Below are 57671 nucleotides of genomic sequence, written 5' to 3'. Positions count from 1 at the left end.
TTGCAGGCGGAGTCCAGCGAAGTCACCGTAGAACACAAGAAGAAGTTGACACGCGCACTGGCAGACGCGGTGAGCCGCACCCTTGGGGATGAGATCGAGCTGGCGATCGTTATCCGCTCGCTGCGAAGCATTGTCGCCAGGCTCCCGTCCCACACCTTTTCGCTGGACGCAACATCGGTGAAAAGCCTGCGGAACGACACTACGTTGCAGGGTACCGAGGCGGAGAGATTCATCGAAAGCGCCACGAACTGCCTTGCAGAACTCAAGTCAGATGCGTCACGTCAGATCAGCACATTCACGGACGAACTGCGTGATGCAATTCCCGACTCGATTTCCGATCAGTTTGTGACTGACGTGCTTGCCCGCATCGAGGACCTGGAACAGCAGATCGAACACCGGGAGCTGACCAAGCAACGCCTGGATCGTATGGTCCAAGAACTGGAAGCGCTATGACGGACGCGCTGCTCACGCCGTCCCTCCGGGACGCCATCACCAGGCTGGGCCGGATGTTCGTATGGAACAGACGCCGTCTGAGCGGCGAGGTTATCGAAGAGCTGGATGCACGCCAGGCGCAGTTCTGGCAGGAGGCTGAAGCGCTTCGCCGCCTGGCAGTTGATGCCACAACGCGAGCCGATGCGATGGCCGAGGAGTTTCAACAGAGCAGTGGAGAGCTTGCCCGTCTTCGGCCAAAGCTCACCTCCAAGAAGCAGGCGCTTGAAAGCCTCTCAAGCCAACATGAGGAGCTCGTTCGTACGCATGGGGAAACCTGGTCCCGCTTCCGGCTGGTCACTGACATCCTGGCGGTCAGACCCCGATCAAACCGCGGGCTGGCGCGATTTCACGAACTCCTGACCAACGACTACATGCAGTTCGCCGAAAGCGAGTCGTCGCTGGGAGCTGAAGCGAAGGCACAAGCGATGCTGCATTCGATAGAGCGTGAGCTGGCATTCCGTACCAACTACCCCGATGTCTTCCAGAGAACCATCATCGGCGTGGCAGGCGGTTTCAGTAGCGGGAAATCGGCTTTCATCAACAGCTTCATTCGCGACGACGCCATCCGCCTCCCGGTGGGCATCCAGCCTGTAACTGCTATACCCAGCTACGTACTATCGATACCCAAGCCGGCCATCCGGGGCTATCCAGCCAACGGCGGTTTCATCACGCTCGATCAAGCCACCTATCGCGGATTCTCCCACGCGTTCATCAACTCGTTCGGATTCGACCTCAAGGCGATCCTGCCGTTCATGAGCGTAGGCGTACCGATGGACCATAAGCACGTCGAACACATCTGCTTTGTCGACACCCCGGGATATAACCCTCCGACGACTGCAGGCGAGTACACGAGGAGCGATAAGCAGACGGCGCTCGATTACTCGCGGCAGGCCGACGCCCTCATCTGGGTCGTCGGCCTCGACGCCAATGGGACCATGCCCGACTCGGACTTGGACTTCCTGCATTCCCTGGGAGTCGAACAAGTCCCGATTCAGATAGTGCTGAGCAAGGCCGAGCTCAGGTCGGATGATGACATCGAGTCTATTCTGGACGAGGTGGAAGGCGTGCTTCAGGACAACTCCATCTCTTATTCGGGCGTATCTGCCTACAGCTCGATCCGAAAAGAGGAGCGCGCATTCCGCGGTGCGAGCCTGACGGCATTCCTCGCAAGCCAGAACATGCGTCGCGACGCGGTTGAGCACCTTCGGGGGCATGTTGCACAGGTGTTTGACATGTACGACACGGCGATCCGCGCAGACATCGCTTCACGAGTAGCGAAAAGCAAGGCCGCGAACCGGCTCGAACTGAGATCGCTTGCGATCGGTGGAGAAGACGTTGCCAAGGAGATCAGCAAGGGCCTTCGCACGCTCAGGAAGGATCTGCAGACCGATGAACTGAAGGCCTGCCTGGATGAATCGTCCAGACTTCGGGCCGCATTCTTCGACGCAGTGGACATGGCCCTGGTCGACGGCGAAACTGACGCACTCAATTAGCCGCCAAAAAGCGTGAAGTGGCGCCGTGGACGTACCGGCGGGCCTGATGACCACTCCCTCAAAGTAGCTCTGCGGTCAGCGAAGCGATCCCCGCCGACGCCATGTCCGCTTCATCCGGGCACCGATGACCTCCAGCGGAGTGGCGTTTCTCGACCGGACCTGACTGCCGCATTTCGGGCAACGCAGAAAGGAGTCGATGCCCTCTGCCCGGCAATCGCCGACCTGGTCGGGTGTCGTCAACCTCCAACCGCACGCGGAAGCGCACAGGAAGGTCTGGGGAGGTATTGGAAACGCCATTCGAACTCCTTCGTAGAACCAACCAAGGTCGTGAATCCCTTCGATGTCATTCAGCGGAATGTGGCATTGGCTGAAGGCATCACGCGTACTGCAACAGCGCTTAAGTTGTCGTCCAACCGTGTGTTGGCCTTCGCGATTTCTACAAGCAACGCCACGATGTTTTCAGGTGCAGCATCTTTCGTTGCCAACATCTCCGCAATCCCGCTATCCGTCAATGCACCATGAACACCGTCGCTGACACACAGCCACAAGTCCCCGGCCCGAGGCGCAAGCGCGGTAAAGAAAACGTCAAACACATCCTCAATCCCGGATGCGACCAGCGCGCTATCCAGATCTTCGTACAGGCTGCCAGCCACGGCAGCCTGCTCCGCCGTGAGATCCCCCTCGCGCACCATGCGGTTGGCAATCGTGTGGTCAACCGTGAGCTGGCGCAGGTTCTGGTCCCGCCACAGGTAGACACGCGTGTCGCCCACGGACAGCACGCGCACCTCGTCCTGGGTGAACTGCACAGCCGCCAAAGTCGACGCCATCCCTTCGCAACGGGTGCCCGCAACCGCGGAGGTCATGCGACGCTGGATGACGCGCGCCGCGTTGCCGGTGATGCGGTCGCCCGCGACTTTGACGAGCTCCTCGAGCACCATGCAGCTCGCACGTGACGCACACGGTGCGTGCGCCAGACCGTCGGCCACGGCCACCAGCAGTGCTTCGCATGCGGGCAGCGACCGGGTCGTGGCCCCCAACAGCAGCTGCGCGCCCAGCAGCACGGCATCCTGGTTTTCATTGAACCGCCAGCCGGGATCGGTCGCGGCCGCCGCTTCAAAGTAGAGAACGGGCTGCATGGCGCCTTACGGAGTCGGCACGGGCTGGTGCTCGCGGGGAAAGTCCGGAGCCGCGCTGACCATGTCGAACGCGTGCTCCAGTCGCACCATGGCCCAGGTGTCGCGCGCGCAGTAGGCCAGCAACTGCGTACGCAGCCGCTCGCGATCGTCCTCGTGTGTGCCCGGGGCGCAGGCCTCCAGGTAGGCGCTCTGTGCGGCGCCGCCATCTGCAACGCCCAGGTCCGCGTAGTCGAGGTCCGGGGCGATCGTCGGCAGCACCGCCTTGATCGACCAGGATCCGCGCATGTCGCGGTGATAGTAGTGCCGGCGATAGATCGGCAAGAGATCGACCATCCGGTCCACGATGCCCCGCAGGTCCGCCGCGTGCGCGGGGAACATGCCAGCCAGTTCACGCAGGCGGGCGCCCTCGAAGCCCTTGTTCCAGACGAGCACCGCCTGCGCACCTGCGGTGACTTTCACGATCGCGTCGACGAGATCGCGCAGGGGTGATCGCCCGGACACGTCGAGGAAGGCATCGTGCCGGAAGCTGCCGTCGGATGACTCCGTGTGGCACGAGAACTGGAACGGCAATTGCTGGAACGGGCGTGTCCCCAGCCAACGCGGCACCACGAAGCTGATCGTCTCGAAGTCCAGATAGGCGCGCGGATACGCGATATCGGCCAGAAGGCCCTGCAGTTCGCCGGAGACAAACGCCTCCCCGCTTCGCGTGGCCGCAGCCACACGGCGATGCACCGGGTTGCCCAGCGCATCGTCCGGGACGTCACACAGATCGACATAACCCGCCTCGACCAGCCGGCCTGCCAGGTCGCGCGAGCGAGGGAGCAGGTCAACCGGAAACGCGGGGCCGGGCGGCTCTGCCGCGCGGCAGTGCGCCAGGAACGGACATTCGTAGGGCTCGGAGCAATGGCCGCCGGTCTGCAACAGCGGCAGCGGGCCGGCCGCAACTTGCTTGAGCGCTTCAACGATGTCCGGGATCCGCGGCACCAGGGCCTCGACCTCGCTGGTCACATCGACCAGCTTCAGCAGGCCGCGATAGTCGCCTTCCGTCTCGTACACGAACGCCCTGTCCACGTGCCCATGAACAATGCGCGAGACATTGCGCCCCGTGCCTCGGGCGACCCAGGTCTGGATGGCGCAGTCCCACAGGTGCTCCGGCTTCACCGACGTCGTGGACTTGACCTCGATCAGGGTGTCGCCGTCATCGTGACGCTGGAAGGCGTCGACGCGGACGCGCACGCCCTCGTGCGAGAACGCCGGCTCGAACAGCATCGGCGCCTGCTCGCGTGGCAGCGCCAACAGCGCGACCGTCTCGGCCAGGGCCTCGTTCACGTGCCGATGGTCGGCGGCGATCAACACCCCGCCGCCAAGCAGGTCGCGCGCAAGGTCACCGAAGCGGGTGCCCTCGTCCAGTCGCGCCTGTGCCGCTGGCGTCCACTGCGAGGCCTCGGGTTCATGCAGCTCGAGCCACAGCCGCTTGTGGCATTGGCGACCGGACTGGATGCGCGATTTAGAGAGGTGGCGGCCGATCAAGCCCGCACCTTCAGTTCCCAGTGCGTGTACGGCGAAGTTGCGGTGGCCGGCGCCGCGCCGCCTGCGCCCTTGTCGCGCATGCGTTTGACCGCATACGTCCCCTGGGGAAAGCCGGAAAGCCTCAGGTAGTGCATACCCATACCGATGCCGCCGCGATGGATTTCAAGGGCATTGCGCATGGCCAAGCGGTCGGGCTTGCCAGTGTCTCCCTCGAAACGCTCCATCATCTCGGTGAAGCAACAGGAGAATCTCGGCCGCTTCGGCGATGCCAGGATGAGTCGGAATTCCACTGAGCGCTCTTCGGCAGCCTTCACTCCAGACGCGTCGAGAATGCGGTCCAGGCGGATCAACTTGCGCGCCAACTGCACCTCATTGAACTCGGCGATGCCCTTGGCCTCGATGAACAGCATGGCCAGCTTCTCGCCATCGTCGTAGACCACCAACAGGTCCACGTCCTCCTGCGAGCCGGTAACCGGCCGAAAGTCCGTGTACAGCGGATCGACACCCTCCACCCCCTCGTGCGGTGCCATCGGCACCGGGGCGGGATGCTCGCCCTGTGGCATCCAGGCGGTCGAAGTCTTTGCAGTCCACAAGGCGGCGAACAGCCAGTCCAGGTGGTAGTCCATGCCGGCAAAGACGCACCGTGCCGACGCCGACAGCCCCATGTCCAGCGCGTGCTCCCGCAGGAGCGAGTTGCAGTGCGCTGACAGGAAGGTCGAAGCACTCGCGTAGTCGGCGTCCTCCCCCAGGTACGCAAAGCGCATCAAATGATCCCGCTCCTTCGCATTGAGCAACTTCAGGTTGCGGATCAACGCGTCGGCCATCGTCCTGCTCATTCAACTCTCCCCTTCCCCATTTCGCCAGAGTCTCCGATATCCGTCTCAAAACCCGAGACGGCTGAAAAAGCCACCACGACTACCTTCCTCGGTACGGCTCGCACCCAACCCCATCGCTGTCACGATCCAGATGCGTCCCATAACCAGGATCACCACGCCGCACCGGCGCAGCCCCGGCTGCCCGGGCCGCGTCGCAGTTCACAAAGGGTCGTGTTCCAGCCGCAGCGCCAGCGGGCGCCGAGTTGGCGGGCGCAAAACGTTGCGCCGCAGGCGGTGCAGGCGCGGCCGTACGCGCCGGGCCGCGATGGCAGTGGTACTCGCCAGTGCTGCGATTGGTGTGGCAGCCCTCGCTGTTGAGGCCACCGCTATGCGCGGCAACGGGGCCTGCGGCCAGCAGCAGCGTGCAAAGCATCATCTGTTTCAACACAGGCATTCCCTCCCCCAAGGTTCGCCACCTGCCAATCCACCCACGACGTTCAACGCCGCACCCTCAAGCTGACACCTACCCTCCCACCCTCACGCCATCAACAACCCACTGATCTCCCCCACCTTCTCCCGCAGCAACTCCTCATCCCCTCGCGTCTCGATGTTCAACCGGATCAACGGCTCCGTATTCGAGCTGCGCAGATTGAAACGCCAATCCCCGAAATCCGCCGACAACCCATCCGTGTAATCCAGCTCCGGCTGCAACGCACTGAAATGCGCCAGCACCGCCGCGATCGAGGCCGCTGCATCCGCCACGGTGAAGTTGATCTCGCCGCTGCACGGGAACTTCGCCATCCGGTCTTCCACCAGCTCCGCCAGCGACAGGCCGCTCGTCGACACCAGCGCCGCGATCAGCAGCCAAGGGATCATCCCGGAGTCGGCGTACGCGAACTCGCGGAAATAATGGTGCGCGCTCATCTCGCCGCCGTAGAGCGCGTCTTCGGCGCGCATCTTCTCCTTGATGAAGGCGTGGCCGCTCTTGCACAGCACCGGCGTGCCGCCGGCCTCGCGCACCATCTCCACCGTGTTCCACAGCAGCCGCGGGTCGTGCACCACCTTGCCGCCCGGGCTGCGCGCCAGCAGCGCCTTGGCCAGCAGCCCGACCAGGTAATAGCCCTCGATGAAGCGGCCGGTGTGGTCGAAGAAGAAGCAGCGGTCGAAGTCGCCGTCCCAGGCGATGCCGAAGTCGGCGCCATGCGCCTTCACCGCGTCGGCGGTGGCGGCACGCGCGTCGGGCAGCAGCGGGTTCGGGATGCCGTTGGGAAAGGTGCCATCCGGCTCGTGCTGCACGCGCACGAACTCGAACGGCAGGTGCGGCGCCAGCAGGTCGATGACCGTGCCGGCGCCGCCGTTGCCCGGATTGCTGACGATCTTCAGCGGCTTCAGCGCAACGCCCGCCACGTAGGTCAGCAGGTGCGCGATGTACGCCGACTTGTCGGTCATCGCGCGACTGCCGCCGGTGCCCTGCCCCGGGGTGAAGTCATCGGACAGCGCACGGTCGCGGATGGTGAACAGGCCGGTGTCGGCGCTGATCGGCCGCGCGTTCTCGCGCACCAGCTTCAGGCCGTTGTAGTCCATGGGATTGTGGCTGGCGGTCACCATCACGCCACCGGCCGCACCCAGGTGATCGGTCTGGAAATAGACCTCCTCGGTGCCGCAGAGGCCGATGTCGATGACCTCGCGGCCAGCTTCGCGCAGACCCTGCGCCAGGGACGCCTGCAGCGACGGGCTGCTCAGGCGGATGTCGTGCCCCACAACGACCGCACCAGGGCCAAGCAGTTCCGAAGTGGCCGCGCCGATGCGCATGGCCAGGGCTTCATCGAGTTCGTCGGGCACGCGGCCGCGGATGTCGTAGGCCTTGAATGCTTTCGATGACACGGGCGTGCTCCAGCGGTGCGGGGACACGGATCATACCGGTGGATGCTGTCGCATCAGCGACCGCTTCGACGGCCCCAGGCTGCCATCAGCGAGCAGCCGATCCACGCGAGCAGAACCCCGGCCAACCCGCCAAGAACATTCAACGCCGCATCTTCAAGCTTCGGCTGCCGCCCATCCGTCAGCCATTGCGACAGCTCCGCGGCCACGCCGAAGGCCGCGACCAGCAGCACGCCCCACCCGTTGCGCACGTCCTTGCGCGCCAGCCAGACCAGCAGGCCCAGCCAGGCGAATGCGAAGAGGTGGATCCACTCCGGCGGGTCCAGCGGCGTGTCGCGTGTCAGGCCGTACAAGCGATGCACTCGGTCCATGCCGAGCCAGTCTCCCAGCATCGCGGTGGGGAGGAACAACATCGCCGACACCGCCAGCGCGGACGCGACCAGCAACGCCGCCACCACCGGATGGCTGCCGCGGGCGAGCAGCATCGCCACGCCCAGCGCCAGGACCGCCAGCAGCACATCGGCGCCGGTCATGGCGTGGGCAGCAATTCGCGATACACGGCCAGGGTGCGGTCGATGACGATCTTCTCGTCGAACTCCGCCAGCGCCTTGGCACGCGCGGCCTTTCCGAAGCGTGCGGCCAGCTCGGGATCATCGTGCAGCCGCGCGATGGCCGCAGCCAGCGCCGCGGCATCGCGCACCGGCACCAGCAGGCCGTCGACACCGTCGCTCACCACTTCCCGGCAGCCGGGCACGTCGGTGGTGACCAGCGGCAGCGCGCAGGCGGCGGCCTCGATCAATCCCTTCGGCAGGCCTTCGCGATAGCTGGGCAGCACCACCACATCGACCGACGCGAACAGCGCCGCCATGTCATCGACGTGACCCAGCCACTGCACCACGCCCTCGTCCGCCCACGCGCGCACGGTGGCTTCCGGCACCGCGGCGGGATTTCCCGGGTCGGGGTCGCCGGCCAGCAGGAATTCGATCGCCCTGCCTTCGCCCTGTAGTCGCCGCGCGGCCTCCACGAATTCCGCCAGACCCTTGTCCCACAGCAGGCGCGCGGCCAGCAGCACGCGCAGCGGACGCGTTGAATCGCGCTGGCCTTGGCGTGCCACAAAGCGCGAGCAGTCCACACCGGAACCAGGAATGAGGCGGACATGCTCGCGATCCACGAGCCGCGCGGCTTCAAACAGCGCTACGTCATCCGGGTTCTGCAGCACCAGCCGCGCATTGCCGCCATCCAGCGCGGTACGCAGCAACGCACGCACCAGCGGGCGCAGCACGCGGGCCTTGGTGTCGTTGCTGGTGAACACGTAGCCCATGCCGGCCACGGCGTTGACCCGCGCCGGCACGCCGGCCAGGCGCGCGGCCAGCGACCCGTACACCGCGCACTTGATGGTGAAGCCGTGCACCACCGCCGGGCGCTCCCGGCGGAACAGCGATACCAGCCACGCCAGCAACTTCGCCTCGCGCAGCGGGTTGAGGCTGCGGCGGTCCATCGGCACAGGTTCCCAGCGCAGGCCGAGGGCGCGCAGCTTCTCGCCGTACGGGCCGGGGGGCGAGATCAGCAGCAGCTCGTAGCCGTGCGCCTGCAACGCCAGCGCCAGCGAGCGGCGGAAGTTGTAGAGGTACCAGTCGGTGTTCGCGAACAGCACGATCTTGTGTGACGCACGCGGCATCGCGTGCGCCATGTCAGACACGCTCCATCGTCACGACACCACTCCGCGCTTGGCCAGCGACAGCAGGTACTGGCCATAGCCGTTCTTGGCCAGCGGCGCGGCGAGGCGCTCGAGGTCGGCATCGTCGATCCAGCCGTTGGACCAGGAGATCTCCTCGGGGCAGCACACGCGCAGGCCCTGGCGCGCCTCGACGGTCTCGATGAAGTTCGAGGCCTCGATCAGCGACTGGTGGGTGCCGGTGTCGAGCCAGGCATAGCCGCGCCCCAGCTGCTCCATGTGCAGGGCGCCCTCGTCGAGGTAGCAGCGGTTGAGGTCGGTGATCTCCAGCTCGCCACGCGCAGACGGCGTGAGCGACGCCGCGAAATCGCTCGCGCGGCCGTCGTAGAAGTACAGCCCGGTGACTGCGTAGTTGGAACGCGGCTTGGCCGGCTTCTCCTCCAGTCCCACGACCTTGCCGTCGGCGTCGAAATCGGCCACGCCGTAGCGCTCCGGATCGCTCACCCAGTAACCGAACACCGTGGCGCCGTGCTGGCGCGCGTCGGCGCGCTTCAGGACCTCGGTGAAGCCGTGGCCATGGAAGATGTTGTCGCCCAGCACCAGGCAGCTCGGCTTGCCGCCGACGAAGTCGCGGCCGATCAGGTAGGCCTGCGCCAGCCCGTCCGGGCTCGGCTGCACCGCGTAGTGGATGTCCATGCCCCACTGCGAGCCGTCACCGAGCAACTGCTGGAACAGCGCCTGCTCGTGCGGGGTGTTGATGATCAGCACCTCGCGGATCCCGGCGAGCATCAGCGCGCTCAGCGGGTAGTAGATCATCGGCTTGTCGTACACCGGCAGCAGCTGCTTGCTGATCGCCTGGGTGATCGGATACAGCCGGGTGCCGGAACCGCCGGCCAGGATGATGCCGCGGCGCGACGTCATGCCGCGGCCCCGATGCGCTCGAGGCGGTAGCTGCCGTCGAGCACGCGCTGCACCCAAGGCTGGTTGTCGAGGTACCAGTCGACCGTTTCGGCGATGCCGCGCTCGAAGCTGTAGGCAGGCGTCCAGCCCAGTTCGTCCCGCAGCTTGGAAGCATCGATCGCATAGCGGCGGTCGTGCCCGGGGCGGTCGGCGACATAGGCGATCTGCGATTCACGCGGCTCGCCGTCCGCGCGCGGGCGGCGCTGGTCGAGCAGCGCGCAGATGGTCTTCACCACCTCGATGTTCTGCTTCTCGGCATTGCCGCCGACGTTGTACGTCTCCCCCACGCGGCCCTTGGCCAGCACCGTGCGGATCGCCTCGCAGTGGTCGGTCACGAACAGCCAGTCGCGCACCTGCTTGCCATCGCCGTACACCGGCAGCGGTTCGCCGGCCAGCGCCTTGGCGATCACCAGCGGGATCAGCTTCTCGGGGAAGTGGTACGGCCCGTAGTTGTTGCTGCAGTTGGTGGTCAGCACTGGCAGCCCGTAGGTGTGGTGGAAGGCGCGCACCAGGTGGTCGGACGCGGCCTTGGACGCCGAGTACGGCGAGTTGGGCGCGTACGGCGTGGTTTCGGTGAAGAGCCCCGTGTCGCCCAGCGTGCCGTAGACCTCGTCGGTGGAGACGTGCAGGAAGCGGAACGCGTCCTTCGCCGGGCCGTCGAGCGCCTTCCAGTAATCACGCACCGCTTCCAGCAGCGCCAGCGTGCCGACGACATTCGTCTGCACGAAGGCGGCCGGGCCGTCGATCGAGCGGTCGACGTGGCTTTCCGCGGCGAAATTGACCACCGCGTCGGGCCGGTGCTCGGCGAGCAGGCGCGCGACCAGCGCGCCGTCGCCGATGTCACCCTGGACGAAGGTGTGTGCGGGGTTGTCGTCGAGCGACGCCAGCGTGTCGAGGTTGCCGGCATAGGTGAGGACGTCGAGGTTGACGACGCGCACGCCGGCCGCGACGGCCTCGAGCACGAAATTTCCGCCAATGAAACCGGCGCCGCCGGTGACAAGCCAGGTAGTCATATGTTCTCCATGATTCGTGTTCTCCATGAGTCGGACCAGCATCCGGCTCGTCTATGTCAGCGGCATGAACTGGTACGGCACCCAGTACGGCGCATGCGTAGCAAAATTCAGCCAGACGAACTGCACAACCCCGTAATAGCCAAGAATTCCAACAACGATCGCGGTGCGGGCGCGGGTGGTCGTGGCCAAGCGTGGCAGCCTTGCGAATACGTACAGTTGCAATGGAATCAAGTACAGCGCCACGCGGTCCACCGCGGTCGAGGCGATCCCCACAAGCGGCACGCAGAGCAATGCGAATATCGCGACCCAAACCCAAAGTTTGCGCTCGCCGAGTTCGGGGGCAAGCTGTTTCCGGAATACGATCATCAAGGCTGCCGGCAGCGCGTTCATGACCACACGGATCGCGCCGCCCTGCGATTGCATGTCGGCTTCGACGTAGTTTGCCCAAAGCGTCTCGGCGCTATCGGCCAGCAACAGGTAGTACATCAAGCCGGTGGACACCAACATCATCGCGGCCGTCAACCAGCGGTTACGGCTGGATGCAAGAGCGGCGATGGGCAATAGCAGCACAGCAGACTTATGGAACAGCGCGCCCAGGGCAACGAGGACTACGAAAGTCCTGACTCGATGCTCGCCCAGCGCAACCAAACCGATCAACGCGAAACCGAGCGCGACCGATTGCCGCGTGTATCCCATGCCCACCACGATCAACATGTACGGTACCGCGACCAGCAGCGCGAGCCAGGGATTGGGCTGTCGCCGACAGAAAACCACCGTACCGACCATCAACACCGCTCCGTAGATCAGGTTCACGGTATAGATGCTGCCGCCGAGTCCGGCGACAAAGCGATTCAACACATAGTGGCCCGGGTCGCCCATGGCGGCCGCTTCCGCAAAGCTGAGGTCCGCAGCGTGCTGGAAGTGCGGCAGGTAGTTAAACCAGTCTCCGCCAACTTCATGGCGCAGCCCGATCATCAGTGCGAACAGCAGGCCGACGATCCACCACATCACGCGCGCCTGCCTGGCGGGCAAGCTGCGCGGCACCAGCACGCCGAAGGCCGGAATCAGGAACATCAGCCAGAACGGCCACATCAGGCGTTGCCGCCTTCTTGTTCCAGCCACGCCTGGAACATCAGCACGGCCCACAACCGGTAACCGAACGACCCCTCGCCCCGCTGGTGCCGCAGCCAAGTCGCACGGATCGGCGCCGGATCAAAGTAGCCTTCGCGCTTGAGCCGGTCTTCGGCCAGCAAGGTTTCGCCCCACTCACGCAAGGGTCCACGCAACCACTGGTCCAAAGGAATGCCGAAGCCCATCTTCGGCCGCTCCATCAACGCGCGCGGCACATGTCGGTCTACCAGCTGACGCAGCAGCCACTTTCCCTTGCCATTGCGCAGCTTCATGTGCATCGGCAGCGACCATGCGAACTCCATCACGTCGCGGTCGAGGAACGGCGCGCGCGTTTCCAGTGACACCGCCATCGAGGCTCGGTCGACCTTCACCAGGATGTCGTCGGGCAAGTAAGTCAGGCCGTCGAGCGCCATCATCCGCGCCACCGGGTCTCCAAGTTTCGGCCAGCGCAAGCGGTCGTCGAGCAGGTTGGGCGGCATGTGGCCGCCCACCGCCGTGCCGGCCGGATCGGGCCATTCCGACACCAGCGAGACATACAGGTCGTCGAGGCTGCGCACGCCTGTCAGGCGCGCGCCCAGCTTGTGTGCCTTGTCGCCCGGCAACGCAATGCCGGCGCGGCCCGCAACTGGGCCGAACATCCTGTTCACCGTGGTCGCAGGCAGCGCGGTCAGAGCTGCGCCAAACGCGCGGCGCAGCACTGGCGGCATCCAGCGGATCCGATCCCACGTCTTCGGTCCAAGGAAATAGCGGTTGTAGCCGCCAAACATTTCATCACCCGCATCGCCGGATAGCGCCACGGTCACGTGCTGTCGCGCCAGCTTCATCACTAGGTGGGTGGGCAGCTGCGATGAGTCGGCAAAAGGCTCGTCGTACATCGCGGGCATCCGTGGGACCAGTGCCAGCGCGTCATCGCCGCTCAGGCGCAGCTCGGTGTGATCGGTGCCGAGATGCGCAGCCACTGCGCGTGCGTGGGTCGCTTCGTCGTACTGCTTCTCGTCAAAGCCAATGGTGAAGGTGCGCACCGGCCGCGAGCTGCTGGCCTGCATCAGTGCAGCGATCACGGTGGAATCAATACCGCCGGACAGCAACGCCCCCAGCGGCACGTCCGCCACCATCTGTCCGCGCACTGCGTTGCCAAGATGCCGTTCCAGCGCGTCGAGCGCGTCTGCTTCGGAACCTTCAAACGGATGGGCCATGCCGCGCTCTGCGACCGCCGCCAGCGACCAGTAAGCCACTGGTTCCACGTCGCGCTCGCCCGAACCCAGCCGCAGCCAGGTCCCCGGCGGCAACTTGTGGATGCCCTGGTAGATCGAGTACGGCGCGGGGATGTAGTTGTGGCGCAGCAACATGGCCACGGCTCCGCGATCGATCGCGGCATTGAACACGGGATGCGCACGCAGAGCCTTCAGCTCGGATCCAAACAGGAAGGTGTCGCCCTGCCAGCCGTAGTACAGCGGCTTCTCGCCAATGCGGTCGCGCGCCAGCCACAGCGTGCGGTCCTGCCGATCCCAGAGGGCGAGCGCGAACATGCCGACGCTGCGCTTGATGGTGTCATCGACGCCCCAAGCCTCGATCGCGGCCAGCAGGGTTTCGGTGTCGGAATGGCCGCGCCACGCCGGCGCGGCCCCTTCGGCTTCGAGGCGCTTGCGCAGTTCGAGGTGGTTGTAGACCTCGCCATTGTAGGCGAGCACCCAGCGGCCACTCGCCGAGGCCATCGGCTGGTGCCCGGCAGGCGACAGGTCGAGGATCGACAGGCGACGGTGCGCGATGGCGATGCCTGTTTCGGTGTCAGCCCACGCGCCGCCGTCATCCGGCCCGCGGTGGCGGATGTGATCGGCCATCGTTGTAGCGATCGCCGCGATGTCGCCTCCCGCAGAACTTCGTGCCCAGAACCCCGTGAATCCACACATTTACTGACCGCCCCCTGCCGTCAATGACTGAAACATGTCGACCAAGCGCGGGGCTTGCGCCTGCACCGAATAGACCCCTTCCACGCACCGCCTTCCGTTCGCACCCATGGCCTGTCTGAGCGCGGGGTCCGCGACCAGTCGCCGCAGCACCTGTTCCCATTCCGCGGTCGTGCCGGCCAGCTCGCCGTTTTCCCCTGCCTGCACGATGTCGAGGTTGACGCCGACCGGCGATGCCACCACCGGCAGCCCGCAGGCCATGTACTGGATGAGCTTGTAGCCACACTTGCCGCGCTCCCACGGGCCATCGGCCAGCGGCATGATGCCGATGTCGATGTCGTGCAGCTCGGCCACCTCGGTGTCCTCGCGCCAAGCACGCGCTTCGAACGGCGTACCCACCACCTGGTCAGGCCGCGCGCCGATGGCAACACAGCGGACCAGCCCCTCCTCCTGCAGCGGCAGGAGCGCAGCGGAAACCGCCTGCAGATAGCCTGCCGTCGATGGTGAGCCGATCCAGCCGACCACCACGGGCCCTGTTGTGGGCCGCGGCGAAGACGGCAGATAGCGCTCGAGGTCGATCACAGTCGGCACCTGTTCCACCCGGGCACAGCCGGCGGCGCGGGCGCGGTCGCCCAGATAGGCGTTGCCAGCGGTCACCAACTGAGCGCGGCGCATGATCGCGTCAATCTTGCTACGCAGCAGTGCGCGGACAGGCGGAAGGCGATGCATATCGTAGCGGTGAAAGACCGCATCGTCGTAGTCGACCGCGAGCCGGGTCTTGCGACCAAGCAGGGGAAGCTCGACACAGTGCGGAAGCCACGGCCAAGCCTCCTTTTCGAGCCAGACCACGTCGAAGTTCGCCAGCGTACGCGTGCGCCTGACCCGGCTCGCGTACGCGCGAGCGACCGACCCTACCGCCACCGAACCGCCGTACAAGGCCTCCACGTAGGAATCGCCGAGCAACGGCGACACCTCCACCTCGATACCTGCATCGCGGAGTGCAGGCACGTACTGCATCATCCGAAGGCGGCTGCTAGCCCCCAACGGACCATAGCGGGGAAACATGAGAAGACGCATGCTCAAGCGCGGTCCAGACTGGAATACACGGCCCGGTACTGGGCAACGCCTTCGTCAAGAGAGAAATTTCGGTGGGCCGCTGCGACGCAACGCGCCTGGATGTCGGGTTCCGCAGTCAGCGCCATCAGACTTTCCAGTCCCTGGTGCAACGAAGCACTGTCGAAGGTGTCGAGTGCAACACCCACTCGCTCGCTTTCCAGGATGCCGGCCATATCGCCGACGCCCGCATTTCCCAGACATGGAATTCCACAACCGAGGAACTCGGCCAGCTTGGTCGGGGCGGAGGCCTGCTTGGAGAACACCGGCTTGATGAAGAAAACCCCCGCGTGCATGCGGGCCATCTGTGCCGGCACTTCGGAGTGATCCGCCGTGCGCAGTTCAATCGCATGCATCGACACGCCTCCCGCGACCAGTCGCTCGCGAATGTAGTCGTGCTCGTTGCGGTTGACGATCAGCCAGCGCGCGTCAGGCCGCAACTCCAGCAGCTTGGCGAAGCAAGCCACGGCGGCATCGAACAGGTACCAGGTTCCAGCAGAGCCGACATAGCCCAGAACGAAGCCTTCGCGCGGCGTTGCAGCGGGCACAAAGCGCGACAGGTCGGCGCAAGTGGGGATCACGCTGAACGGGGGCAGCCTGCCATGCAGGTAGTCAAAGCCCTCCATCTCGCGCACACCGGCATAAGTCAACGAAACCACGTGGTCGGCGCGCTGCAGGAAGCGCCGCTCAAACCACTTGGCGACGCGATACATGCGGCCTTCGCGCAGCCACAGGCCGCCGTCGACGCGCTCGTCCGCCCAGAATCCGCGCATGTCGAACACGAAGCGGGCGCCAGTCAGCCGCTTTAGCGCCAACGCCATGACGGCGGCGACGTAGCTGCGGGCATGAACGATGCGCAAGCGATGGCGCAACAGCAGCCACAGACCACTGAGAATGCCGATGCCGATATCCCAGCTGGTGGCCACCGCGGAGGGGCGCTTGTGGTAGCGGCGGGGATGCCAGTGGATGCCGGCCACATCCATGCGCGCCTGCACGCGACCACGGGCGTCAGCATCGGCCCAATCTTCGGGCTTCTCAAAGCTGAGCAGGTGGATCGGTCGCCCGCTGGCCAGTCGCTCCAGGTAGGCCAGCACCTGCGACTGACCCAAAGGCTCCAGCATGCCGTCGTAGGCAATATAGAGAACGCCGTTGGCCATTACCTTTTGGCCTCCGACAGCCCGGGTACGTGGCGCCAGTCGGGCAACAGCAGGTCAAGATAGGCATCGGCTGCCTGGTCCACGCTGAAGTCGGCAGCCCTGGCTTTCAGAGCGGCCCTGTCGTGTGTACGCGTGAGCGCTTCCTGCATCGCCCAAGCCAGGGCATCCGGATCGGCAACGGGTACCAAGGCCCCGTAACGGCCGTTGTCGAGAATCTCGCGAGGCCCGGAGGGACAATCCGTGCTCACCACTGGGACGCCCTGCTCCAGGGCTTCAACGATCACCGTGGGAAGGCCCTCTCCTACCGAAGACAGCACATGCAGGTCCGCCTTCCGGTAATAGGCTTCGGTACTGGTGACGAATCCGGGCAGGCAGACGTCAGCGCTGATACCCAGATCGACGATGAGTCGTTCCAGCGCGCCGCGCTCTTCACCCTCCCCGAGGATCAGCAGTTTTGCATCCACGCTTCTGCGCAAGATGGCGAATGCTCGCAGCAGCGTGGCGTAATCCTTGATGGCCTTCAGCGTGCCAACAGCCAGGACCTTGCGGTGCGGTCCGGTCGCCCAGTCGAGCAATTCGGGTGTTTCTTCGGTAACGGCGGCCTTCGCCCCACCGACAATCGGATTATAGATCGCCACGACGCGATCACGCGCCAATCCGGCGATGCCCGCCAAGTCGTCAGCCGCACCCTGCGATACGGTCACCACGCCATCTGCGCGGGGAAACGATAGCCGCATGGTGGTCTTGAGGTTGAGACTGTGGAGCCTGTCGCGACTGCGCTCCGCAGCCGACCAGGTCGTATGTTCAGCCACTACGAGACGTGTCTTGCTGTTTGAGGCTGCGCGTGCAGCGATGGCGAGGACGGTCAGCGGCCACATACAGGCAAGCAGGGACTGCGGGCGTGTCTCTTGCAAGTAACGGTTCAGCGGCCAGAGAACGCCGCGCATGCGCTTCACGCCCAGGTCGATCACCCGGATCCTCGGGTCCAGCAGCGGCCTCAAACCCCCGGCGACGCGCATCAGCAGCAGGTCTACCGAGTAGCCCCGGGCCACGAACTCATTGGCCAGATTAATGTTGACGCGTTCCGCACCGCCAGCACGAAGGTCGGGCAATAGCAAAGCCACATGAGGCTGGCGGTTGCTCATCGCTGCGTGGATTACTTCGGTGCCACTCATGAGCCCCCCCGCACGGTGCGCCTCAGCAGACCGACCGCGGCGCTTTCCGTCGCCAGGCAATAAAGCCAAGCAACGAGCCGCTTCAGGACCCGGCGAGGCTTGGCCGTCTGCGCCTTGTGAATGACAGCAAGCTGGTCGATGAACCCACCCATCTCATACCTGATGGCTGCCGCACGGCACATCTCGGATTCTTTGGTGCGAACCGACAGGTCTGCGTGGGCGAAATCCGCAATCAAAGTGGGCATCTCTACGGCAGGCAGATTGGACTGCAGCTCGCCCACGTTTCCATACGGCAGCTCATGCAGGAAGCCGTAGCAACGTTCGCGTTGGCTGTCCGTTGCACAGATCGTGGGGACGCCCAGCATTGCAGCTTCAAGCGCCGCGGTCCCCATGCCTACAAAGATGTCGTACGACGCGACAGTCCTCTGGAAATCACAGTAAGGAAGCTCGCCCTTCAGTCGCACCAGATCTCGGACATTGCATTCTGCGATCTCTTTCTCCATTTTTCCTTGGAGAGGGCCATCTCCATAGATGTCCCACGACACATGCACCCCACGTTCGCGCAAGGTTGCGACTATCCAGGGGGCGCCAAGATTGTAAGCCTTGAAGTCCACCAGCCTTCCCACCGACACGATGCGCAGTTGCGAACCTGCGTTGGCGGCCCAGGCATTTTCGGCGGCATCAATGGGCAACGTAGCGATCGGGGATCGGCCTAGATCAACATTCCAGCGCTTGGCATGCGAGCTCCTGCATTCTTCATTCATGAAGAACAGATGGGGATAGCCGACCGCCCGTGCGACCCAATGATTTAGGACGATCCGATCCTGCCTCTCGCCGGTCATGAAGTAGGCACGCGGATGGAACACGCCGGACAGATGGGTGATCCGTCCGCGCGATGCGCACTGGAGTTCGACCTGGAGCGCCCGAGGGGCTGAAATGGGATCGAAGCTGATGATAATCACGTCCATCGCTTCGCTAAGAATCGACCCACCTTCAGCGCGCAACTTCCGGCGCAGATCGCCGGTGTCGTTGTAGGTGACCACATGCGCCGAGCTCGGCAGGGCGTGCAATAGGCCACCGTCTCCGCAGCACACCATCACCCCAAACCCATTCTTGGCCAAATAATTGGCCATGCGCACTATGAGGGTTTCAATGCCGCCAGTGCGCAAGCTTCCATAGACCAGGATAAAGAGGGTCTTTGCCTTGGCCGCAATATCGTTTCCAGGATTCGTTTGCTTCACTTGCCGCTCCGCGGGAAGTGCCCGACGATTCGGTGGATCAATCCCCAAATGCCGGTAGATTCAGAAGTGGTTGCCTTGTGGCTGAATCGAAACAACGCAATTGCCGCGAACACGCCAGAGAGCAATATTCCGAAGATGGCGCCGGTCACGGGATACTCTGCGGCCACTGTCGAGATAAACATGGCCGACGCCAGCAACCCCAGCAACAGCTTCCAGACAATCGCTTCCCATCGAAAACCCGATCTCTTGTGTGCGAGCCAGAAGACGATCGGCAGGTTCACCATGTACATCAACAGGAAGGCGATGCCCGTCGCCGGCAAGCCAAAGGTTGGTACTCCGATCCACACGGTCAGGACGAACACACCCATCGACAGTGTGTCACTGAACAGGAAAGTTCGCCCCTCTCCCGCGGCAAGAATGATGTATCCCAATGGGAAGCAGGCCACTTTGAGAATATCGCCCATTATCTGCCAACGCAAAACGCCCGCCGCTTCCGCGAATTCGTTTGAATAGAGCAGTTGGACAACCCACGGCGCCAACGCCAGCACTCCCAGCAACACGGGGCCGGCCAGCATCAGGGCTGCTTCGGATTGCTCATTGACGAGGCGATTGACGGCTGCAGGGTCGTGGATCACTGCCGTCAGCCTGGGGTAAAAGTCGGTACCCATCGCGCGCAGGACAAAACCGGCATAGGTCATCGAGATGACCCAAGCCGCCTCGAAATAACCGAGTGCGTCTACGCCTAACTCATGCTGGACCATAGTGCGGACAAGCAATTGCCCTGCGAGCACAACCAACCCCGCAAGCATGACGGGCATGCCCAATCGAGCCAGGAAACTCCATTCCCGGCGCAAGTCACTCCATACGAGCGGCGCGCGACCAATCCCAGGCAAGCGTGAGGTGTACCAATAACCGACCAAAAAGGTCGAGATGGGCGTGAGCAGCAAGTAAGCAAGGAGCCCCTGTTCCCGCCAGTGCAACAGGACAGGCACGCCAACAATTGTTGCCAGCAGGGCCGACAGCACGCTTGTCCGCGCCAGGTCGCCGATGCGGCGCATGCCATTGAGTAAAGCAGACTGAGAGCCTGCGGCTACCGAGAAGCCAACGCCCAGCGCGAGCCATCCGACAGCTCCCGTTAGCGATGCGTCATCCAGGACCTGCGTCGCCAGCTCATCCCTCATCAGCCAGAACAGGGAAGAGCCCAGCACAGCCAATGCCAATGTTCCCCAGAACAATGCGCGGCGTGAAGTTGCAAGCGTTACTGCATCGGTAGTCGCGTTTGCCGCCGCGATTTGCCGTGTTCCCACGACACCGGATCCCATGGCAGCGACCGTTGCCGCCGTGGCCATCAGGTTGCTTAGAAACCCGATGAGACCTATGCCGGCTGGACCGAGCACCACCGCAGCTACTTTCGTGCGCAACAGGCCAATCAGGATATTGATCACCGACGCCCCACCGATGATCGACGACGAGCGCAGGATCTGACGGTAAGAACTGCCCTCGGTCACGCTGGTTCTACTGCCCCGCGAATGGCAGCGATCACTGCCTCCGCCTGCTCAGTCGTCTGGTGCGGACCGATCGGCAAGCTCAGCACTTCATCCGCCATGCGCGTCGCGAGCGGGAATGCTTCATCTGCAAAGTTCGTCGCGGCATATGCGTCCTGCTTGTGCGGCGGAATCGGGTAATGGATCAAGCTGCCGACGCCGGTGTCGGCCAAGCGTTGTTGCAAAGCATCGCGCTGCGGGTGGCGCACGACGAACAAGTGCCATGCAGGTTCGGCCCACTTCGGCACCTGCGGCAGGATCAGGCGACTGTCCTTCAGGCCATCCAGGTACTGCCGTGCCAACGCGGAGCGGCGTGCGTTCCATGCATCTAGGTGTTTGAGCTTCACGCGCAGTACCGCAGCGTGAATCGGATCGAGGCGACTGTTGTAGCCCTGCACCTCGTTAACGTATTTCACCCGTGAGCCGTAGTTGCGCAAGACGCGGATGCGGTCGGCAATGTCTGGATCAGCAGTGGTGATCGCGCCGCCGTCACCCAGCGCACCGAGATTCTTGCCGGGATAAAAGCTCCATGCCACCACGTCGCCATGGGCACCGATGCGTCTTCCCTTGTAGCGCGCGCCATGAGCCTGCGCGCCGTCTTCCAGAACACGCAAGCCGTGCTTGCGGGCAATGGCCAGAACAGAGTCCATGTCGGCGGGCTGGCCGTACAGGTGTACCGGCAGGATCACCTTGGTTCGCGGAGTGATGGCAGCTTCGATCAGGGCCGGATCCAGGTTATAGGTCGCTTCCAGCGGTTCGACCGGCACCGGTGTCGCCCCGCACTGGCTGACAGCTAACCATGTGGCGATGTAGGTATTGGACGGCACGATGACTTCATCGCCGGGACCCACGTCCATGGCCAGCAGTGCCAGATGTAGAGCATCCAAGCCGTTAGCCAGGCCGACGCAATGCGCAGCCTCGCAATAAGCGGCGTATTCGGCCTCGAATGCGTCCAGCTCTGGGCCCATGATGTACCAGCCCGATGAAACGACGCGCTCAATAGCCTCAGCGATTTCTTCGCGCAACTCGACGTGCGGCGCCTTCAGGTCCAGGAACGGGATCATTTCGCCGCTCCTGCCAAGGCCATGAATTCGTCGTAATCCCGGATGTAATCGTTCGAATCGTAGTAGTGCGATGCAAACACAAGCAACAGCGCGTCGGACGAGTACTTGTACTGGATCCCCCAGACCATAGGCGGGAGGTGCAGCCCCAGGTCAGGACGGTCGAGCGTGAATTCCCGACGCTTATGACCGTCATCAGCAACGACACTGACGCTTCCGCGGACGCAGACCAGGAACTGATGGCATTCCAGGTGGGCATGCTCGCCACGTGTTTCGACGCTCGGCACGTCAAACACCATGAAGTAGCGCTTGGCGGCGAAGGGTATCGACCGTTCGAACTCACCTACTGTCAGGCTGCCACGGATATCTATCACTCGTGGCAGCTGATGAAGTTTTACGTTCCAATCGTCGGCATCAGTGACGCTGTTGGCTTGCTCTGAGGTCCTGGCACCCCGCTCGGCGCCGCGAGCATCCACGTATCCGATGATCCTCGCTGGATTGCCCACTACGATTGCATTGGGCGGCACGGATCGCGTGACCACCGCCCCGGAGCCCACCATCGCCGACCTGCCGATCTTGAGCCCCGGGAGAATGGTGGCTCCGCCACCTATCGAAGCGCCTGCCTCGATCTGGGTAGTCAGGTACTCGGCGGGATGCTGTTTGCTGCGAGGCAGCTTGTCGTTGGTGAAGGTCACGTTCGGACCAACAAAAACATCATCGCCAACCCGAAGGCCGTCCCATAGTTGCACGCCGTTCTTGATCGTCACGCGATCGCCAATGACGACGTCGTTCTCGATAAAGCAATGCGAGCAGATGTTGCAGTCGGCACCGATGGCTGCGCCAGGCAGTGCAACAACGTATTGCCATAACTTTGTGCCAAACCCGATCCGCGTCGTCAGCACATCCGCGAGTGGATGCACGTAAGCGTTGTTCGCACTGCTCACGCCTGCGCTCCGTGATAAGCCCGATCCCACTCGACGAAACCCGCCACACCTACTCCTATCGACACCTTCGGTCGATACCTCACCATCCTCATCAATTCCGAAGAATGCGCATCGCTCGAACCAATAAAGAACGCCGTTCTTGTCGCCAACAGTTTCATTCAGCAGCCTTTATCCAGTTATTCGATGCCGAAGGTGCTACATCACCATGTTCGAACGCGGAGCCAAGGACGCTTGTAAGCTGGGGAATAAACAACATGGCCCCCCTTCACTTAGGTGATTGGAATCTCTATATACCGATATGCCGTCCCGGTAAATGACACAATCCGGCCGACAGAACCAGGCAGCCACATCGACAAATTTGACGTGTGGTGAAATTTCGCTTTCAACAGTGCGATAGAAATTTCCATTGGCTGCCTGGACCTGCCGAAGAGACAGCTCTTTCATTGAGTCGCGACCCATCATGTGATTCTGCGCTAAGGCAATGGCCATGTTCTTTGCATAAGTCGGCACGGGCCCGAGCACCAGCACTTGCTTGCCGAGCGACTTCATTGTCATCAACGTGTTGCTCAGCGCTAGTGGCGCGACCTCCTCGTTCCTGCCTTCGCCATTGAGCGAAAGTCGAGGTACGCTTTCAGAGAAGTACTCTGACCAGAATCCTGCCATCACGACGGTTCTGACCTCCGTCTGCGCCTTAAGTGCAGCAAGAACCTCCAGGTTCTGACCAATGCACGCTGGATTAACTGCGTTCGCCACCTCCAGGAGAGGCGGACATGTTGAATTCGCCGCCACCAGCGCAGCGCGACCTGAGCGGCGCAGAGCCTCATCAAACGCAGGCAACCAAGCGAGCATGTGGCTATCTCCCCAAAGCAGGAGATCAGGCTGTTTTGACGTTTTTCCTATAACGCACAGGTCAACCGGATGGCCTCCAATCCTTGAGCCACACGCTTTGAAGGGGATGGGCGCTGTCCGCACACGATCTATCGCCACCACTGAAGGGGAGAACCTGCTTTCGGCTCCCCGATTGACCACACCTGTCAGCGAGACCGCAGCAATCACTACCGTCGCCGCGGCTCCAACTCCTATCACAAGCCGCCGGCTGGAGCCCCTTCCCATTCGACGGAACGGCTGTTCGATAAAATGATACGAAGCACTGGCCACCAGCAACGACGCGACCAGCAGAGCGGGGATCCAGGGCGTCAAAGGCTCCAGACTCGTCCCGAAACGGGTGAACACGATCAGGGGCCAATGCCAGAGATACAGCGAATAGGAAATGAGCCCAAGATAGACTACGGGGCGTAATTGCAGCAGGCGGCCCACCCAGGTGGATCCACACGCTCCCACGTAAATAAGGATGGCAGCACCAAGTACCGGCGGCACTGCCGCCATGGCTGGAAACGCGGTGTCGGCGTCGTAAGCGAACACCGGAACCAGGATTGCCATCAGTCCAGCAAAGGTCAAAGCCTCCATTAACCAACGCGCCCGCAGTTGCGGCACTGCAACGACTGCAAGTATCGCGCCGGCCATGAGTTCCCATGCGCGGAACGGCAGCAGAAAGAACACGGCGACAGATTTGTCCGAGAGTAGGAACTGCGCCGCCAGCAACGAAGCGACTGACGCCAGCAGCAATACGGGCAGCACCCGTCCTTTCAGATACTTGAAGCACAGGAGTAAGAGCAACGGAAAGATTAGGTAGAACTGCTCCTCCACTCCCAATGACCACATATGCAGGAGCGGATTGAGCTTGGCATCAGCTGCGAAGTACCCTTCCATCAGGTCGCGCCAGAACACGATGTTGGCTGAGAACAGCACCGTGCCCAATGCTCCGCGGAATGTGGCAAGGTAATCCGATGGCAACAAGATGAAGTAGCCCGCAATCAATACCGCGACAAGCACTGCGAACAAAGCCGGAAAGATGCGCCTGATCCTGCGTTCGTAGAAGCGGGCGAACGTAAACGTGCCGTCTACCATCTCACGACTGATGATCTTGGTGATCAGGTATCCGGAGATGACGAAGAACACATCGACGCCGACGTACCCGCCAGGCACGAAGCGCGATGACAGGTGATGCAACACAACCGCCATGACGGCGACCGCGCGCAGCCCGTCGATATCGGGCCGGTACTTCATCTCGGCGTTGGTCACAAACGCCCGTCGACCGCTTCCCGCGGCAGCACATACTTCACGTCATACAGCACCGCCCCGGGCTTGCCATGCGCGCGGATCCCCGCCGCACCCAGCCTCCGGAACTCCTCGTGCCCGACCGCCACCACGATGGCGTCGTACTCACCCTCGCCCGGCGCGCACAGCGACAGCCCGTACTCATGCTTCGCCTCGCCCGCATCCACCCACGGGTCGCACACATCCACGCGCGCGTTGTACCCCTGCAGCGCGCCAATGATGTCCACCACCCGCGTATTCCGCAGATCCGGGCAGTTCTCCTTGAACGCCAGTCCCAGGATCAGGATGCGCGCGCGCACCGGGTTGATGCCGTTGCGCACCATCAGCCGGATCACTTCGCCCGCCACGTACGCGCCCATGCCGTCGTTGGTGCGGCGGCCGGCCAGGATCACGTCCGGGTGGTGCCCCACTTCCTGCGCCTTGTGCGTCAGGTAGTACGGATCCACGCTGATGCAGTGCCCACCCACCAGGCCCGGGCGGAACGGCAGGAAGTTCCACTTGGTGCCGGCGGCTTCCAGCACTTCCAGCGTGTCGATGCCCAGCTTGTTGAACAGGATGGCCAGGTCGTTGACGAGCGCGATGTTGAGGTCGCGCTGGGTGTTCTCGATGACCTTGGCGGCTTCGGCCACCTTGATGCTGCTGGCCTTGTGGGTGCCGGCGGTGATGATGCTGGCGTACAGCGCGTCCACGAAGTCCGCGGCGGCCGGCGTGGAGCCGGAGGTCACCTTCATGATGGTGGTGACGCGGTGCTGCTTGTCGCCGGGATTGATGCGCTCCGGCGAGTAGCCGCAGAAAAAGTCGACGTTGAACTTCAGGCCGCTCACCTGCTCCAGGATCGGCACGCACACTTCTTCGGTGCAGCCGGGATACACGGTGGACTCGTACACCACGGTGTCGCCGGGCTGCAGCACCTTGCCCAGCGACTCGCTCGCCCTGCGCAGCGGGGTGAGATCCGGGCGGCGGGCGCTGTCGATGGGCGTCGGCACGGTGACCACGTACACGTTGCAGTCGCGGATGCCTTCAAGGTCGCTGGTGAAGCCGAGCTGCGTGGCGCTGGCCAGGAGCTCCGGCTCCACCTCGAGCGTGCTGTCCTTGCCGGCACGCAGTTCGGCCACGCGCGCGGCGTTGATGTCGAAGCCCACGGTGGCGTACTGCTTGCCGAACTCGACGGCGAGCGGCAGGCCCACGTAGCCCAGGCCCACCACGGCGATGCGCGTGGCGCCAGGCGCTGGAAACTGGTTCATGCGGTAACCCCTGACAAGTTGATGGCGATTATCCCGTCTTGACGGGCAATCGATGCGGGTCGCGGCCATGGCTTGCGCGCATGGCCTGTGCCGCGGCAATCCCGGCCAGCGCGGCGGCCACCGCCAGCATGGCCGGCGTGCGCAGCGGGTAGTCGACGATGGAGTGCGCCAGGATGGCGGCCAGCGCCACCAGCGCGGTCACGCCCAGGCCGCGCGCGTCCGCCGGCAGCCGCCACAGGCCGCGCACGGTCAGCCCCAGCGCCGCGGCGCCCAGCACCATGGCGATGAGCGCCGGCACGCCGGCCTCCAGCCACCACTGCGCGTACTCGTTGTGGGCGTGGTTGATGTAGTTGCCCATGAGCATCTCGCGCGGGGCTTCCTGCTCGAACACCGGCACGTAGCTGCCCAGGCCTGTGCCCGCGGGCGCGAAGCGCGCGGCGATGTCCCCGGTGACGGCGCGCAGCGGGGCGCGCAGCTCGTCCACGGTGTCCACCTGCATCCAGCGCAGTGCCGCGAGCAGGCCGACGCCAGCCAGCGTCAGGCTTGCGGCCAACATGACGCGGCCGCGGCGGCTGCCACGCCACGCCGGCCAGTGCGCCGCCACCACCACGCCGCAGGCGAGGATGAAAAGCACCACGCCGGCGCGCGACCCGGTGAGCGGCAGGGCCACGGCCGCCAGCAGCATCACCAGCGCCGAGACCGCCATGGTCGCCGCACGGTGTGGACGCCCGGTGGGCCAGCGGCCCACGGCCGTGGCCAGCCGCGCACAGGCCAGCGTGGCGGCGACCACCAGCAGCGTGGCCTGGTGGTTGGGGTTGGCAAAGAAGCCGTTCATGGCCGGCTGCCACTGCGGGTATGGGTTGAGCGCGCTTTCCTGCGGCGCGCCGAGCTGGGCGATGCCGAGCAGCAGGCTGGCCACGGCCATCAGCACCACGACCACCGCCAACCTGCGCTGTGCCTGCGTGGGCAGCGCGAGCGTGAGTGCGAACACGGCGACTGCGGGCAGCAGGGCGAAGCCGGCATCGCGCGTGGCGGCGGGCGCCAGTGACCAGTGTGTGGGGGCATCCGCGCCGAAGCGCTGCAGGTCCTGTCCCAGTGCCGCCCTGCCCTCGCCGCCCGCCATGGCGCCGGGCAGCCACAGCTGCAGCAGCGGGATGGCCACGACCGCGGCGATGAAGGCGAGCCACGCCCACGGCACGAGGCCTACGCGGTGTACCGCGCTGTCAGCGCGGTTTTGCAGCAACAGGTATCCACCCCAGGCGATCAGCGGCAGCGCCAGCAGGCGCGCGGCGAATACACCGCCGCCGGATTCCTGCGAACTGCCGCCGGCGACCAGCGACAACACCAGCAGCGCGACGACGGCAGCCAATGCCGCCGTGTCACGCCCGCGTAAACCTGCGGTGGCTGATGCGCCGTCCATGCGTTGATCGATTCCCCAATAAAAACGGGACGGGGCAAGCCCGTCCCGTCGGATGTCTGCCAGCCCCCTCAGGGGCTTTGTTCAGCGGCTGACCGGCGGCGGTGCGACGTAGTCGACGTCATCCATGCTGGCCAGGCCGGCCGCGCCCAGCACGGCTACGCCGGAGATGATGGCGGCGCCGCCCAGGTCCACGCCGGCAGTGGCAGCGGCGTTGGAGCCGCCCGCGCCACCGGCCGCAACGCAGGTCGCCGGCACGCCGTACACGCCAGCGCTGCGCATCGGCTGGGTGCAGCCGTTGGGATACACGAGGGTGGCGCTGCTGCCTTCGGCAAGCATGATGCGCGCGCCGCTGCGCACCTGGGTACCGGACGCCGCCGTGGCGAACTCACCGCCCGTGCTCACCATGGCGCTGCCGCTGTCGATGCGGAGCGTGGCACCGGCACCCTGCGCCAGGACAGGCGCGGAGAAAGCGGTGGCGAGTGCGATGGTGAGCAGCAACGAGGTCTTCATGGAATCCTTCCAGATATTGCGAGGGGAGCGGCATGACGCGCCGCAACACAGGGTAGTGCAATCAAGCCTGGGCGCGCAACCGCGAATGCCGCTGAATTCCCTGCATTTTCAACAGGATGGTTCAGCGCAATGACGGCTGCGTGACAGCTCAGCGGCTGATGGGCGGCTTGTTGTTGTTGTCGTCGTCGCTGCCACCGCCGCCGGCGACGGCGGCGATCACCGCCACGCCGCCGACGATGCCGAGCACCGTGCCGGTGCTGACACTGCGCGAGGTGCTGGCGAGGTCGCAATCGGCAGTGACGGTATAGACGCCGGCGGTGGCCAGCGACTTGGCGCAGCCGTTGCCGTACTTGAGCGACGCGCTGCCGCCTTCCGGCACCAGCACGCGATGGCCCGGCGCGATGGCCTGGCCGCTGGTGGCCTGGGCGAACTCACCGCCGGTGCTGACCAGCACGGAGCCGTTGTCGACGTTCAGCGCGATCGCGGGTGCTGCGTCCTGCGCATGGGCGCTGGCGGCAAGCCCGCTGGCTAAAACGAGGCTGGCGATATGAAGGGTGATGCGTGACATGTGTAGTCCGTCCGTGGGTTGGTGCTTGCAACAGCGCAACATCATGCAGGAATCGTGCCAGCCGGTCCAGCCGCGCGGCGCCTTGCCGTTGGCGGCCCGAGCCTGCGGGATGGCGTCAGTCCGCGCGCCTGATGGTGACGTCGGTCACATGCAGTTCGCCGCGCAGCACCTGGGCCACGCCGCGCGGGGCCGGGTTGACCAGGCGCAGCCACTGGCCTTCGCAGCTGTCGTTGGCCGGCACTTCGAGCGCCAGTTCAAACGCGGTCCAGTCGTGCGCTTCGCGCACGCGCGCACCCTGCGCGATGCGGGTGCGGCCGTCGCCGCAGGTAAGGGTCCATTCGAGGCCCTGGTCCGAGTGCAGGCCGCGGGTGCGCGCGCGAAGGGTCAGCAGGTGACGCCCCGGGGCCAGCAGCAGCGGATGTTCCAGCCCGACACTGGCCACCGGCCGGCCGAGGAATGCGAAGCGCGCGGCGTGCGCGCCGCCGGGCAACGCCATGCGGTCGAAGACCACGCCGTTGGTGCGGCGCAGGCGCCAGTCGAAGCCGCTGGACGTGGGCATGCGTGCGAAGTCGCCGTTCCACGGCACCGGCAGGCGTTCCGGCACCACGTCAAGGCCACTCACCCAGCGCGCATAGGCACTGCCCCAGCGCCCGTCCTTGAGCATGCCGTCGATCCAGCGCGCCACCTCGTCCGGCGCCAGGCGGCCTTGTGCGCGCAGGGCGCCGTGCAGGTTGTCGGCGGCATCCGGCAGGCCGGAACTGGCCGCCGCGCGAAGGATGGCCGGGCGCCAGCGCGGGTGAAGCGCGAGATGCGCGGCGAGCGCTTCGGCAAAGGCGGGATCCTGCGACAGCTGCGCCAGCATGGGCAGCAACTCGCTGTGGCTGCTGCTGGCGACGCTGAGCATGGCGTCCAGGTGATCGATGGCGGTGGCGTATTCGCCCACCTCGAGCGCGCGGGTGGCGAGCCAGCCGCGCATGTGCAGGTCGCGTGGCGCGCGGCGCACGGCGGTCTGGTAGCGCTGGCGCACGTCGTCCGCACTGCCCTCGCCCGCCAGCGCGGCGGCAAGGATGCCGAAGGCGCGGCCCTGCGCGGGTTCGCGCGCGAGCACGCCGCGGGCGATGGCGGCGGCGGACTGGTTGTCACCGGCGCGCAGTTGCGCCCGGGCTTCGGCGAGGTCGGCCGTGATCGCCGCCGTGTCGCCGCGGCTCGCGACCAGGCGCACGCCGGTGAACGCGAGCGCCGCGAGCAATGCGGCGAACAGCAGCCAGCGCGCGACGCTCATCGCGCGGGCTCCAGGTGCAGACGCGCCACGCGCCAGACATCATCGTGGCGCGCGAGCTCGACGCGCAGCAGGCCGGTTTCGACGGTGCCGCGGCGATCGCTGACGCGGTAGGCGCCGAGCATGGTGGCGACGTGGGTATCGAGGGTCCAGCCAGGCGCGTCGACGGCCATCCGCAGCCGTGCGTCGCCGGCATGGCGCGCGCGCAGCTGCGCGCGGATGCCGGCACCCTCGAGGCCGGTGTTCATGTCGAGCCACGCGGGATGCGCATCACCCTGCCCGGCCAGGTAGATGCGGATACCGCGCACCGCGTCTTCGGCTTCGGAGAACAGGCGCAGCGGATCTTCCTGCGACGCCGCTTGAGTCACATCCATCGCCGCGAGCGCGCGTGCTTCCGTGGGTGTCGGCTTCTCGCGGCTGGCGTCGATCGAGGCGGCCTGGCGTTCGCGTGTGGCCGGATGCCTGCTTGAAGCCTCGGGCGTCGGCGCGTACGTGGTGGCGGCCATCGCCGTGGCTGCTGCGGGCGCAGCCGGCGCGGACGATGACATGTGCGCGGGCACCGCCATGGATGTCGCCGCGGATGCGGTCGCCGCACTGGTCGCGGGCGCCGCCGCGGGCCGCTGCTCCGCCGCGATCACTTCGACCTCATCGAGCCGGTGCGGGAGCGACGTGATCATCTGCGTTGCGATGTCCGGCGCGGCGCGACGTGGCGCGGCCGGTGCGGTGCCGAACGGGTCTTCGAAGTTGTCTTCGCGGTGCACCGCAAACCAGGCCAGCACGACACACAGCAGCGTCAACAGCAGCACGGTGAGCGGGCCGGCGATCTGGTTGCGCGGGCGCGCGACCATCGCAGCGTCCCGCCGTGGACGCACCGCCGCAGCTGTTGCGCCGGGGCCATCCGGTGCACCGAGGCTGGCGTCGTAGTCGCTGCGCGCGGACTGCAGGCGGAGCTGGTTCCAGGCCTGGTTGACGCGGGTGGCGAACGCCGATTCCCAGTGCGCGCCTTCGCTGCGGTCGGGATGCAGCCAGCGCAGCAGGTGGCGGTGGTGGTCGCGGATCTCGGCGTGCGCCGCATCGCGCTGCACGCCGAGCACGCGATAGGCGTCGGCATCCTCGGCCAGCAGCACCTGCTGCACGTAGAAGCGCGTGGCTTCGAGCAGCTCGCCCTGCGCATGCCCGGTGCGGTCGGCGGCGGCGCGTGCGCGCTCGGGCGAGCCGGAGGCGATGGCCAGCAGTTCGCCCATGCCGTCCGGGAGCGGCCGCGCGCGCAGCGTGCCGCGAAGCGCGGGGGCACGCAGCAGGCCGAGCGCCACATCCAGCGCGTCGTCGCTCCCCGTGGTCATCCCCGCGCCCCGTTACTTGCCAGCGAGCTTCGGCGTGGTGCCGTAGGAGTAGTACGAGGCGTAGTCGTAGCCGTAACCGGCGACCTTGGCGTCGTAATGCGTGAGCAGGCCGCCGATGACGCGTGCTCGCGCCGCGGCCAGGCGCTTGAGCGCGGCCTGCGCGGTCTTGATGCGCGTCTCGCCGGCCTGCACCACCAGCAGCGTGCCGGAGACGACGTTCGACAGAATCGGTGCGTCGGCGATGCCGAGCACCGGCGGGCCGTCGATGATCACCTGGTCGTAGGTTTCCGCGGCGACGGTCAGCATCGACAGCAGGCGGCTGCCGGACAGCAGCTCTGCCGGATTCGGCGGCAGCGGGCCGGCGAGGATCACCTTCAGGCGCTCGTCGTCGGTATCCATCACCACTTCGCTGGCGCTGGCGGCGCCGGCGAGCAGGCTGGACAGCCCGGTTTCCGAACGCACGCCGAGTACCTTGTGCAGCGACGGGTTGCGCAGGTCGGCTTCGATCAGCAGCACGCGCTTGCCGAGCTGGGTGAAGTTGCGCGCCAGCGTGTGCGCGGTGGTGGACTTGCCTTCCGACGCGCTGGGGCTGGTGACCAGCAGCACCTTGGGCACGCCGCGGTCGGTGGAGAACTGCAGCGCGGTGCGCACCGAGCGGTAGGCTTCGGAGAACGCCGAGCGCGGGTCGCCCATGGCGGCGGCCACGCTCTGCTTGCGCAGGTTGGGGATGATGCCGAGCACGGCGAGGCGCAGGTGTTGCTCGACGTCTTCCGGGCTCTTCAGCGTGTCGTCGAGGAACTCGAGCACGAACGCCAGCAGCACGCCCAGCATCAGGCCGAGCAGAAGCCCGATGGCGAGATTCTTCGACAGGCTGGGCTTGAAGCGGCCGGTCGGCACGATGGCGCGGTCGACGATGGAGATGTTGTTGGCGCCCACGCCCGCGCCGCCGGCGACGCCGATCTCCTTGTAGCGCTGCAGCAGGCCGTCATAGAGCTGGCGGTTGGTGTCCACCTCGCGGCGCAGGATGTTGTAGTCGATGGAGCGGCTGTCGACGTCCAGGGTCTTGGTGCGCAGGCTGTTGAGCTGCGCGACCAGCATGGTCTCGCGCGCCTGGGCGGCGTCGTACTCGGCCTTGATGGAGCCACGCACGGACGCGCGCTCCTGCCCGATCTGACGGTCGACTTCGTCGATCTGGCCCTTCAGCGCCTGCATGCTCGGGTATTCGGGCTTGTAGGTCTGCAGCTGCTGCTGGTACTGCGCGTTGAGCGTGGCGCGCTGCTGCTGCAGGGTGTTGAGGATCGAGTTGCCGATGGCCGCGGCCGGCAGCGCGCCGCCGCCGCTGACCTGGCTCCATGCCGCCTGGGCGCGGATGCGGTCGTCCTGGGCACTGGCCAAGGCCGCGTTGAGCGCGCCGAGGTTCTGGCTTTCCAGCGACTGGCTGCCCTCGCCGCTGGCGACGATGTTCTCCTTGGTGGCGAACGCCACCAGCGCGCGCTCGGATTCTTCCAACCGGCCCTTGGCGAGCGCGAGCTGCTCTTCCAGGTACTTGCTGGCGTATGACGACGCGTCGAACTTGCGCTCGATCGCCGACGCGATGAAGCCGTCGGCCACCGCGTTGACCACGCGCGCGGAGAACGCGGGCAGCGTGGAGTCGTAGTGCACGCGCACCAGGCGCGAGTTGCGCACCGGTTCGACCGTCAGGCCGCCACGGACGATGCCGACCGCCTGGCCGAGGTTGGCCATGGCATCGGGCTCGCCGCTTTCGTCGATGGGCTCGGGCAGCGTGTCGGCATCGGCGGCGGCATCGGCCTTCGATTCCGGGCGCAGCGCACCGGTGGCACGCTTCCACCAGGTGGTGGAACCGAGGTGGTCGACGGTTGCGGCATCGATCTGCAACTCGTTGGCGACGCGCTCGGCCAGGCTGCGGCTCTTGAGCAGTTCGTACTGGGTCTGCAGGAAGTCCGGCGCGGAGCCTTCGGCGTTGCCCACGCCCTCGATGTTCATGACCTGCACCGACTCGCGGTCGATCTGCAGCGTGGCCGAGGCGCGGTACACCGGCGGCATCATCAGCGTGGCGATCAGCGCCAGCGCGACCACCGCGCCCAGCACGCCGAGCACCAGCCAGCGGCGCTTGACCAGGATGCGCCAGTAGGCGAGCAGGTCGATCTCGTCGTCGTCGCCGCGCTTGTCGTCGAAGAGGTCCAGCGCCAGCGTGCGCCCGTCAGTGGTGGCGGGCAGCTGCGCGCCTTCGCGGCGCACCGGAAGGTTGCTCCTGGAATCGTCCGCCGGATGGCCCGGCAGCTTGTCGTCTTGCATGCGTGTTGTTGTCCGTAACCGTTGTGGCGCTCAGAGCGCGAAGAACAGGCCCAGCGCAGGCACCGTGCGCAGGAATTCGCGGAACGCCGACTTGCTGCCGGAACGTTCGATCACGATGATGTCGTCGCCGTACACCTGCGCATCCGGCATGTCGCCGCGGCGCACCGCGGCCAGATCAAACGCGGCGGCCATGCGCTTGCCCTCGACCTGGCGGAACAGCACCACGCCTTCGAGGTCCGCGAACTCGTCCAGCCCCTCGGCCATCGCCACTGCCTGCAGGAGCGTGGTCTTGCCGGTCAGCGGATAGATGCCCGGCTTCTTGACCGCGCCTTCCAGGGTGACGCGCTGGCTGGTGTACTCCTTGACGAAGATGCTGACCTGGGGGTTCTGCAGGTAGCCTTGGGCGTACTTGGCGGCGAGCTCGGACTCGAGCTCCGGCACGGTCTTGCCGCCGGCCATCACGCTGCCGACCAGCGGCACGTTGATCAGCCCGTTGGAATTGACGCGCGCCTGGTGCTTCAGTTCATCCACGCCGAACACGCTGATGTCCAGCAGGTCCTGGGCGCCAACCCGGTAATCGGTGGCGCCTTCGTAGGCGCCGGACGCGGTGGTGGTATCCGGCGGCGGCAGCACCACGCCCATGTTGGCGCGGTGTGCGCTGCGGTTGGGCGAGGCGCAGGCGCCCAGCACCAAGGCCAGCAACACCGCGAACAGGACGATCCAGGACTTACGCATATATATAGCCTCGTGACAGAAGCGCCGTCGCCGTCATGCGGAACGGAGCAGGCGCGACCAGAACGGCTTGCGCGCCCTGGCAGGTGGTGCGGGAAGGGGCGGCAGTGTATCTGCTGCGGAATTCAGGATCATGGCGGCTGGGCGGGTGACAACCATGTGCCCGGCTTCTTCGGCGCCCACCAGTCGGGCCGCGGCTTCGCGGCCTTCGGCCAGCAGCGGCGGGCGGCGGGAGGGATGGTGGGCATCCGTGGCGAGGATGTGGCAGTGGCCTTCGCCCACGAACCGCTCGCCCCAGTACTGCGCGCGACGACCGAAGCGGCCGGTCAGCGCGCCGGCGGTGACCTGCATGAACACCCCGCGCCCGGCGAGGCGCACGAAGGTGTCGTAGTGCTGCTCCACCCAGGTGAGCCGCTCGGGATGTGTGACCACGGGCACATAACCCGCGGCCATGAGTTCGAACATGGTGTCTTCCAGCCGCGGCGGCGCCACGTGGTGCGGCGGCTCGAACAGCAGGTAGCGCGAGCCGGCGAGCGTTGGAATGCGGCCGTCGCGGATGCCCGCGGCGAGGCCCTGGTCGAGGTGCACGTCGGCGCCTTCCACCAGCTTCAGGGCGATGCCCTCGCGGTCCAGCTCGGCCTGCAGCGCCACGATCGCGGCGCGGATGTCCGGGCCCTTGTTCTCGTACATGCCGGGGTAGATATGCGGCGTACACGCCGTCACCGTGATGCCATCGGCCACCGCGATGCGCGCCATCTCCAGCGACATGGCAAGGTCAACCGCCCCGTCATCGATCGCGGGGAGCAGGTGGCAATGGAGGTCGAACATGCCGCGGATCCGTGTGGCAGCGCGCAGGGGGCGCAGCCGGGCACTTTACCACCCCAACCTTTACCCCTCCTCACACTGGGGCGCCGCCCGTGTGGCATGAAGCCCCGAGTGCCCTGTGGTGGCCGCCCCGAGTGCCCTGTGGTGGCCGTGAGGCCTTCGCGGCTCATGTCCCCCGGATCCGCCTGGCGGCGGATGCCTCCTCCTTGACTTCCCCGCGAAGGCCTCACGGCCACTTCGGGGCTGGGTGGCGGCTGTGGGTACCGGAGAGCGAAGGCGAAGAGCAAAGGCCAAGCCGGAGCGCAATGCCCAGGATCGCGGGGTGTGCCTTTGAGCCACCGCGCAATGCGGCGCACCGGGTGCCAAGGGCCTTGAGGGCGAAGTCAAGGAGGAGGCATCCGCCGCCAGGCGGATCCGGGGGACATGAGTCCTCAAGGCCCTTGGCACCCGGCACCCGGCACCCGGCACCCGGCACCCGCATTGAACAAAAAAAAGAGCCAGGTCCATTCGCCCGTCGGCAAATGCACCTGACCCTTTTCGTTCTTTGGAGGCCTCAGTCGGAATCGAACCGGCGTACGCGGATTTGCAGTCCGCTGCATGACCACTCTGCCATGAGGCCCACGTAAAACTGTTCAACGCGGCGCATTGCTGCGCCTGACACAACAAGACCCCGTTGCCGGGGTCTTGTCTCAAAACTGGAGCGGGAAACGAGACTCGAACTCGCGACCTCAACCTTGGCAAGGTTGCGCTCTACCAACTGAGCTATTCCCGCGTTGAGCCAGGCATTTTACGTGTCGCGGATACGTTGTCAACAGGTGCGCCCTCACTTGCGCGAAGTATCGGCCAGGCCGCGCGCAGGTACTCGAATCCGGACCACAGCGTGAGCAGCGCGGCCACCGCCAGCAGCCAGTCGCCGATGTGGAAAATCGGCTCGCCGAGCCACGCCGACGGCCGCGGCGGATTCTTGTCGGGCGTCACCGCGTACAGCAGCGCGAGCAGCGCCACCATCTGCACCACAGTCTTGATCTTGCCGATGGTGGCCACCTTGACCGTGGCGCTCTGCCCCAGCTCCGCCATCCACTCGCGCAGCGCCGACACCGCGATCTCGCGGCCCACGATCACCGCCGCCCAGAACGCCATCCACGGCGTGGGATGGCCCTGCACGATCAGGAACAGCGCGGTGGCGACCATCAGCTTGTCGGCTACGGGGTCGAGGAAGGCGCCGAACGCCGAGTACTGGTTGTAGCGGCGCGCGATCCAGCCATCCAGCCAGTCGGTGATGGCGGCGAAACCGAAGATCGCGGCGGTCAGGAAATTGCTCCACTGCCAGGGCAGGTAGAACATCAGCACCATCACCGGAATGAGGATGATGCGCAGCAGGGTGAGCCAGGTAGGAATGGTGAGCTTCATTGGTCTCGCGTGGCCTTGGCGCCCGACGCGGGGGCGTCCAGGCCGTGCAGTGTGGCGTAAATCCGTTCCGCGAGCGCCTGGTTGACGCCTTCGACGCGCGCGATTTCTTCGATGCCGGCCGCGCGCAGGCCACCCAGCCCGCCGAAATGCTTGAGCAGGCTGGCGCGCCGGCGCGGGCCGATGCCGGGGATGTCTTCGAGCCGACTGGTGCTGCGCGCCTTCTGCCGTCGGCCGCGATGGCCGGTGATGGCGAAGCGGTGCGCCTCGTCGCGCACCTGCTGCACCAGCTGCAGGCCGGGGGATGCGGCGCCCGGCTGCAGCTCGCGGCCGTCCGGGAGCAGCAGCGTTTCATGCCCGGCCTTGCGCGCTTCGCCCTTGGCCACGCCGACCACGGTGACGCCCTGGATGCCGAGTTCGCCGAGCACCGCGTTCGCCTGCGCCACCTGCCCCGCGCCGCCGTCGATCAGCAGCACGTCGGGCAGCACCGGGCCGTCGCCCTCGCCCGCCGCGCTGTCGGCCGCGCGGCGGAAACGCCGCGACAGCGCCTGGTGCATGGCGGCGTAGTCGTCGCCCGGCTCGATGCCGGCGATGTTGTAACGCCGGTACTGGCCGCGCACCGGACCCTCGCCATCGAACACCACGCACGAAGCCACCGTGGCCTCGCCCATGGTGTGGCTGATGTCGAAGCATTCGATGCGCCTGGCCGGCGCCGCCAGGCCCAGCAGTTCACGCAGCGATTCCGCGCGTGCGGCCTGCGCCGCCTGGCTGCCGAGCATGGTGGCCAGCTGTTGCTCGGCGTTGCGCCGCGCCATGTCCAGGTACCCGGCGCGCTCGCCGCGCACGCTGGGCTTGATGACCACCTTGCGCCCGGCCTGCAGCGAAAACGCGTCCTGCAGCAGGTCGATGTCCTCGATGACGCGGTCGAGCACGATCTCCTGCGGCGGCACCTGGCCGGTGTAGTACTGCGACACGAACGCCGCCAGCACTTCGGCCGGCTCCTCGACGCCGTTGGTTTTCGGGAAGAACGCGCGGGTGCCGAAGTTGCGGCCGTCGCGGAACGCGAGCAGCAGCACGCAGGCGTGCGTGCCTTCCATGGCGATGGCCAGCACGTCGAGATCCGCGGCGCGGCCGTCGACATACTGCCGCGCCTGCATGCTGCGCAGGCTGGCCAGCGTGTCGCGCAGGCGCGCGGCGCGCTCGAACGCGAGCGCGGCACTGGCGGCCTCCATGCCGGCGGCGAGCTCGTCGACCAGCTGGTCGCTGCGGCCTTCGAGGAACAGGCGCACGCGGCGCACGGCGTCGTCGTATTCCGCCCGCTCCACGAAGCCCACGCACGGCGCGCTGCAGCGGCCGATCTGGTACTGCAGGCAGGGCCGCGTGCGGTTGCGGAACACGCTGTCCTCGCAGCTGCGCAGCTTGAACAGCTTGTGCAGCAGGTTGAGCGTCTCGCGCACCGCCATCACGCTGGGGTACGGGCCGTAGTAATTGCCGGGCACGGCCTGCGGGCCGCGGTGCATGGTGATGCGCGGCGAATCCTCGCGCGTGAGCAGGATGTAGGGATAGCTCTTGTCGTCGCGCAGCAGCACGTTGTAGCGCGGCTTGAGCGACTTGATCAGCTGGTTTTCGAGCAGCAGCGCCTCGGCCTCGGTGCGCGTGACCGTGACCTCCATGCGCGCGACCTGCGCCAGCATGGCCATGGTGCGCGGGCTCTTGGGGCTGGCGCTGAAGTAGCTGGCGACGCGCTTGCGAAGCGCGCCGGCCTTGCCGACATACAGCACGCTGTCATCGGCGGCGTGCATCCGGTACACGCCCGGTGCGGTGCTCAAGCCACGGACGAAGGCCTTGCCGTCGAACACGTTGCCGCTGCCGGCCGCGGTCATTCGCCGATGGGGACGTGGCGCAGCGCGCCATCCCGGGTGTCGAGGCGCAGCACGGCGTGCGCATCGGTATCGGCAATCCAGACCACGCCGTCGGCGACGGCCAGGCCGCAGGGCGCGTGCAGGCGCTGCGGCAGCGGCCAGGTGCTGAGTTCGCCGCCGCCAAGGCGCAGCGAGCGCAGGCAATCGTTGCCGCTGTCGGCGATCCACAGCACCGGCGATTTGGGATCGAGCGCGATCGCCTGCGGCTGCTGCAGCGCGGCTTCGGTGCGCGCGCCATCGGCGTCGCCGTGGTTCCAGGCGTCGCGGCCCACCAGGGTGGTGACCTGGCCGCTGCGCGCATTGAGCGAACGGATCGCCGAGCCGGCGGCATCGCAGACGTAGACGACCTGTTGCACCGATGCCAGCGCGACCGGCTCGGCGAACGCCGCCGTGCCGCCCGTGCCATCAACCACGTCCAGCTCGCCCGAACCGGCCAGCAGCGTGATGCCCGGCGTGCCGAGGTCGTAGCGCCACACGCGGTTGTCGCCGGCGGTGGCGATGAACATGGCGCCCGCGGCCAGCGACACCGCGCGCGGCTGGTCCAGCGCCACCATGCGCGGATCGACAACCGGGCCTTCGGTGGGCGTGCCCGGGCGGCCCGCGCCGAGCACGGTGTCGATATCGCCGCTGCGCAGCTGGATGCGGCGCACGGCGTGGTTGCCGGCATCGGCGACGTAGAGCATGTCGCGCTCGATGCACAGGCCCTGCGGTCGGTTGAGCGCGGACAGCTCCATCGGGCCGTCGATGAAGCCCGGGCCGCCGGAGCCGAACTGGCGCAGCACGCGGCCGGAGTGGTCGCACTCCAGCACGCGGTGGTGGCCGCTGTCGGCCACGTAGAGGTAGTTGCCGGACAGCGCGATCCCGACCGGGAAGCGCAGCGGCAGCACCGGCTCGCCAACGCGGCGCATCTCGATGGGCTCGACGTTGCGCGAGCGCGGCTTGGCCTCGGCACTCAGCGCCGCGACCGCCGAGTCCAGCTCGCGCAGCTGGCCGTCGCCGGTGAAGCGTTCGCGGATGCGGCCATCGGCGTCGATCAGCACCACCGTGGGCCAGGCTTCGATGCCGTAGTGCTGCCACAGCGTCCAGTCGGCGTCGTGGACGATCGGGAATTCGAAGGTCTGGCGGTTCAGGCGCTTGGCGACGCGGCGCGGGTCGCGTTCATGGTCGAAGCGCGGCACGTGCACGGCCACGACGTTGAGCCGTTCGCCATGGCGTCCGCGCAGGTGCGCGAGGTCGACCATGCGCTGCATCGACCACGCCGAGCCCGCGTTGACGAACGCCAGCGCGCAGACACGACCGCGCAGCTGCGCCATGCGCACCGGCGCGGTGGTGTTGAGCCATTCCAGGCTGGGCGGGAATTCCGGGGCGAGGACTGCATCCATCGCTCGATTATGCCTGTCTTCCAGGATCGGGCGCACCGCGCCCGACCTGACGCATCCGCTACGGCGTGCCCGTTACTGGTTGGCGTGCTGCGCCGGCTTGAGCAGGCTCTCGCGCTGGCGGCGCTGCTGCCCCGCGGTCGAGCACTGGGTCGTGGGCATGCGCGACCCGGTCTTGAGCTCGCGCTTGCAGACCACGCGGCTGTCCGCCTCGGCGTCCTGCAGCAGCGTATTGACCAGCTGCTGCGCGCTGGCGACCTCGCGCCGTGACTCTTCGGACAGCGACGCCACGGTGCCGGCGGTCTCCAGCTGGCTGGAAATGACATCCAGCGACGCCTTGACCCTGGTGGCGTTGGCGGCGGAAAGCTCCGAGTAGATCTCGCCGCGTGCAAGATCGGCCTCGATCCTGGCGCGCTGCTCCACGAACGGCTTGGCGGAGGCGACGTCCAGCTTGTTTTCGTTCGCCCATGCCAACGCGGGAACAGCGAAAAGCAAAACGCACAGCAACAGAATCCTGTTCATCTTTTTCCTGGAGGGGGTGTCCAAAAACGCACCCGTTTTTCGCAGATCGACCGATCAGCTGTCAATCCCGGCCATGCGCCGCTCGGCCCGCAGCAGGTCGTCCGGTGTATCCACTCCCGGCGGGAAGGGCTCGGGCGTCAGCGCCACGGCGATACGGTGGCCGTGTTCCAGGGCGCGCAGCTGCTCCAGGGATTCGGTGCGCTCCAGCGGCGTCGGCGGCAGCGCCGCGAAGCGCCGCAGGAAGCCTGCGCGGTAGCCGTAGATGCCGATGTGGCGCAGCCAGTGGCCGCCGGCGGGCATGCGCTCGCGCCCGCCTTCAGCTGCGAACGCGTCGCGCGGCCACGGCAGCGGCGCGCGGCTGAAGTACAGGGCGTCGCCGTTGGCCGCGCGCACCAGCTTGACGGCGTTGGGATCGAACAGCGTGGCGACATCGTCCACCGGGGTGGCCAGCGTCGACATCTCGGCGCCGGACGCCACCAGTGCCGCGGCCACGGCGCGGATCCCCGCCGCGGGCGCGAACGGCTCGTCGCCCTGCAGGTTCACGACCACGGCGTCATCGGCCCAGCCGGCGATGTCGGCGCATTCGGCCAGGCGGTCGCTGCCGGAGAGGTGCTCCGTCGAAGTCATCGCCACGCGTGCGCCGCAGCCCTCCAGCGCGCGCGCGATGCGGTCATCGTCCGCGGCCACCCAGACCTCGCGGGCGCCGGCGGCGAGCGCGCGGCGCGCCACGTGCAGCACCAGCGGCTCGCCGCCGAGCAGCTGCAGCGGCTTGCCCGGCAGCCGCGACGCGGCGAAGCGCGCGGGAATGGCGACGATGAAGTCGAGCGCGTCCATGGTCAGGCCGCCGGTTCGCGCAGCCGTGCGAGCAGCGCGATCCAGAACGCTTCGGGAAGATCGGCCCGCACCGGCACCATGTAGTGGCGCTCGGTGACGAACGCCGCGCACTTCACCGCGTCCTTCGCTGTCATCAGCACCGGCAGGTCGCTGCCGAAGCGCAGGTCGTCCTCGCTGTAGGTGTGATGATCCGCGAACGCATGCGGCACCACGGCGATGCCGAGGCTGCGCAGCATGGTGAAGAAGCGCTCCGGGTCGCCGATGCCGGCCACGGCATGCACGCGCTGGCCGATGAACGCCGCGAGTGGCCGCGGGCGGCCGCCGGCGAGCGGCATGGCGTCGCCCGGCGCCAGCCACATCGGCCATTCGCCGAAGCCGGCCACGAGGTCCGGATCGCTGCCGACGTTGAGCACGCGGAAATCGCAACTCGCCGCGCGTTCGGCGGGCTCGCGCATCGGCCCGGCGGGCAGCGGCAGGCCGTTGCCGTGGCGGCGGCGGCCGTCGATGACTTCGATCTCGATGTCGCGCGCCAGCGCGTAATGCTGCAGGCCGTCGTCGCAGACCACCACGTTGCAGCCGGCGGCAACCAGCGCGCGCGCGGCGGCGGCGCGGTCGGCATCGACGCGCACGCGCACGCCGGTCTGGCGCGCGATCAGCACGGGCTCGTCGCCACCGATGGCCGGCGCCGTGCCCGCATCGACCCAGGCGGCGGCGCGCGCATCCTTGCGGCCGTAGCCGCGGCTGGCAACGCCCGGGGTAAAGCCCGCGGCCTTGAGGCGCTCGACGATCGCCAGCGTGAGCGGCGTCTTGCCGCTGCCGCCGGCGATCAGGTTGCCGACCACGATCACCGGCGCGCCCGCCTTCTTGCGGCGCAAGAGGCCCTTGCGGTACAGCGCGACGCGCGCGGCAACCGCCGCGGCGTAGAGCTTCGACAGCGCGCGCGCATGCAGCGGCGGCGTGCTGCCGTCGAACCACCAGCGCGGCGCCTGGCGCACGCGGCTCATGCCGGGCCACCTTCGCGGAACTGCATGCCGTGCAGGTGCGCGTACAGCCCGCCCTGGGCCAGAAGCTCGGTGTGCGTGCCCTGCTCCAGCAGCCGGCCCTGGTCGAACACCAGCACCTGGTCGGCGTGCTCGATGGTCGACAGCCGGTGCGCGACGACCAGGGTGGTGCGGTCGGGCATCAGCCGCTGCAGCGCGTCCTGCACCAGGCGTTCGGATTCGGTGTCGAGCGCGGCGGTCGCTTCGTCGAGGATCAGGATCGGCGCGTCGCGCAGGATCGCGCGCGCGATGGCCAGGCGCTGGCGCTGGCCGCCGGACAGCAGCGCGCCGTTCTCGCCGATCGGCGTGTCCAGGCCCTGCGGGAGGCGCTCGATGAATTCCCAGGCATTCGCGGCTTCGGCGGCGGCGCGGATCGACTCGCGCGGCGCCTCGATGCCGTAGGCGATGTTGGCCGCCACGGTGTCGTCGAACAGCGCCACGCGCTGGCCGACCAGGGCAACCTGGCGGCGCAGGTCGGCGAGTGCGTAGTCCGCGAGCGGCGTGCCGTCGAGGGTGATGCGGCCGGAATCGGGCTCGTAGAAGCGGGGCACCAGGCGGATCAGGCTGGTCTTGCCGCTGCCCGAACGCCCGACGATCGCGGTGACCGTGCCAGGGCGCGCGGTGAAGCTGACGTGGTCCAGCGCCACCCTGCCCTCGCCGCGCGCATAGCTCAGGCTGACGTCGTCGAACACCAGTTCGCCGCGGGCGCGATCGACCGCCTTGCGGCCGCGGTCGTCTTCTTCGACATCGTCGAGGATCGAGAACAACCGCTCGGCCGCGGCCACGCCGCGCCCGATCACGCTCTGCACGTTGGTGATGCGGCGCAGCGACGGAATGATGCCCATCATCGCGGTCATCAGCTGCATGAACTCGCCCGGATCCAGGCGCTTGGCGAGCGCCTCGCCGATCGCCACCCACACGATCGCCGCCAGCGCCAGCGCGGCGAGGATCTGCACGAGCCCTGACGACAGCGCGCGGGTGGTCTCGACCTTCATGTTGAGGCGCAGCACGCGGTTGGCGAGCGACGAGTAGCGCGCCTGCTCGAACGCCTGCGCGCCGTGCACCTTGACGTCCTGCTGCGCGGCCAATGACTGCTCGGCGCTGTGCGCCAGGTCGCCCATGCTGCTCTGGATGCCGCGGCTGATGCGCCGGTAGCGGCCGCCCACGTACCAGACCAGCACCCCGATCAGGGGCGCGATCAGGATCATCGCCATGGTCACCTTGACGCTGGTGTAGAGCATCAGGCCGAACAGGAACACGATGGTCAGGCCGTCGGCGATGATGATCTTCAACGCATCGGCGCTGGCCTGGGTGACCTGTTCGGTATCGAAGTTCAGGCGGCTGACCATATTGGGCACGGCTTCGGTGTCGAAGCGGCTGCTCGGCAGGCGCAGGTACTTGCCCAGCACCAGTTCGCGCAGGTCGCGCACCACGCTGCGCCCGGAGCGCGCCATGCCGTAGTCGGTGCAGAAGGTCGCCACGCCGCGGAGCAGGAACAGGAAGATGATCGCCAGCGGCAGCAGCACCGCCATTTCCGGCTTGGGGTTGACGAAACCGTCGTTGGTCAGCGGCTTCATCAGCCACACGAACGCCGCGCCGGCGCCGGCCTCGATCACCATGCCGATGGTGGCCACGGTGAGCAGCGGCCAGTAGCGCGCGGCGAAGCCGAGCAGGCGGCGGTAGGTGACCCAGGCGCTGGGCGCGGCGTCTTCGGCCGCGGACCCGGCCGCGCCTGCCGCGGGCGTGCCGGCAGCGGCGGTCTTGCCGGTGGTGTCGCTCATTGCGCCGCGGCCGGCGCGGCGCGGGCGCCGGCTTCGGGCGCCGTGGCGATGGCCACGCGCTTGAAGCCGAGCTGGCCGAGCGCGTCCATCGCGGTCACCACTGCCTGGTGGGGCGTGCGCGCGTCGGCGCGCAGCAGCACCGCGCGCTCGCGGTCGTCGCCGGCGACTTCGAGGATGGTGGCCTTCAGCGAGTCGACGTCGGTGCGCAGCGCCTCGCGGTCGTCGATGAAGTAGCGGCCGTCGGCGTTGACCAGCACGCTCAGCGCCTGCGGGTCGTTGTCGGCCGGCCGCGCCTCGGCGCTCGGCAGCTCGAGCTTCAGCATGGAACGGGTGTCGAAGGTGGTGGTGACCACGAAGAAGATGATCAGCACCAGGATCACGTCGATCAGCGGCACGAGGTTGATCTCGGGCACGTCCTCGGCGCGTCGGTCACGGATGCGCATGCGGCGCTCAGGCCCGCGCCGGGGCGGCGACGTGTCCCGCGTAGCCGGCGTGGGCGTCCACGGCCGGTTCGGCGGCGCGACTGGCACGGTGGTCGATGGCGTCCATCAGCTGGATCGCCTCGTGCTCCATGTCGATGATGTAGCCGTCGATGCGCGCGCGGAAATAGCGGTGGAACATCAGCGCCGGCACCGCGACGATCATGCCCGCCGCGGCGCACACCAGCGCCTTGCCGATGCCGCCGGCGAGCTCGTTCATCTCGCCCATGCCGACGTCCATGATGCCGAGGAACATCTGGATCATGCCGACCACGGTGCCGAACAGCCCGAGCAGCGGGCCGGCGGCGGCGATGGTGCCGAGCGCGTTGAGGTAGCGCTCCATGCGGTGCACCAGGTGGCGGCCCACGTCCTCGACGCGCTCGCGCATCTCCTCGCGCGGGCGGTTGCGCATGTCCAGCACCGCGGCCAGCAGCGCGCCCAGCGGCGAATTGCCGCGCAGCGACTCGATGTGCGCGGGGTCGAGATGGCCACCGCGGCCGGCCCAGTCGCGCACTTCGCGGCCGAGGCCGGAGGGCACCACCACGCTGCGGCGCAGCGTCCAGTACCGCTCGACGATGATCGCCAGCGCCACCGCCGACAGCAGCAGCAGCGGCAGCATCGGCCATCCGCCTGCCTTGACCAGTTCCAGCACGCCTTGCTCCCCGGGCCGGGGGGCCCGCCGTTCAATCCGGCGGATAGGATAGCGCGGCGGGCGAATGCGCCGCCCGTTCGAGCCTGCGCACCGCGTCCCACAACCGCGGGCGCCGCTGCCGCTCGGTGCCCGCCTCCAAGCCATCGGCGCCGAGGCGGATGCGCAGCCCGCCGCCCGTGGCGGTCTCCAGTACGGTCGCGCCGGCGGCCTGCCAGCGCGCCACCACCCCGCCATCCGGGTGCCCGAAGCGGTTGCCGTGGCCGGCCGAGACCAGCGCCAGGCGCGCGCCGGTGGCGCTGACGAAGCCCGGCGTGGACGAATGCCGGGAGCCGTGGTGGCCGACCACGACGACGTCAGCCGGGAGGTCGCCCGGCACGCGCCCCACCAGCCGCTCCTCCACCGGTACGCCGATGTCGCCGACCAGCAGCATGGCGCCGTGCGCCGTCTCGATGCGCAGCACGCAGCTGGCCTCGTTGCGCAGGTAGGGGAAATGCCGCGGCGGATGCAGGATGCGGAACGCCACGCCGTCGCGACGCCACTGCGTGCCGGCCAGGCACGGCGCTGCACCGTCGATGCCCGCACCTTCCGGCGCCAGCAACCGGGGCGCCGGGAAGCGCCGGCGCACGGCGGCCAGCCCGCCGGCGTGGTCGGCATCACCGTGGCTGACCACCATCGTGTCCAGCCGGCGCACGCCCAGCGCATGCAGCGCCGGGACCACGGTGCGCTCGCCGGCGTCGTAGCCCTCGGGGATCGCCGGGCCCATGTCGTACAGCAGCGCGTGGCGCGCGGTGCGCACCAGCAGCGCCAGGCCCTGGCCGACATCGATGACCACCAGCTCGACTTCGCCATGGCGCGGCAGCTGGCGATCGGGCCACAGCAGCGGCAACCACAGCAGGGCCGCCAGCGGCTTGCCCGGAATGCCGCGCGGCAGCAGCAGCCAGAACGCCGCGGCGAGCGCCATGGGCAGGGCGAACCAGCGCGGCTCAGGCAACCACCACAGCGCCAGCGGGCTGGCGCCAAGGCGCTCGAATGCGGGCCACGACAGGTCGAAGGCCCAGGCCGCAAGCCGCCACGCACCGCTGCCCCAGCCTGCCTGCAGGCCTTCGAGCGCGGTGCCGACGAGCGACAGCGGCACCACCACCAGGCTCCACCACGGAATGGCCACCAGGTTGGCGAACGGTCCGGCCAGCGAGGCCTGGCCGAACAGGATCACGGTCAGCGGCAGCAGGCCCAGCGTGGCGACCCACTGCGCCGACAGGAACTCGCGCGCGATGTTGCCGCCGCGCGCCTGCGGAAGGCACCACACCAGCCACGCCACGCCGGCGAAGCTGAGCCAGAAGCCCGCCGACAGCACCGCGAGCGGATCTACCAGCAGCACCGCGATCGCCGCCAGCGCCAGCGCGTCGGCGATGCGCAGCGGGCGACGCCACAGGCGCGCGGCCACCACCACCGCGAGCATCAGCACCGTGCGCACCGTGGGCAGCGCGAAGCCGGCGACCGCGGCATAGCCGACCGCCCCGGCCAGCGCCACCGCCGCCGACGCCTGCGGCCGCGGCACGATGCGCCCGAGCCCCGACAGCAGCCGCCACAGCCCCGCACCCAGCAGCGCGAAGAAGCCCGCGACCATGCCGACGTGGAAGCCGGAAATCGCGATCAGATGGGTAAGCCCGGTGGCGCGCAGGATCTCCCAGTCGTGGTCGGCGAGCGCGCGGGTGTCGCCGAGCGCCAGCGCACGCACGTAGCGCGACGAGGCGCTGGTGACCACCACATCGATCCGCGCGGCCATGCCGTCGCGCCAGGCGTCGATGCCGCGCGGCCGCCCGCGCTGCACGGCATCTTCCGGGGCGCGCACGTAGCCGGTGGCCACCACGCGCTGCGCCATGGCGTGCTTCTCGCTGTCGAAGCTGCCCGGGTTGCGCAGGCCGCGCGGGGCGCGCAGGCGCACGCGCAGCTCCCACTCGCCACCTGCGACGATTTCGCCGCGCCGCGATGGCGCATCGGACCATTCGTTGTCGTACCAGGACAGGCGCAGGCGCGCGCCTCGCAGGAACGCGGGCAGCGCCGGATCGTCATGCACGCGCAGGTCGAAGCGCGTGCGCCGCGCCTCGTGCACCGGCAGGCCGATGACGCGCCCGCCGACCTGGAAATCGTCGCGCTCATGGGCCGGCGGTAGCTGCGCGCCAAGCGACGCCGCCGCGTGCAGCCCGCACAGTCCGAAGCCGAACAGCGCGGCCGCCGCCCACCGCCAACGATCGCGGCGATGCCACCAGACGATCAGGCCGACGGGCAGGAGCACCGCGAGCACCGCCACCGGTGGCAGCGCGGGGAGCAGCAGGCAGGCCAGCGCGCCGGCCACCAGAGCCCCTGCTGCCCCGACTCCAAGCGGCGGTGCCGCGATCAATCCTGTCATTGCCGACTGCCCGGGCCGCAAAAGAGGCCCAGCGTGCCGTGTGGACGCGGGAGTGCCGATCGCCTGCAAGCCTTCTGAGCTGTCAGGGATCCCGCCTTTCCTCTGCGTTCCTTCCCCGTTCCGGGCGCGGTGACTTGGCGGGCCCCGTGGTGGCCGGAGCCCCGCGAGCCCTGTGGTGGCCGGGAGGCCTTCGCGGCTCATGTCCCCCGGATCCGCCTGCGGCGGATGCCTCCTCCTTTACTTCCCCGCGAAGGCCTCCCGGCCACTTTGGGGCGTTCCGCCGGCTGCCAGTGCCGCGACCAAGCGCGAGCTTGCGGGCTGTGGCTTTGCTCCTCAAAGCACCGCGAGGTACGGCGTACCGGGTGCCCCGCACCCCGCGCCCCGCGTCAAATCAGCGCGTGGTCACGCACTCGCCGGGTCGATCTCGCGCAGCTTGCCTTCGTGCAGTTCGAGGACGCGGTCCAGCCTGCGCGCCAGGCTGCGGTCGTGCGTGACCAGCACCAGCGCGGTGCGCTCGGCGCGGTTGAGCTCCAGCATCAGCTCGAACACCGTGGCGGCGGTCTTGTCGTCGAGGTTGCCGGTAGGTTCGTCGCCGAGCACGCACGCCGGGCTGTTGACCAGCGCCCGCGCCACGGCCGCACGCTGGCGTTCGCCGCCGGACAGCTCGCCCGGCTTGTGCTCCAGGCGATGGCCGAGGCCGACGGATTCCAGCAGCGCGCGCGCGCGCGCCGCCGACTCCGGCACCGCAGCGCCGGACAGCATCACCGGCAGCATCACGTTTTCCAGCGCGGTGAACTCGGGCAGCAGGTGGTGGAACTGGTAGACGAAGCCCAGCGCGCGGTTGCGCAGCCGGCCGCGCTCGGCGTCGGGCAGCGAGCCCATCGCCTGCCCGCAGACGAACACCTCGCCCGCCGTGGGCGTGTCGAGTCCGCCCAGCAGGTGCAGCAGCGTGCTCTTGCCGGCGCCGGATGCACCGAGGATGGCGACGGTCTCGCCGGCGTCCACGCGCAGCTCCAGGCCGTCGAACACCGGCGTGCGCAGCTTGCCCTCGGAGTAGGTCTTGCCAAGGCCTTCGGCGCGCACCACTTCGCCCTGGTGGCCGTTGCCGTGGTTGATGCGCGCTGCCTGCGCGTGCTCACTCATAGCGCAGCGCCTCCGCCGGGGCCGTGCGCGCCGCGCGCCAGGCCGGATAGATGGTGGCCACGAACGCCATCGCCAGCGCCACCGCGGCGATCCACGCCACGTCGTGCGGGTTGAGCTCGGTCGGCAGGCCGGTGATGTAGTAGACGTCGGCCGGCATCAGTACCACGCCGAACACTGCCTCGATGGCGCGCAGGATGTGCTCCAGGTTGAGGGTGAGCACGATGCCGCCGACCACGCCCAGCACCGTGCCGATCACGCCGATCAGCGTGCCCTGCACCATGAACACCTGCATCACCCCGCGCGGCGTGAGGCCGAGCGTGCGCAGGATGGCGATGTCGGCCTGCTTGTCGGTCACCAGCATCACCTGCGACGACACCAGGTTGAACGCACCCATGGCGATGATCAGCGACAGCAGGATCGCCATCATGGTCTTCTCGAGCTTCAGCGCGCGGAACATGTTGGCGTTCTCGCTGGTCCAGTCGCTGACCCGGTACGGTCCGTCGAGCTTCAGCGCGAGGTCGCGGGCGATGTCGAACGCCAGGTCCATGTCGTGCATCTGAAGGCGCACGCCGGTGACGGCATTGCCCATGCGCAGCAGGCGCTGGGCGTCCTCCAGGTTGACGATAGCCAGTCCCTTGTCGAACTCCTGGTAGCCGGCTTCGAAAATGCCGCTCACCGTGAAGCGCTTGAGCTGCGGCACCGCGCCCATGGGCGAGGCCTGGTAGTCGGTGGTGGCGATCACGCTGTCGCCGACGCGCACGCCCAGCCATGCGGCGAGCTCGCGCCCGAGCACGATGTTGTAGCTGCGCGCGGCCAGCGTATCGAGGCTGCCTTCGACCATGCGCTCGCCGAGCACCGACACCTGGGCTTCATCACCCGGGACGATGCCGCGCAGGATGGCCGGCTGGCGGCGCTGGCCGGAGAGCAGCGCCTCGGTGGAGATATACGGCGCGGAGCCGGCGATGCGCGGGTCGCGACGCGCGACGTCCACCGCCTCCTGCCAGTTCTCCATGCGCGCGCCGTCGGCGGACACCGTGGCGTGCTGGGTCATCTCGAGCATGCGGTCACGGATCTCGCGCTGGAAACCGCTCATCACCGCCAGTGTGGTGATCAGCGCGGTGACGCCCACGGCGATGCCGAGGATGGAGGCCAGGGAAATGAAGGAGATGAAGGCGTTGCGGCGTTTGGCGCGCAGGTAGCGCAGGCCGATGGCCACGGGGATGGGCTTGAACATCGGGTCTCGCGCGGGCTCGAAGGCCGCTATGGTGCCATCTGCGGCGTCGCGCGGGCGGGAATCAGGTTGTCGGCGGCCAGCCGCAGTTCACGGCGGCGCGCCGGCGGCAGTGTATCCGGCCACCAGGTGCGGTGCCGGGTGCGGCCGCGGACATCCCGCCAGGACAGTACCGCCAGCGGTCCGCGCCAGTGCAGCCGCGGCTGCGCGACCGCCACGCCATCGACCAGCACGCGCCGCTGCGCATCGATTGCGACCATGCCGGAGGGCATGCGCCAGTGGCGCCGTGCCGATGCCAGCCCACATGCCAGCACGACGGGGACCAGCATCCAAGCCAGCGGCGCAGGCAGGCCGCTCGCCGGCAGCGCGCTTGCGGCCAGCGCCGACAGCAGGATCAGCGCGGCCAGCAGCCAGCGCGATGGGTGCCACTCAATGCGGCAGGTCGGCGATGCGCCTGACCAGTGCGGCGAGTTCGGGGTCATCGGGCTGGGCGTGGCCAAGGAACCATTTCCAGAGCCTATCGTCCTCGCTGTCCAGCAGCCGCAGGAAAACCGCGCGCTCGTCGGCCGGGGATTGCCGCCATTCGCGCTCCAGCCAGCGTTCGAGCAGGCGGTCGAGCTCGCGCATGCCGCGGCGGCACTTCCAGCGCAGGCGGCGGATCTCGGTGTCGTCGTCCAGCGTGCTCATGCCGCCAGCAGGCACCAGACAAGGCGGACCCAGAACAGCATCAGCACTGCGCTGCCGGCAAGGAACGCCTTGAAGCGGTGCATGACCTTGTTGTAGCTGCAGTGGATGGCGCTGTGCACGATGCGAAGGGCGACGAAGCCCCACGCCAGCCCGAGCAGCCACCCGTCATGCAGGCCGAGCGCCAGCATCACCGCCACGCCGAAATAGAACAGCACCGGCAACTCGGACAGGTTGCGGAAGTTGTCCGCGGCGCCGCTGTCGGTGAGCTTCTGCGCGGCCTGCGCCGAGGTGGCCACGGCCTGCGGGTGGATGCGCTCGCGCTTCATCTGCGCCACGCGCGTCACGTACATGCGCACCATGACCACGAAGGTCAGTGCCACGAGCACGAATGCGGGCAGCAGGATCGAATGGGTTGCCAGCATGTGTTCCGTTCCCCCGAAACGACCGCGCCGGCGGGTGCCGGCGCGGGATGGATCAGACCTGGCGTGCCAGCATCAACTGCTTGATCTCGCCGATCGCCTTGGCGGGATTGAGTCCCTTCGGGCAGGTGCGCGTGCAGTTCATGATGGTGTGGCAGCGGTAGAGCTTGAACGGATCCTCGAGGTCGTCGAGGCGCGCGCCGGTGTCCTCGTCGCGCGAGTCGACGATCCAGCGGTAGGCCTGCAGCAGGATCGCCGGGCCGAGGTAGCGGTCGCCGTTCCACCAGTAGCTGGGGCACGCGGTGCTGCAGCAGGCGCACAGGATGCACTCGTACAGCCCGTCGAGCTTGGCGCGGTCTTCCTTGGTCTGCAGGCGCTCGCGGTCCGGCGGCGGCAGGCTCTGGGTACGGATCCACGGCTGGATGGACGCGTATTGCGCGTAGAAGTGCGTCATGTCGGGGATCAGGTCCTTGACCACCTCCATGTGCGGCAGCGGGTAGATCGGCACCTCGCCCTTGCCCTTGCCGCAGTCCTCGATGGCCTTGGTGCAGGCCAGCGTGTTGGTGCCGTCGATGTTCATCGCGCACGAACCGCAGATGCCCTCGCGGCACGAACGGCGGAACGTCAGCGTGGGGTCGATCTCGTTCTTGATCTTGATCAGCGCGTCGAGAACCATCGGGCCGCACTTGTCGAGGTCGACCTCGTAGGTGTCGGTGCGCGGGTTCTCGCTGTCGTCGGGGCTCCAGCGGTAGACCTTGAATTCGCGCACGCGCGAGGCCCCGGCGGGCGCCGCGAAGCGCTTGCCCTTGTGGATCGTCGAGTTCTTCGGGAGTGAAAATTCAGCCATCTGCCTTTGATCCTAGTAGACGCGCGCGACGGGCGGCACGACTTCGACTTCGTCGTCGAGGGTGTACATGTGCACCGGGCGGTAGTCGATGCGCGTGTTGCCGGCATCGTCCACCCAGGTCAGCGAGTGCTTCTGCCACTCGGCGTCGTTGCGGTCCGGGAAATCCTCGCGGGCATGCGCGCCGCGCGATTCCGTGCGGTTCTCCGCGGCCACGATGGTCGCCAGCGACTGGCCCAGCAGGTTCTGCAGCTCGAAGGTCTCGATCAGGTCCGAGTTCCACACCAGCGAACGGTCGCTGACCTTGACGTCGGCGAACGAATCGTTGATCTCGCGGATCTTGGCCACGCCCTCGGCCAGCGTCTCGCCGGTGCGGAACACCGCGGCGTCGGCCTGCATGGTGCGCTGCATGCGGTCGCGGATCACCGCCGTGGGCGTGTCGCCCTTGGCGTGGCGCAGCTTGTCGAGGTTGGCCAGCGAACGGTCGCAGGCATCGGCCGCCAGCGGCTTGTGCGGCCCGCCCGGACGGATGGTCTCGGCGCAGCGGTTGGCGACCGCACGCCCGAACACCACCAGGTCCAGCAGCGAGTTGGAGCCGAGGCGGTTGGCGCCGTGCACCGACACGCAGGCGGCCTCGCCGATGGCGTACAGGCCCGGGACGATCGCGTCCGGGTTGCCGTCCTTCAGCTGCACCACTTCGCCGTGGTAGTTGGTCGGCACGCCGCCCATGTTGTAGTGGACGGTGGGAATGACCGGGATCGGCTGCTTCTCGACGTCGACGCCGGCGAAGATCCGCGCGCTCTCGGCGATGCCGGGCAGTTTCTCGTGGATGTCCTTCGGGTCGAGGTGCGTCAGGTCGAGGTGGATGTGGTCCTTGTGCTCGCCCACGCCGCGGCCTTCGCGGATCTCGATGGTCATCGAGCGGCTCACGACGTCACGCGACGCCAGGTCCTTGGCGTTCGGTGCGTAGCGCTCCATGAAGCGTTCGCCGTTGGCGTTGCGCAGGATGCCGCCTTCGCCGCGCACGCCCTCGGTGATCAGGCAGCCGGCGCCGTAGATGCCGGTGGGATGGAACTGCACGAACTCCATGTCCTGCAGGCCGAGGCCCGCGCGCAACGCCATGCCACCACCGTCGCCGGTGCAGGTGTGCGCGGACGTGGCAGAGAAGTACGCGCGGCCGTAGCCGCCGGTGGCCAGCACCGTGCCCTGGGCGCGGAACAGGTGCAGCGTGCCTTCGGCCATGTCGATGGCCAGCACGCCGCGGCAGGCGCCGTCGGCATCCATGATCAGATCGAGCGCGAAGTACTCGACGAAGAACTCCGCCTGGTGCGCCAGCGACTGCTGGTACAGCGTGTGCAGGATGGCGTGGCCGGTGCGGTCGGCGGCGGCGCAGGTGCGCTGCGCGGTGCCCTTGCCATAGTGCGTGGTCATGCCGCCGAAGGGGCGCTGGTAGATCTTGCCCTCCTCGGTGCGCGAGAACGGCACGCCCTGGTGCTCGAGCTCGATGATCGCCGGGATGGCCTCGCGGCACATGTACTGGATGGCGTCCTGGTCGCCCAGCCAGTCGGAGCCCTTGATGGTGTCGTAGAAGTGGAAGCGCCAGTCGTCCTCGCCCATGTTGCCGAGCGCGGCGGAAATGCCGCCCTGCGCGGCCACGGTGTGCGAACGGGTCGGGAACACCTTGGTGATGCAGGCGGTCTTCAGGCCCTTGTGGGCGAGGCCGAACGTGGCGCGCAGGCCGGCACCGCCGGCCCCCACCACGATCATGTCGTACTTGTGTTCGGTGATCTTGTAGGCGTTGGTCATCTTGGGCTTCGCAGGTCAGGCAAGCAGCGCGATGCGGGCGATCGCGTACAGCGAAGCCAGGGCACCGAGGGCGCAGAGCAGTGAGTTGAGCACCAGCAGGGTCAGTTCGACCGCGCGGGCGTGCACGTAGTCCTCGATCACCACCTGGAGGCCGAGCTTCGCGTGCCAGAACAGCGCCACCACGAGCGCCGCCATGAGGATCGCGTTATAGGGGCGCGACAGCACCGAATAGGCGGTGGGGAGATCGGCACCGACCAGCGACACCAGCGTGCCGACCAGCCACGGCACCAGCAGCACCAGCACGATGGCGGTCAGGCGCTGGTACCAGAAGTGGCCGGTGCCGGTCTTGCCCGAGCCCAGTCCACGGGCGCGCGCCAGTGGCGTGCGCAGGTCGCGGCGCGCGGCGGCGCCTGCTTTCACGTCGCTCATGCCGCACCTCCCAGCGCGAAGAACCAGATGGCCGCGGTCAGCACCACGGTCAACACGAACACGGTGTAACCGGAGCGGTACACCTCCGGCAGCTCGAAGCCCCACCCGGCATCCCACAGCATGTGGCGGACGCCGTTGAGCAGGTGGTACATCAGCGCCAGCGAGAAGCCGAACAGCGCGATGCGGCCGAGGGGCGACGCCAGGCAGGCGCTGGCCGAGGCGTAGGCGTCTCCGCCGGCGGCAACGGCAAGCAGCCACCAGGCCAGGCCGAACGCGCCGACCACCAGCGCGATGCCCGTGGCGCGATGCAGGATCGACATCAACATGGTGATCTGCCAGCGGTACACCTGGAGGTGCGGCGACAGTGGGCGGTTTGGATGGGTCATCGCGGCGGGCATCTCTCGCTGGGCGGCGATGTCTGCCGCGTTGGCTGGTGGGGGTATGGCAAGCCGCCATGGGCGGCGAACGCATCAGAAGTCGATGCAGCGTCCGTTCTTTTCCCAGTCCCCGTAGCGGGTCGGATCGGGGCCGTCGCGGCCCCCGTACTCCGGCGCGGGCGGCGGCGTTGCCACCGCGTCCGCGGAAGGTGCGGGGACGGCTGGGGGCGGCGTTTCGCCTATGATTGCGGGGTCAGGCACGAGTGAAAGTCTAGTTCCCATGGCCATGTTGGACAAGCCGGACGTTCCGCGGACGGGTTTCTTCGCACTTCCCGACCACGGCGTCATCACCCTCGAAGGCCGCGATGCGCTGGCGTTCGCGCAGGCGCAGTGCATGAGCGACGTGGCCGCGCTGGCCGACCACGGCTGGCAGTGGAGCGGCTGGCTGACGCCCAAGGGGCGGGTGATCGCGCTGTTCGCGGTGCTGCGGCTGGGCGCCGAGAGCGCCTGGCTGCTGGTACCGGACGGCGATACCGAATCCCTGGCGGCACGCCTGCGCGGCCTGGTGTTCCGCAGCAAGGTCAAGGTCGAGGCGCGCCCTGACCTGTTCGCGGCCGGGGCGTTCGCGGCACCGGCGGCGGCCCGCGACGCGACGCTCTCGGGCGACGCGGTCGGCGGCATTGAACTCGACCTGGGTGATGGCACCCTGCCCCGCTGCCTGCGCGTCTCGAACGTCGCCGTCGAACCCGACCCGGCGGCGCAGGCACGCTGGCACGCCTTCGACCTCGCCCACGGCTGGCCGCGGCTGCCGCCGTCGCAGACGGAACAGTGGACGCCGCAACAGCTGTCGCTGGACCGGCTGAAGGCCTACAGCGTGAAAAAGGGCTGCTATCCCGGCCAGGAAATCGTGGCGCGCACGCACTTCCTGGGCAAGGCGAAGCGTGGGTTGGTGCTGTTCGGCGCGCCGCTTGCGCCCGCGGCGGGCAGCGAGGTGCTGGCCGACGGCAAGGCACTGGGCACGGTGGCATGCAGCGGCGACGCGGCCGGCACCGGACTTCCCGCTGCTGCGCTCGCCCTGGCGGTACTCCCGCTGGAGCGCGACGACTCCGCCACGCTCGAGGCCGACGGCCAGTCGCTGGCCGTGCTGCCACTGCACGACGGCCTTTCGCGCTGACGATCCCGAACCGCGAAGCGCGTCGCATCGCGGTTACATCCTGACGCTATCCTCGGCCCCGGGGGAATCCACGGTGCGGGCGGCCGTCCGGCCGGCCCGGGACAATCACGCAAAGGGGAAATGCATGACCCGTTCGATCGCACGCGTGGCAGCGTTGCTTGCCACCTGCCTGCTGGCCGCCTGTGCATCCAGCCCGCCACCGCCCGACCCCGCGCCCGAGCCGGCCCCGGCGAGCTTCGACCAGACGCTGTCGGGGGACGCGCTGTTCGAATTCGGCAAGTCCGGCATCGACAACATCAGCCCCGCAGGGCGCGCCGAGCTCGACCTGCTCGCCGCGCGCGTGCGCGCGCTGCCGGCTGTGGAGGTGGTGCATGTCATCGGCCACAGCGACCGCATCGGCACTGCCGCGGGCAACGTGGAACTGTCGCGCAAGCGCGCGGCCGCGGTGCGCGATTACCTCGCCGCGGCGGGCGTGCCCGCCGACAGGATCACCGCAGTCGGGCGCGGCAGCGTGGAGCCGGTGGCCGCGTGCGTGGGCGAGAAGGGCCAGGCGCTGATCACCTGCCTGGCGCCCAACCGCCGCGTGGACATCAAGGTGGTGATGCCGTAACCCCGGCAACAGCCGGGGCGCGTCGACGACGCACCCGGCTGTGCTACACATGGCGCACGGTCAAACCGGATGCCGCGCAATGGAAGCCTTGGGGTGGCGATGACCGGCCGCGGCAGGGCCGTTGCGCGGGGGGCCGGTTGGCTGCTTGCAGCCATCGCCCTGCTCGCCCCGGCCTTCGCAGGCGCCAGGGAGGCGGAAACGCTGCGCATTGGCGGCGATGCCGATTATCCGCCGTACCACTTCCTTGACGAGGACGGCCAGGCCGACGGCTTCGACGTGGCGCTGGCGCGCGAGGTCGCGCGTGACCTGGGCATGGAGCCGCGCTTCGAGCTGGGCGCATGGGACGACGCCCTGGAGCGCCTCGCCCGCGACGAGGTCGATATCGTGCCGATGTTCTGGTCGGCCGAGCGCGAGCAGCGCTTCCTGTTCACCGAGCCGATCCTGATCCGCCACCATGCCCTGTTCGGCCCGCGCTCGCGGGCGGTGCTGGATTCACTCGACGAACTCGCCGACGTGCGCGTGGCGGTGCAGCATGCGGGCCTTGCCTGGGAAGCGCTGCGCGCGCAGGCCGGTCCGGGCGTGGTGCTGGTGGAACTCGACAACGAGGCGGACACGCTGGCGGCGGTGGCCCGCGGCGACGCCGACTATGCCCTCGCGCCCACCGGCATCGGCTACTACGCCATCCACCAGCACGACCTGCGCGACATGGTGGCACTGAGTCCGCCGCTGCTGGAACGCCGCTATGTGTTCGCGGCGCGCCACGGCCGCGCCGACCTGGTGGCGCGGATCGATGCCTCGCTCGAACGCCTGCGCGCCAGCGGAACGCAGAACGACCTGTACGTGGAATGGATCGGCAACCTGAGCGCACGCAAGGCCCTGCCCTGGCCGGCGATCACGGGCGGCGTGGCGGCGCTGCTGGTGATCGGCGGAAGCACGCTGGCGTGGCGCAGGCGCCGACGGGACAGCCCCGTGGTGCAGTACGCCGGCCAGCATGCGGCCTTGCTCGCCGAACTCCAGGACGCGATCGACAACGACCGCCTCGGTTACCAGTTCCAGCCCAAGCTGGACCTGCGCAGTGGCCGCTGGCTGGGCGCCGAGCTGCTGGTGCGCTGGGACCATCCGCAGCGTGGCCCGATGTCGCCGGAAGAGTTCGTGCCCATCGCCGAACAGGCACGCGTGATCGGCGCCATGAGCCTGCACCTGGTGCGCTGCGGCCTGCGGCAGCGCCAACAATGGCCCGCTGCAGACCCGCCGCTGCACGTCTCGGTGAACATCTCGGCCAACGACCTGGCCGACCCGCGGCTGGTCGATGCCATCATCGCCCGGCACGGCCAGGACGGCCCGGGGCTGATGCTGGAGATCACCGAGACCGACGTCATGCGCGAGCCCGGACTGGTCGCCGAGGCGGTGCCGCGGCTGCGTGCGCATGGCATCCGCATTTCCGTGGACGACTTCGGCGCCGGCCATTCCTCCCTGGTCAACCTGCGCCGCCTCGCCCCCGACGAGCTCAAGATCGACCGCTCGTTCGTGACCTCGCTGCTCGACTCGCGCTCGGACCAGGCCATCGTGACCGCGATCATCGGCCTTGCGCACGAACTGGGCGCCACAGTGGCCGCCGAGGGCATCGAGGACGACGCCACCCGCGACTGGCTGGCCGCCGCGGGCTGCGACATCGGCCAGGGTTTCGGCATTGCGCGGCCCATGGGCGCAGCGCAGCTCGCGACACTGCTGCGCGCGCAGGCCTAGCGCGCGCCGCGTGCGGACGCGTTACGGCGCGACCACAGCCAGTCGATCGGCAGCCGCCACGATCTCGGCGTCCGACGGAATCACCAGGAACGCCGC

General features: G+C 67.5%; 53 protein-coding genes, 2 tRNA genes and 1 pseudogene (2 of these 56 cut by a window edge). 5 read left to right on the top strand and 51 right to left on the bottom strand.

Features of this window, described 5'->3' with window-relative positions; all coding sequences use genetic code 11:
- Positions 1-453 carry the 3' portion of a dynamin family protein gene (locus tag JGR64_RS05660; protein WP_199372434.1) on the top strand. 1782 nt of this gene lie to the left of the window's left edge, so 453 of the gene's 2235 nt are visible here — the last part of the coding sequence; the start codon falls outside the window, past its left edge; its stop codon occupies positions 451-453.
- A complete protein-coding gene (locus tag JGR64_RS05655) occupies positions 450-1985 on the top strand; it encodes a hypothetical protein (protein WP_199372433.1) in 1536 nt (511 codons plus the stop codon). Before JGR64_RS05660 ends, JGR64_RS05655 begins: the two co-directional genes overlap by 4 nt.
- Positions 1986-2332: 347 nt before the next feature.
- Here the strand turns inward: JGR64_RS05655 and JGR64_RS05650 are convergent, their stop codons facing one another.
- The 50 genes and pseudogenes from JGR64_RS05650 to JGR64_RS14005 all read right to left on the bottom strand — a co-directional run.
- Positions 2333-3121 (bottom strand): PP2C family serine/threonine-protein phosphatase, encoded by a 789-nt coding sequence (locus JGR64_RS05650; RefSeq protein WP_199372432.1) that lies wholly within the window; start codon positions 3119-3121, stop codon positions 2333-2335.
- Between the two features lie 6 nt (positions 3122-3127).
- Positions 3128-4651 (bottom strand): DUF2779 domain-containing protein, encoded by a 1524-nt coding sequence (locus JGR64_RS05645; RefSeq protein ID WP_199372431.1) that lies wholly within the window; start codon positions 4649-4651, stop codon positions 3128-3130.
- Positions 4648-5475 carry a hypothetical protein gene (locus JGR64_RS05640; RefSeq protein WP_234447007.1) on the bottom strand — a complete coding sequence of 276 codons (828 nt, stop codon included), beginning with the start codon at positions 5473-5475 and terminating at the stop codon, positions 4648-4650. Before JGR64_RS05640 ends, JGR64_RS05645 begins: the two co-directional genes overlap by 4 nt.
- A 91-nt stretch (positions 5476-5566) precedes the next feature.
- The gene (locus tag JGR64_RS13980) at positions 5567-5899 is read right to left on the bottom strand and encodes an excalibur calcium-binding domain-containing protein (RefSeq protein WP_305067908.1); all 333 of its coding nucleotides are present in this window, start codon (positions 5897-5899) and stop codon (positions 5567-5569) included.
- A 104-nt stretch (positions 5900-6003) separates the two neighbouring features.
- Positions 6004-7350, bottom strand: coding sequence for a phosphomannomutase (locus JGR64_RS05630; RefSeq protein WP_199372428.1), 1347 nt, complete (start codon positions 7348-7350; stop codon positions 6004-6006).
- Between the two features lie 53 nt (positions 7351-7403).
- Entirely contained in the window at positions 7404-7880 is a 477-nt protein-coding gene (locus JGR64_RS05625) for a VanZ family protein (protein WP_199372427.1), read from the bottom strand.
- Positions 7877-9025, bottom strand: coding sequence for a glycosyltransferase family 4 protein (locus JGR64_RS05620; protein ID WP_199373200.1), 1149 nt, complete (start codon positions 9023-9025; stop codon positions 7877-7879). Before JGR64_RS05620 ends, JGR64_RS05625 begins: the two co-directional genes overlap by 4 nt.
- 30 nt (positions 9026-9055) lie before the next feature.
- A complete protein-coding gene (gene rfbA / locus JGR64_RS05615) occupies positions 9056-9943 on the bottom strand; it encodes a glucose-1-phosphate thymidylyltransferase RfbA (RefSeq protein WP_200649758.1) in 888 nt (295 codons plus the stop codon).
- Positions 9940-10995, bottom strand: a complete 1056-nt coding sequence (rfbB, locus tag JGR64_RS05610; protein ID WP_199375683.1) for a dTDP-glucose 4,6-dehydratase — start codon at positions 10993-10995, stop codon at positions 9940-9942. The genes rfbA and rfbB overlap by 4 nt, the downstream gene beginning before the upstream one ends.
- Positions 10996-11046: 51 nt before the next feature.
- Complete coding sequence (locus JGR64_RS05605; RefSeq protein ID WP_199375681.1) at positions 11047-12087, bottom strand: EpsG family protein; 1041 nt, start codon at positions 12085-12087, stop codon at positions 11047-11049.
- A complete protein-coding gene (asnB, locus tag JGR64_RS05600; protein ID WP_199375679.1) occupies positions 12087-14036 on the bottom strand; it encodes an asparagine synthase (glutamine-hydrolyzing) in 1950 nt (649 codons plus the stop codon). Before asnB ends, JGR64_RS05605 begins: the two co-directional genes overlap by 1 nt.
- Positions 14037-15053, bottom strand: coding sequence for a glycosyltransferase family 4 protein (locus JGR64_RS05595; RefSeq protein ID WP_233348394.1), 1017 nt, complete (start codon positions 15051-15053; stop codon positions 14037-14039).
- Between the two features lie 59 nt (positions 15054-15112).
- On the bottom strand, positions 15113-16303 hold the full coding sequence (locus JGR64_RS05590) for a glycosyltransferase (protein ID WP_199375677.1): 1191 nt from the start codon (positions 16301-16303) through the stop codon (positions 15113-15115).
- On the bottom strand, positions 16303-17448 hold the full coding sequence (locus tag JGR64_RS05585; RefSeq protein ID WP_234447006.1) for a glycosyltransferase: 1146 nt from the start codon (positions 17446-17448) through the stop codon (positions 16303-16305). The genes JGR64_RS05590 and JGR64_RS05585 overlap by 1 nt, the downstream gene beginning before the upstream one ends.
- A gap of 26 nt (positions 17449-17474) precedes the next feature.
- Positions 17475-18719 carry a glycosyltransferase gene (locus tag JGR64_RS05580; RefSeq protein WP_199375673.1) on the bottom strand — a complete coding sequence of 415 codons (1245 nt, stop codon included), beginning with the start codon at positions 18717-18719 and terminating at the stop codon, positions 17475-17477.
- Positions 18716-20227 carry an O-antigen translocase gene (locus JGR64_RS05575; protein WP_199375671.1) on the bottom strand — a complete coding sequence of 504 codons (1512 nt, stop codon included), beginning with the start codon at positions 20225-20227 and terminating at the stop codon, positions 18716-18718. Before JGR64_RS05575 ends, JGR64_RS05580 begins: the two co-directional genes overlap by 4 nt.
- Positions 20224-21327, bottom strand: coding sequence for a DegT/DnrJ/EryC1/StrS family aminotransferase (locus tag JGR64_RS05570; protein ID WP_199375669.1), 1104 nt, complete (start codon positions 21325-21327; stop codon positions 20224-20226). The genes JGR64_RS05575 and JGR64_RS05570 overlap by 4 nt, the downstream gene beginning before the upstream one ends.
- The gene (locus JGR64_RS05565; protein WP_199375667.1) at positions 21324-22268 is read right to left on the bottom strand and encodes a WxcM-like domain-containing protein; all 945 of its coding nucleotides are present in this window, start codon (positions 22266-22268) and stop codon (positions 21324-21326) included. Before JGR64_RS05565 ends, JGR64_RS05570 begins: the two co-directional genes overlap by 4 nt.
- Positions 22269-22463: 195 nt before the next feature.
- A complete protein-coding gene (locus JGR64_RS05560) occupies positions 22464-24410 on the bottom strand; it encodes an acyltransferase family protein (protein WP_199375665.1) in 1947 nt (648 codons plus the stop codon).
- Positions 24407-25690, bottom strand: a complete 1284-nt coding sequence (gene tviB / locus JGR64_RS05555; protein WP_199375663.1) for a Vi polysaccharide biosynthesis UDP-N-acetylglucosamine C-6 dehydrogenase TviB — start codon at positions 25688-25690, stop codon at positions 24407-24409. Before tviB ends, JGR64_RS05560 begins: the two co-directional genes overlap by 4 nt.
- 28 nt (positions 25691-25718) lie before the next feature.
- Entirely contained in the window at positions 25719-27110 is a 1392-nt protein-coding gene (locus JGR64_RS05550; protein ID WP_199375662.1) for an O-antigen ligase family protein, read from the bottom strand.
- Positions 27111-27191: 81 nt separating this feature from the next.
- Entirely contained in the window at positions 27192-27620 is a 429-nt protein-coding gene (locus tag JGR64_RS05545; RefSeq protein ID WP_199375659.1) for a hypothetical protein, read from the bottom strand.
- Between the two features lie 148 nt (positions 27621-27768).
- Positions 27769-28188 carry a hypothetical protein gene (locus tag JGR64_RS05540; RefSeq protein ID WP_199375658.1) on the bottom strand — a complete coding sequence of 140 codons (420 nt, stop codon included), beginning with the start codon at positions 28186-28188 and terminating at the stop codon, positions 27769-27771.
- A gap of 115 nt (positions 28189-28303) precedes the next feature.
- A complete protein-coding gene (locus tag JGR64_RS05535; RefSeq protein WP_199375656.1) occupies positions 28304-29470 on the bottom strand; it encodes a hypothetical protein in 1167 nt (388 codons plus the stop codon).
- On the bottom strand, positions 29467-30810 hold the full coding sequence (locus tag JGR64_RS05530) for a DnaJ domain-containing protein (RefSeq protein WP_199375654.1): 1344 nt from the start codon (positions 30808-30810) through the stop codon (positions 29467-29469). Before JGR64_RS05530 ends, JGR64_RS05535 begins: the two co-directional genes overlap by 4 nt.
- Before the next feature lie 12 nt (positions 30811-30822).
- A complete protein-coding gene (locus tag JGR64_RS05525; protein WP_199375647.1) occupies positions 30823-33126 on the bottom strand; it encodes a polysaccharide biosynthesis tyrosine autokinase in 2304 nt (767 codons plus the stop codon).
- 30 nt (positions 33127-33156) lie between these two features.
- Positions 33157-33861 carry a polysaccharide biosynthesis/export family protein gene (locus JGR64_RS05520; RefSeq protein WP_199375640.1) on the bottom strand — a complete coding sequence of 235 codons (705 nt, stop codon included), beginning with the start codon at positions 33859-33861 and terminating at the stop codon, positions 33157-33159.
- A gap of 33 nt (positions 33862-33894) precedes the next feature.
- Entirely contained in the window at positions 33895-34686 is a 792-nt protein-coding gene (locus tag JGR64_RS05515) for a CpsB/CapC family capsule biosynthesis tyrosine phosphatase (protein WP_199375638.1), read from the bottom strand.
- 542 nt (positions 34687-35228) lie between these two features.
- Positions 35229-35302, bottom strand: a tRNA-Cys gene (locus JGR64_RS05510).
- A 77-nt stretch (positions 35303-35379) separates the two neighbouring features.
- Positions 35380-35455: transfer RNA gene (locus JGR64_RS05505), tRNA-Gly, on the bottom strand.
- Positions 35446-36093 (bottom strand): CDP-diacylglycerol--glycerol-3-phosphate 3-phosphatidyltransferase, encoded by a 648-nt coding sequence (pgsA, locus tag JGR64_RS05500; protein ID WP_199375636.1) that lies wholly within the window; start codon positions 36091-36093, stop codon positions 35446-35448. The genes JGR64_RS05505 and pgsA overlap by 10 nt, the downstream gene beginning before the upstream one ends.
- Positions 36090-37973: an excinuclease ABC subunit UvrC gene (gene uvrC, locus JGR64_RS05495; protein ID WP_199375634.1), complete on the bottom strand. Its 1884-nt coding sequence runs from the start codon at positions 37971-37973 to the stop codon at positions 36090-36092. Before uvrC ends, pgsA begins: the two co-directional genes overlap by 4 nt.
- Positions 37970-39394, bottom strand: coding sequence for a redoxin family protein (locus JGR64_RS05490; protein ID WP_199375632.1), 1425 nt, complete (start codon positions 39392-39394; stop codon positions 37970-37972). The genes uvrC and JGR64_RS05490 overlap by 4 nt, the downstream gene beginning before the upstream one ends.
- 72 nt (positions 39395-39466) lie before the next feature.
- Entirely contained in the window at positions 39467-39865 is a 399-nt protein-coding gene (locus tag JGR64_RS05485; protein WP_199375631.1) for a hypothetical protein, read from the bottom strand.
- Between the two features lie 102 nt (positions 39866-39967).
- A complete protein-coding gene (gene kdsB / locus JGR64_RS05480; RefSeq protein WP_199375629.1) occupies positions 39968-40747 on the bottom strand; it encodes a 3-deoxy-manno-octulosonate cytidylyltransferase in 780 nt (259 codons plus the stop codon).
- 2 nt (positions 40748-40749) lie between these two features.
- The gene (lpxK, locus tag JGR64_RS05475; protein ID WP_199375627.1) at positions 40750-41751 is read right to left on the bottom strand and encodes a tetraacyldisaccharide 4'-kinase; all 1002 of its coding nucleotides are present in this window, start codon (positions 41749-41751) and stop codon (positions 40750-40752) included.
- Positions 41748-43568 carry a lipid A export permease/ATP-binding protein MsbA gene (gene msbA / locus JGR64_RS05470; RefSeq protein ID WP_199375625.1) on the bottom strand — a complete coding sequence of 607 codons (1821 nt, stop codon included), beginning with the start codon at positions 43566-43568 and terminating at the stop codon, positions 41748-41750. Before msbA ends, lpxK begins: the two co-directional genes overlap by 4 nt.
- Entirely contained in the window at positions 43565-44011 is a 447-nt protein-coding gene (locus tag JGR64_RS05465; protein WP_199375623.1) for a biopolymer transporter ExbD, read from the bottom strand. The genes msbA and JGR64_RS05465 overlap by 4 nt, the downstream gene beginning before the upstream one ends.
- A gap of 7 nt (positions 44012-44018) precedes the next feature.
- Positions 44019-44699: a MotA/TolQ/ExbB proton channel family protein gene (locus JGR64_RS05460; protein WP_199375622.1), complete on the bottom strand. Its 681-nt coding sequence runs from the start codon at positions 44697-44699 to the stop codon at positions 44019-44021.
- Between the two features lie 31 nt (positions 44700-44730).
- A complete protein-coding gene (locus JGR64_RS05455) occupies positions 44731-47109 on the bottom strand; it encodes a DNA internalization-related competence protein ComEC/Rec2 (protein ID WP_199375620.1) in 2379 nt (792 codons plus the stop codon).
- A gap of 402 nt (positions 47110-47511) precedes the next feature.
- On the bottom strand, positions 47512-48252 hold the full coding sequence (lolD, locus tag JGR64_RS05450; protein ID WP_199375618.1) for a lipoprotein-releasing ABC transporter ATP-binding protein LolD: 741 nt from the start codon (positions 48250-48252) through the stop codon (positions 47512-47514).
- Entirely contained in the window at positions 48245-49486 is a 1242-nt protein-coding gene (locus tag JGR64_RS05445; RefSeq protein WP_199375616.1) for a lipoprotein-releasing ABC transporter permease subunit, read from the bottom strand. The genes lolD and JGR64_RS05445 overlap by 8 nt, the downstream gene beginning before the upstream one ends.
- A 26-nt stretch (positions 49487-49512) precedes the next feature.
- Positions 49513-49965 (bottom strand): hypothetical protein, encoded by a 453-nt coding sequence (locus tag JGR64_RS05440; RefSeq protein ID WP_199375759.1) that lies wholly within the window; start codon positions 49963-49965, stop codon positions 49513-49515.
- Positions 49913-50161 (bottom strand): succinate dehydrogenase assembly factor 2, encoded by a 249-nt coding sequence (locus JGR64_RS05435; protein WP_199375757.1) that lies wholly within the window; start codon positions 50159-50161, stop codon positions 49913-49915. Before JGR64_RS05435 ends, JGR64_RS05440 begins: the two co-directional genes overlap by 53 nt.
- A 5-nt stretch (positions 50162-50166) precedes the next feature.
- Entirely contained in the window at positions 50167-50592 is a 426-nt protein-coding gene (locus JGR64_RS05430; protein WP_199375614.1) for an MAPEG family protein, read from the bottom strand.
- A 52-nt stretch (positions 50593-50644) separates the two neighbouring features.
- Positions 50645-51436 carry a succinate dehydrogenase iron-sulfur subunit gene (locus JGR64_RS05425; RefSeq protein WP_199375612.1) on the bottom strand — a complete coding sequence of 264 codons (792 nt, stop codon included), beginning with the start codon at positions 51434-51436 and terminating at the stop codon, positions 50645-50647.
- Between the two features lie 12 nt (positions 51437-51448).
- Entirely contained in the window at positions 51449-53239 is a 1791-nt protein-coding gene (gene sdhA / locus JGR64_RS05420; RefSeq protein ID WP_199375610.1) for a succinate dehydrogenase flavoprotein subunit, read from the bottom strand.
- Between the two features lie 15 nt (positions 53240-53254).
- Positions 53255-53668: a succinate dehydrogenase, hydrophobic membrane anchor protein gene (gene sdhD, locus JGR64_RS05415; RefSeq protein WP_199375608.1), complete on the bottom strand. Its 414-nt coding sequence runs from the start codon at positions 53666-53668 to the stop codon at positions 53255-53257.
- Positions 53665-54054, bottom strand: coding sequence for a succinate dehydrogenase, cytochrome b556 subunit (gene sdhC, locus JGR64_RS05410; protein WP_199375606.1), 390 nt, complete (start codon positions 54052-54054; stop codon positions 53665-53667). Before sdhC ends, sdhD begins: the two co-directional genes overlap by 4 nt.
- A gap of 84 nt (positions 54055-54138) precedes the next feature.
- Positions 54139-54225 (bottom strand): annotated as a pseudogene (locus JGR64_RS14005) (DUF1674 domain-containing protein); the annotation flags it as partial.
- Positions 54226-54331: 106 nt separating this feature from the next.
- On the opposite strand from JGR64_RS14005, the gene JGR64_RS05400 reads away from it, so the two are divergent.
- The 3 genes from JGR64_RS05400 (at position 54332) to JGR64_RS05390 (ending at position 57575) form a co-directional block, all read left to right on the top strand.
- A complete protein-coding gene (locus JGR64_RS05400) occupies positions 54332-55219 on the top strand; it encodes a folate-binding protein YgfZ (RefSeq protein WP_199375753.1) in 888 nt (295 codons plus the stop codon).
- 124 nt (positions 55220-55343) lie between these two features.
- Positions 55344-55829: an OmpA family protein gene (locus JGR64_RS05395; RefSeq protein ID WP_199375604.1), complete on the top strand. Its 486-nt coding sequence runs from the start codon at positions 55344-55346 to the stop codon at positions 55827-55829.
- Positions 55830-55928: 99 nt separating this feature from the next.
- Complete coding sequence (locus JGR64_RS05390; RefSeq protein ID WP_233348434.1) at positions 55929-57575, top strand: EAL domain-containing protein; 1647 nt, start codon at positions 55929-55931, stop codon at positions 57573-57575.
- Positions 57576-57596: 21 nt separating this feature from the next.
- On the opposite strand, the gene JGR64_RS05385 is transcribed toward JGR64_RS05390, so the two are convergent.
- Positions 57597-57671 carry the 3' portion of a thiamine pyrophosphate-dependent enzyme gene (locus JGR64_RS05385; protein ID WP_199375600.1) on the bottom strand. 2208 nt of this gene lie beyond the right edge of the window, so the window shows 75 of its 2283 coding nt (coding positions 2209-2283); the start codon falls outside the window, past its right edge; it ends in the stop codon at positions 57597-57599.

The organism is Luteimonas sp. MC1572 (assembly GCF_016615815.1).
Classification (GTDB): Bacteria; Pseudomonadota; Gammaproteobacteria; order Xanthomonadales; family Xanthomonadaceae; genus Luteimonas.
Note: the sequence above shows the minus strand (reverse complement) of the source record. Positions and strands in the feature narration are given on the sequence as shown.

Coding starts and splice junctions, on each gene's coding strand:
- JGR64_RS05585 (WP_234447006.1), bottom strand. CDS start 17,448: ATGAGCAACCGCCAGCCTCATGTGGCTTTGCTATTGCCCGACCTTCGT.
- JGR64_RS05545 (WP_199375659.1), bottom strand. CDS start 27,620: ATGAAGACCTCGTTGCTGCTCACCATCGCACTCGCCACCGCTTTCTCC.
- JGR64_RS05590 (WP_199375677.1), bottom strand. CDS start 16,303: ATGGCCAACGGCGTTCTCTATATTGCCTACGACGGCATGCTGGAGCCT.
- JGR64_RS05490 (WP_199375632.1), bottom strand. CDS start 39,394: ATGGATGCAGTCCTCGCCCCGGAATTCCCGCCCAGCCTGGAATGGCTC.
- JGR64_RS05540 (WP_199375658.1), bottom strand. CDS start 28,188: ATGTCACGCATCACCCTTCATATCGCCAGCCTCGTTTTAGCCAGCGGG.
- msbA (WP_199375625.1), bottom strand. CDS start 43,568: ATGAGCGACACCACCGGCAAGACCGCCGCTGCCGGCACGCCCGCGGCA.
- sdhC (WP_199375606.1), bottom strand. CDS start 54,054: ATGACCCATCCAAACCGCCCACTGTCGCCGCACCTCCAGGTGTACCGC.
- kdsB (WP_199375629.1), bottom strand. CDS start 40,747: ATGGACGCGCTCGACTTCATCGTCGCCATTCCCGCGCGCTTCGCCGCG.
- JGR64_RS05570 (WP_199375669.1), bottom strand. CDS start 21,327: ATGATCCCGTTCCTGGACCTGAAGGCGCCGCACGTCGAGTTGCGCGAA.
- asnB (WP_199375679.1), bottom strand. CDS start 14,036: ATGTGTGGATTCACGGGGTTCTGGGCACGAAGTTCTGCGGGAGGCGAC.
- JGR64_RS05535 (WP_199375656.1), bottom strand. CDS start 29,470: ATGAGCGTCGCGCGCTGGCTGCTGTTCGCCGCATTGCTCGCGGCGCTC.
- JGR64_RS05390 (WP_233348434.1), top strand. CDS start 55,929: ATGACCGGCCGCGGCAGGGCCGTTGCGCGGGGGGCCGGTTGGCTGCTT.
- JGR64_RS05395 (WP_199375604.1), top strand. CDS start 55,344: ATGACCCGTTCGATCGCACGCGTGGCAGCGTTGCTTGCCACCTGCCTG.
- JGR64_RS05650 (WP_199372432.1), bottom strand. CDS start 3,121: ATGCAGCCCGTTCTCTACTTTGAAGCGGCGGCCGCGACCGATCCCGGC.
- lpxK (WP_199375627.1), bottom strand. CDS start 41,751: ATGAGCCGCGTGCGCCAGGCGCCGCGCTGGTGGTTCGACGGCAGCACG.
- JGR64_RS05445 (WP_199375616.1), bottom strand. CDS start 49,486: ATGTTCAAGCCCATCCCCGTGGCCATCGGCCTGCGCTACCTGCGCGCC.
- JGR64_RS05550 (WP_199375662.1), bottom strand. CDS start 27,110: ATGGACGGCGCATCAGCCACCGCAGGTTTACGCGGGCGTGACACGGCG.
- uvrC (WP_199375634.1), bottom strand. CDS start 37,973: ATGACCGCGGCCGGCAGCGGCAACGTGTTCGACGGCAAGGCCTTCGTC.
- JGR64_RS05465 (WP_199375623.1), bottom strand. CDS start 44,011: ATGCGCATCCGTGACCGACGCGCCGAGGACGTGCCCGAGATCAACCTC.
- JGR64_RS05530 (WP_199375654.1), bottom strand. CDS start 30,810: ATGACCACGGGGAGCGACGACGCGCTGGATGTGGCGCTCGGCCTGCTG.
- pgsA (WP_199375636.1), bottom strand. CDS start 36,093: ATGAAGCTCACCATTCCTACCTGGCTCACCCTGCTGCGCATCATCCTC.
- rfbB (WP_199375683.1), bottom strand. CDS start 10,995: ATGACTACCTGGCTTGTCACCGGCGGCGCCGGTTTCATTGGCGGAAAT.
- JGR64_RS05400 (WP_199375753.1), top strand. CDS start 54,332: ATGTTGGACAAGCCGGACGTTCCGCGGACGGGTTTCTTCGCACTTCCC.
- JGR64_RS05430 (WP_199375614.1), bottom strand. CDS start 50,592: ATGCTGGCAACCCATTCGATCCTGCTGCCCGCATTCGTGCTCGTGGCA.
- JGR64_RS05605 (WP_199375681.1), bottom strand. CDS start 12,087: ATGTGGCCGTTCTGGCTGATGTTCCTGATTCCGGCCTTCGGCGTGCTG.
- rfbA (WP_200649758.1), bottom strand. CDS start 9,943: ATGACGTCGCGCCGCGGCATCATCCTGGCCGGCGGTTCCGGCACCCGG.
- JGR64_RS05525 (WP_199375647.1), bottom strand. CDS start 33,126: ATGCAAGACGACAAGCTGCCGGGCCATCCGGCGGACGATTCCAGGAGC.
- JGR64_RS13980 (WP_305067908.1), bottom strand. CDS start 5,899: ATGCTTTGCACGCTGCTGCTGGCCGCAGGCCCCGTTGCCGCGCATAGC.
- JGR64_RS05440 (WP_199375759.1), bottom strand. CDS start 49,965: ATGACCCCGAACTCGCCGCACTGGTCAGGCGCATCGCCGACCTGCCGC.
- JGR64_RS05640 (WP_234447007.1), bottom strand. CDS start 5,475: ATGGCCGACGCGTTGATCCGCAACCTGAAGTTGCTCAATGCGAAGGAG.
- JGR64_RS05425 (WP_199375612.1), bottom strand. CDS start 51,436: ATGGCTGAATTTTCACTCCCGAAGAACTCGACGATCCACAAGGGCAAG.
- JGR64_RS05655 (WP_199372433.1), top strand. CDS start 450: ATGACGGACGCGCTGCTCACGCCGTCCCTCCGGGACGCCATCACCAGG.
- JGR64_RS05515 (WP_199375638.1), bottom strand. CDS start 34,686: ATGTTCGACCTCCATTGCCACCTGCTCCCCGCGATCGATGACGGGGCG.
- JGR64_RS05620 (WP_199373200.1), bottom strand. CDS start 9,025: ATGCCGCGTGCGTCACACAAGATCGTGCTGTTCGCGAACACCGACTGG.
- tviB (WP_199375663.1), bottom strand. CDS start 25,690: ATGAACCAGTTTCCAGCGCCTGGCGCCACGCGCATCGCCGTGGTGGGC.
- sdhD (WP_199375608.1), bottom strand. CDS start 53,668: ATGAGCGACGTGAAAGCAGGCGCCGCCGCGCGCCGCGACCTGCGCACG.
- JGR64_RS05520 (WP_199375640.1), bottom strand. CDS start 33,861: ATGCGTAAGTCCTGGATCGTCCTGTTCGCGGTGTTGCTGGCCTTGGTG.
- JGR64_RS05455 (WP_199375620.1), bottom strand. CDS start 47,109: ATGACAGGATTGATCGCGGCACCGCCGCTTGGAGTCGGGGCAGCAGGG.
- sdhA (WP_199375610.1), bottom strand. CDS start 53,239: ATGACCAACGCCTACAAGATCACCGAACACAAGTACGACATGATCGTG.
- JGR64_RS05595 (WP_233348394.1), bottom strand. CDS start 15,053: ATGATGCAGTACGTGCCTGCACTCCGCGATGCAGGTATCGAGGTGGAG.
- JGR64_RS05625 (WP_199372427.1), bottom strand. CDS start 7,880: ATGACCGGCGCCGATGTGCTGCTGGCGGTCCTGGCGCTGGGCGTGGCG.
- lolD (WP_199375618.1), bottom strand. CDS start 48,252: ATGAGTGAGCACGCGCAGGCAGCGCGCATCAACCACGGCAACGGCCAC.